The sequence below is a fragment of the Elusimicrobiota bacterium genome (assembly GCA_026388155.1).
In the GTDB taxonomy this organism is placed as follows: Bacteria; Elusimicrobiota; Elusimicrobia; order Elusimicrobiales; family UBA9959; genus UBA9634.
The window spans coordinates 403,701-461,371 of record JAPLKI010000025.1 but is presented as its reverse complement, the minus strand read 5'-3'; the positions used below and the strand labels follow the sequence as shown (position 1 = coordinate 461,371).

The 57,671-nt window shown below is 53.6% G+C and carries 47 protein-coding genes (1 of these 47 only partly in view); 33 read left to right on the top strand and 14 right to left on the bottom strand.

Features of this window, described 5'->3' with window-relative positions; genetic code table 11:
- Positions 1-231 precede the first annotated feature (231 nt).
- On the top strand, positions 232-1,158 hold the full coding sequence (locus NTX59_14225) for a hypothetical protein (GenBank protein ID MCX5786835.1): 927 nt from the start codon (positions 232-234) through the stop codon (positions 1,156-1,158).
- Positions 1,159-1,195: 37 nt separating this feature from the next.
- Here the strand turns inward: NTX59_14225 and tkt are convergent, their stop codons facing one another.
- Positions 1,196-3,160, bottom strand: coding sequence for a transketolase (gene tkt / locus NTX59_14220; protein MCX5786834.1), 1,965 nt, complete (start codon positions 3,158-3,160; stop codon positions 1,196-1,198).
- A gap of 76 nt (positions 3,161-3,236) precedes the next feature.
- Entirely contained in the window at positions 3,237-3,815 is a 579-nt protein-coding gene (locus NTX59_14215) for an NUDIX hydrolase (GenBank protein ID MCX5786833.1), read from the bottom strand.
- Between the two features lie 307 nt (positions 3,816-4,122).
- Between NTX59_14215 and dnaE the strand changes: the two genes are divergently transcribed.
- The 10 genes from dnaE to dapA all read left to right on the top strand — a co-directional run bounded on the left by dnaE (position 4,123) and on the right by dapA (position 18,038).
- Positions 4,123-7,662: a DNA polymerase III subunit alpha gene (gene dnaE, locus NTX59_14210; GenBank protein ID MCX5786832.1), complete on the top strand. Its 3,540-nt coding sequence runs from the start codon at positions 4,123-4,125 to the stop codon at positions 7,660-7,662.
- A 192-nt stretch (positions 7,663-7,854) separates the two neighbouring features.
- The gene (locus tag NTX59_14205) at positions 7,855-8,607 is read left to right on the top strand and encodes a hypothetical protein (protein MCX5786831.1); all 753 of its coding nucleotides are present in this window, start codon (positions 7,855-7,857) and stop codon (positions 8,605-8,607) included.
- 126 nt (positions 8,608-8,733) lie between these two features.
- A complete protein-coding gene (locus tag NTX59_14200) occupies positions 8,734-9,768 on the top strand; it encodes an ATP-dependent 6-phosphofructokinase (protein MCX5786830.1) in 1,035 nt (344 codons plus the stop codon).
- Positions 9,769-9,872: 104 nt separating this feature from the next.
- Positions 9,873-10,424 carry a methyl-accepting chemotaxis protein gene (locus tag NTX59_14195; GenBank protein ID MCX5786829.1) on the top strand — a complete coding sequence of 184 codons (552 nt, stop codon included), beginning with the start codon at positions 9,873-9,875 and terminating at the stop codon, positions 10,422-10,424.
- A gap of 6 nt (positions 10,425-10,430) precedes the next feature.
- Entirely contained in the window at positions 10,431-11,714 is a 1,284-nt protein-coding gene (locus NTX59_14190) for a TolC family protein (protein MCX5786828.1), read from the top strand.
- A 139-nt stretch (positions 11,715-11,853) separates the two neighbouring features.
- The gene (locus tag NTX59_14185) at positions 11,854-12,807 is read left to right on the top strand and encodes a patatin-like phospholipase family protein (GenBank protein MCX5786827.1); all 954 of its coding nucleotides are present in this window, start codon (positions 11,854-11,856) and stop codon (positions 12,805-12,807) included.
- The gene (locus NTX59_14180) at positions 12,804-13,766 is read left to right on the top strand and encodes a tetratricopeptide repeat protein (GenBank protein MCX5786826.1); all 963 of its coding nucleotides are present in this window, start codon (positions 12,804-12,806) and stop codon (positions 13,764-13,766) included. Before NTX59_14185 ends, NTX59_14180 begins: the two co-directional genes overlap by 4 nt.
- Positions 13,763-14,581, top strand: a complete 819-nt coding sequence (gene dapF, locus NTX59_14175) for a diaminopimelate epimerase (GenBank protein MCX5786825.1) — start codon at positions 13,763-13,765, stop codon at positions 14,579-14,581. The genes NTX59_14180 and dapF overlap by 4 nt, the downstream gene beginning before the upstream one ends.
- Positions 14,582-15,461: 880 nt before the next feature.
- Positions 15,462-17,105 (top strand): hypothetical protein, encoded by a 1,644-nt coding sequence (locus tag NTX59_14170; protein ID MCX5786824.1) that lies wholly within the window; start codon positions 15,462-15,464, stop codon positions 17,103-17,105.
- A gap of 51 nt (positions 17,106-17,156) precedes the next feature.
- Positions 17,157-18,038: a 4-hydroxy-tetrahydrodipicolinate synthase gene (gene dapA / locus NTX59_14165; GenBank protein ID MCX5786823.1), complete on the top strand. Its 882-nt coding sequence runs from the start codon at positions 17,157-17,159 to the stop codon at positions 18,036-18,038.
- An 89-nt stretch (positions 18,039-18,127) separates the two neighbouring features.
- On the opposite strand, the gene NTX59_14160 is transcribed toward dapA, so the two are convergent.
- A complete protein-coding gene (locus tag NTX59_14160) occupies positions 18,128-19,447 on the bottom strand; it encodes an NAD(P)-binding protein (protein MCX5786822.1) in 1,320 nt (439 codons plus the stop codon).
- Positions 19,448-19,695: 248 nt separating this feature from the next.
- On the opposite strand from NTX59_14160, the gene NTX59_14155 reads away from it, so the two are divergent.
- From NTX59_14155 to NTX59_14125, 7 genes are read left to right on the top strand one after another with little or no spacing between them, the layout of a single operon-like run.
- On the top strand, positions 19,696-20,505 hold the full coding sequence (locus NTX59_14155; protein ID MCX5786821.1) for a transketolase: 810 nt from the start codon (positions 19,696-19,698) through the stop codon (positions 20,503-20,505).
- The gene (locus tag NTX59_14150) at positions 20,502-21,446 is read left to right on the top strand and encodes a 1-deoxy-D-xylulose-5-phosphate synthase (GenBank protein ID MCX5786820.1); all 945 of its coding nucleotides are present in this window, start codon (positions 20,502-20,504) and stop codon (positions 21,444-21,446) included. Before NTX59_14155 ends, NTX59_14150 begins: the two co-directional genes overlap by 4 nt.
- 5 nt (positions 21,447-21,451) lie before the next feature.
- Positions 21,452-22,420, top strand: a complete 969-nt coding sequence (locus tag NTX59_14145; GenBank protein ID MCX5786819.1) for a glycosyltransferase family 2 protein — start codon at positions 21,452-21,454, stop codon at positions 22,418-22,420.
- Positions 22,407-23,336 carry a class I SAM-dependent methyltransferase gene (locus tag NTX59_14140; protein ID MCX5786818.1) on the top strand — a complete coding sequence of 310 codons (930 nt, stop codon included), beginning with the start codon at positions 22,407-22,409 and terminating at the stop codon, positions 23,334-23,336. The genes NTX59_14145 and NTX59_14140 overlap by 14 nt, the downstream gene beginning before the upstream one ends.
- On the top strand, positions 23,333-24,298 hold the full coding sequence (locus tag NTX59_14135) for an NAD-dependent epimerase/dehydratase family protein (protein MCX5786817.1): 966 nt from the start codon (positions 23,333-23,335) through the stop codon (positions 24,296-24,298). The genes NTX59_14140 and NTX59_14135 overlap by 4 nt, the downstream gene beginning before the upstream one ends.
- Positions 24,295-24,420: a hypothetical protein gene (locus NTX59_14130; GenBank protein ID MCX5786816.1), complete on the top strand. Its 126-nt coding sequence runs from the start codon at positions 24,295-24,297 to the stop codon at positions 24,418-24,420. The genes NTX59_14135 and NTX59_14130 overlap by 4 nt, the downstream gene beginning before the upstream one ends.
- Position 24,421: 1 nt before the next feature.
- The gene (locus NTX59_14125) at positions 24,422-26,299 is read left to right on the top strand and encodes a glycosyltransferase family 39 protein (protein MCX5786815.1); all 1,878 of its coding nucleotides are present in this window, start codon (positions 24,422-24,424) and stop codon (positions 26,297-26,299) included.
- On the opposite strand, the gene NTX59_14120 is transcribed toward NTX59_14125, so the two are convergent.
- Together NTX59_14120 and NTX59_14115 are read right to left on the bottom strand one after the other, a co-directional pair.
- Positions 26,296-27,513, bottom strand: a complete 1,218-nt coding sequence (locus NTX59_14120) for a glycosyltransferase family 39 protein (GenBank protein MCX5786814.1) — start codon at positions 27,511-27,513, stop codon at positions 26,296-26,298. The genes NTX59_14125 and NTX59_14120 overlap by 4 nt on opposite strands.
- 4 nt (positions 27,514-27,517) lie before the next feature.
- A complete protein-coding gene (locus NTX59_14115; GenBank protein ID MCX5786813.1) occupies positions 27,518-28,477 on the bottom strand; it encodes a glycosyltransferase family 2 protein in 960 nt (319 codons plus the stop codon).
- 124 nt (positions 28,478-28,601) lie between these two features.
- Between NTX59_14115 and NTX59_14110 the strand changes: the two genes are divergently transcribed.
- Genes NTX59_14110 through NTX59_14100 form a run of 3 tightly spaced genes read left to right on the top strand, consistent with a single transcriptional unit; the run spans position 28,602 to position 31,262 of the window.
- Positions 28,602-29,678, top strand: coding sequence for a Gfo/Idh/MocA family oxidoreductase (locus tag NTX59_14110; protein ID MCX5786812.1), 1,077 nt, complete (start codon positions 28,602-28,604; stop codon positions 29,676-29,678).
- A 1-nt stretch (position 29,679) separates the two neighbouring features.
- The gene (locus tag NTX59_14105) at positions 29,680-30,150 is read left to right on the top strand and encodes an acyltransferase (protein ID MCX5786811.1); all 471 of its coding nucleotides are present in this window, start codon (positions 29,680-29,682) and stop codon (positions 30,148-30,150) included.
- On the top strand, positions 30,147-31,262 hold the full coding sequence (locus NTX59_14100) for a DegT/DnrJ/EryC1/StrS family aminotransferase (GenBank protein MCX5786810.1): 1,116 nt from the start codon (positions 30,147-30,149) through the stop codon (positions 31,260-31,262). Before NTX59_14105 ends, NTX59_14100 begins: the two co-directional genes overlap by 4 nt.
- A gap of 659 nt (positions 31,263-31,921) precedes the next feature.
- On the opposite strand, the gene asnB is transcribed toward NTX59_14100, so the two are convergent.
- Both asnB and NTX59_14090 read right to left on the bottom strand, forming a co-directional pair.
- Complete coding sequence (gene asnB / locus NTX59_14095; protein ID MCX5786809.1) at positions 31,922-33,781, bottom strand: asparagine synthase (glutamine-hydrolyzing); 1,860 nt, start codon at positions 33,779-33,781, stop codon at positions 31,922-31,924.
- A 99-nt stretch (positions 33,782-33,880) separates the two neighbouring features.
- Entirely contained in the window at positions 33,881-35,011 is a 1,131-nt protein-coding gene (locus tag NTX59_14090; protein ID MCX5786808.1) for a DegT/DnrJ/EryC1/StrS family aminotransferase, read from the bottom strand.
- A gap of 77 nt (positions 35,012-35,088) precedes the next feature.
- Between NTX59_14090 and NTX59_14085 the strand changes: the two genes are divergently transcribed.
- From NTX59_14085 to NTX59_14065, 5 genes are read left to right on the top strand one after another with little or no spacing between them, the layout of a single operon-like run.
- On the top strand, positions 35,089-36,675 hold the full coding sequence (locus tag NTX59_14085) for a glycosyltransferase family 39 protein (protein ID MCX5786807.1): 1,587 nt from the start codon (positions 35,089-35,091) through the stop codon (positions 36,673-36,675).
- Positions 36,672-37,382 carry a glycosyltransferase family 2 protein gene (locus NTX59_14080; GenBank protein ID MCX5786806.1) on the top strand — a complete coding sequence of 237 codons (711 nt, stop codon included), beginning with the start codon at positions 36,672-36,674 and terminating at the stop codon, positions 37,380-37,382. The genes NTX59_14085 and NTX59_14080 overlap by 4 nt, the downstream gene beginning before the upstream one ends.
- Positions 37,379-38,248 (top strand): glucose-1-phosphate thymidylyltransferase RfbA, encoded by an 870-nt coding sequence (rfbA, locus tag NTX59_14075; GenBank protein ID MCX5786805.1) that lies wholly within the window; start codon positions 37,379-37,381, stop codon positions 38,246-38,248. The genes NTX59_14080 and rfbA overlap by 4 nt, the downstream gene beginning before the upstream one ends.
- Complete coding sequence (locus NTX59_14070) at positions 38,245-39,114, top strand: NAD(P)-dependent oxidoreductase (GenBank protein MCX5786804.1); 870 nt, start codon at positions 38,245-38,247, stop codon at positions 39,112-39,114. The genes rfbA and NTX59_14070 overlap by 4 nt, the downstream gene beginning before the upstream one ends.
- A complete protein-coding gene (locus NTX59_14065; protein ID MCX5786803.1) occupies positions 39,098-40,135 on the top strand; it encodes an MraY family glycosyltransferase in 1,038 nt (345 codons plus the stop codon). The genes NTX59_14070 and NTX59_14065 overlap by 17 nt, the downstream gene beginning before the upstream one ends.
- A gap of 70 nt (positions 40,136-40,205) precedes the next feature.
- Here the strand turns inward: NTX59_14065 and NTX59_14060 are convergent, their stop codons facing one another.
- From NTX59_14060 to NTX59_14035, 6 genes are all read right to left on the bottom strand, one after another.
- Positions 40,206-40,598 (bottom strand): OsmC family protein, encoded by a 393-nt coding sequence (locus NTX59_14060; GenBank protein ID MCX5786802.1) that lies wholly within the window; start codon positions 40,596-40,598, stop codon positions 40,206-40,208.
- A gap of 122 nt (positions 40,599-40,720) precedes the next feature.
- Complete coding sequence (locus NTX59_14055; GenBank protein MCX5786801.1) at positions 40,721-41,881, bottom strand: GAF domain-containing protein; 1,161 nt, start codon at positions 41,879-41,881, stop codon at positions 40,721-40,723.
- 241 nt (positions 41,882-42,122) lie between these two features.
- A complete protein-coding gene (locus tag NTX59_14050; GenBank protein ID MCX5786800.1) occupies positions 42,123-43,472 on the bottom strand; it encodes a (Fe-S)-binding protein in 1,350 nt (449 codons plus the stop codon).
- Between the two features lie 29 nt (positions 43,473-43,501).
- The gene (locus NTX59_14045) at positions 43,502-45,637 is read right to left on the bottom strand and encodes an FAD-binding protein (protein MCX5786799.1); all 2,136 of its coding nucleotides are present in this window, start codon (positions 45,635-45,637) and stop codon (positions 43,502-43,504) included.
- A gap of 72 nt (positions 45,638-45,709) precedes the next feature.
- Complete coding sequence (locus NTX59_14040) at positions 45,710-47,143, bottom strand: tryptophanase (protein ID MCX5786798.1); 1,434 nt, start codon at positions 47,141-47,143, stop codon at positions 45,710-45,712.
- Positions 47,144-47,192: 49 nt separating this feature from the next.
- Complete coding sequence (locus tag NTX59_14035) at positions 47,193-48,242, bottom strand: DUF1646 family protein (GenBank protein ID MCX5786797.1); 1,050 nt, start codon at positions 48,240-48,242, stop codon at positions 47,193-47,195.
- Between the two features lie 76 nt (positions 48,243-48,318).
- Between NTX59_14035 and NTX59_14030 the strand changes: the two genes are divergently transcribed.
- From NTX59_14030 to NTX59_14000, 7 genes are all read left to right on the top strand, one after another.
- Entirely contained in the window at positions 48,319-49,236 is a 918-nt protein-coding gene (locus NTX59_14030) for a patatin-like phospholipase family protein (protein ID MCX5786796.1), read from the top strand.
- 91 nt (positions 49,237-49,327) lie between these two features.
- A complete protein-coding gene (locus NTX59_14025) occupies positions 49,328-50,176 on the top strand; it encodes a sulfite exporter TauE/SafE family protein (GenBank protein ID MCX5786795.1) in 849 nt (282 codons plus the stop codon).
- A 111-nt stretch (positions 50,177-50,287) separates the two neighbouring features.
- The gene (locus tag NTX59_14020; protein MCX5786794.1) at positions 50,288-50,569 is read left to right on the top strand and encodes a DUF1634 domain-containing protein; all 282 of its coding nucleotides are present in this window, start codon (positions 50,288-50,290) and stop codon (positions 50,567-50,569) included.
- Positions 50,566-51,849 carry a hypothetical protein gene (locus NTX59_14015; GenBank protein MCX5786793.1) on the top strand — a complete coding sequence of 428 codons (1,284 nt, stop codon included), beginning with the start codon at positions 50,566-50,568 and terminating at the stop codon, positions 51,847-51,849. Before NTX59_14020 ends, NTX59_14015 begins: the two co-directional genes overlap by 4 nt.
- Before the next feature lie 147 nt (positions 51,850-51,996).
- A complete protein-coding gene (locus tag NTX59_14010) occupies positions 51,997-53,520 on the top strand; it encodes a nitronate monooxygenase (GenBank protein ID MCX5786792.1) in 1,524 nt (507 codons plus the stop codon).
- Between the two features lie 13 nt (positions 53,521-53,533).
- Positions 53,534-54,535: a sugar phosphate nucleotidyltransferase gene (locus NTX59_14005; GenBank protein ID MCX5786791.1), complete on the top strand. Its 1,002-nt coding sequence runs from the start codon at positions 53,534-53,536 to the stop codon at positions 54,533-54,535.
- A 51-nt stretch (positions 54,536-54,586) separates the two neighbouring features.
- On the top strand, positions 54,587-56,524 hold the full coding sequence (locus NTX59_14000; GenBank protein MCX5786790.1) for a response regulator: 1,938 nt from the start codon (positions 54,587-54,589) through the stop codon (positions 56,522-56,524).
- 137 nt (positions 56,525-56,661) lie between these two features.
- Here the strand turns inward: NTX59_14000 and NTX59_13995 are convergent, their stop codons facing one another.
- Positions 56,662-57,671: the 3' portion of a TRAP transporter large permease subunit gene (locus NTX59_13995; protein ID MCX5786789.1), read on the bottom strand. 250 nt of this gene lie beyond the right edge of the window; the window shows 1,010 of its 1,260 coding nt (coding positions 251-1,260); the start codon falls outside the window, past its right edge — the gene reads right to left on this strand; it ends in the stop codon at positions 56,662-56,664.

Genomic DNA, 57,671 nt, shown 5'->3' with positions numbered 1-57,671 from the left:
TCCTCAGCCCCTGTTAAGTCCGTCTCCTACAAGCCTGTCAGCATAAACATCAGCACCAGGTTCGGTGACAGTCTTTACCTGTCCGGCTTGTCCGGTAATGAGGGGGTTATAATCCGGCTGGGATTAAAAAACGGGAATCCGGACCCCGGGAATTGGGAAAGGATCACCAGTATAGGCGGAGAAAAACTTTCCCGTATCACCCTGGCGAAAGTTGAGGACGGCGGCCTGCGGATGTATACGCACACGGAAACCTATGCCTTTGACGGGAAGGTTTGGACTAAAGTCAGCGGCCCCGATTCGCGATATTTCCGCCCGGCGAAAGACCCCTGTTCGCTTTTCCCAACTGAAGCACTTATGAGAAATAATGGGTTCTTATATGAGAAGTGCGACAAAGAACGCCACGTTCAGGGAGATGCGGCAACAGTTGGCTACGAAGGCCCATGCGAAACGGATAATCCTGGGGAACACTTCTGGTTGTGGGATTCATACGCAGGCGCTCTTGAGCGCTATGCCGTTGCGGAACATGTAGTAAATAGCTCCAGAGTTCCACTGCGCAGGTTCTTTGTATGGAATTCTGAGATGCCATCTACAGCCCATGTAACCGGCATTTATGAAATCAGAGGCAAAACTTGTAAATTTTATCCAATGCCGGTGCCGACTAATGACATACTCACGCGTTTCCGTCCGAAAAAGGCCGCCGAGGGTTGCGGCCTGAATGACAAAATAGGGCCTTTTCAAAAACTGGACGACCGCATCTGGTTCTGCAAGAATTTTTATGGCGGAGAAGGGGAATGCGGCGTCGGCGCCGCCGGATATTTTGACTTAAAAGAAAAAGTTTTCGACATCATATATTCTTCACAAACGGCTAAATGGTCATGTTCCGCCATTCTGGCCGAAAAAGAAACGGTTTGGATGGGATTGGAACATATCGGTGAAGGATATACTTATTCCGGAGGTTTGGCGGCTTTGGATATTGTAAGCAACAATATCACTACTTATGAATTGCCTGTCGGTATTAGTGTTATCCAAAGAGCCGGGGATTCCTTAATTATAGGCGCTGGTGATGGAATTTATATACTAAGCGCGGCCGGAAAAATATCATTCTTAGGGCCGGAAATCGACAAAAATGGTAAATATCAGCTCAACCTGGTGGAATAAAAGCGTTGCGAAAACCCCTAATTTGTAGCGTAAAACATCAAATCTTCAACATTTTTTCCGCTTCACGCGCTATGTTCTCTGGCGTCAGGCCGAAGGCGTTGTAGATCTTTTCGGCGGGGGCGGATTTGCCGAAGGTTTCAATCCCCATCGCTCCGGCGCCGGCGGCTAGGTCTTTCCAACCCTGAGTTCTTCCCGCTTCCACGGCAAGTTTTGGCACTCCGGGCTTCAGCACGGAATTTTTGTAGGACTCGTCCTGCGCGTTAAAAATCTCCGCCGAAGGCATAGACACCACTTTTGCCGCAATGCCGCGCGTGCTCAGTATTTTTGCCGCTTCAAGTATCAGGCTGACCTCGGAACCCGTGGAAATAAGTTCCACGGCGGGGGACGGCCCTCCGTCCTCAAGCGCGTAGGCTCCGCGTTTTACGCCCGCTTTTATTCTGTCGGCGTACGCGGACAGAACGGGCAGCTTCTGCCTTGAAAGCGCCAGGCATACCGGTTTGTTCAGCCGGAGCGCCGTTTCCCAGGCGTAAAAAGTCTCGTAGGCGTCCGCGGGCCGCAGCACTGTCAGGCCGGGTATCAGGCGCAGGCTCATTAAGTGCTCCACCGGCTGGTGGGTGGGACCGTCTTCTCCCAAGCCGATACTGTCGTGGGTGAAAACAAAAATGGAAGGAATGCCCATAAGCGCGGCCAGGCGTATGGCGGGGCGCATATAATCCGAGAATACCAGGAAGGTGGAGCCGAAGGCCCTCAGCCCGCCGTGCAAAACCAGGCCGTTTACTATGGCGCCCATGGCGTGTTCCCTGATGCCGAAATGCAGAGTGCGCTCCGGTTCAGCCGTAAAATCCGTTTTTGTGGATGGGGCAAGGTCCGCCGAGCCGCCTATAAAATTAGGCAGCTTTGCCGCCAGCAGGTTTATCGCTTTATGCGAGGCCTCCCTTGTGGCCGTAGGCTTGTCAAAACCCGCGCTTTCAGGCGAAAGCAGGTCTTCGGGCAAGCCGCCGTCCAAAAAAGTTTTTAGCAGAGCGGCCTTTTGCGGGCAGGCTGACTGATGGGCCTCCGCCAGCTTAAGCCATTTATTCCGGGCCCTGTTTCCTTTGGCCGCCAGCGCTTTAAAATGCTTTTCCACTTCCGGCGGCGCGGTAAAAGGGGGTATTTGCGGCCAGCCCAGGCTTTTCTTTGTCAGCAGTACCTCATCTTTTTTAAGCGGCTCGCCGTGCACGGCGCTGGTGTCCTGTTTCGGGCTTGCGAAACCTATATGCGTTTTTGCGATGATCAGCGAAGGCTTTTGTGTTTCCCTTTTCGCTTTCCTTATGGCTTTGTCAATAAGTTCCAGATCGTTTCCGTCCGCAACTTCCAGCGTCTGCCAGCCTTGCGACTGGAATCTTTTTTTTATGTCCTCCGTGAACGCAAGCGAGGTGGAGCCCTCTATGGTTATTGAATTTGAGTCGTAAAGGCAGATAAGCTTGCCAAGCCTCAGGTGCCCTGCAAGTGAGGCGGCTTCATAGGAAATGCCTTCCATCAAATCCCCGTCGCCCACGAGCGCGTAGGTGTAATGGTCAATAATTTTATTTTCCGCTTCGTTAAGGAGCTCCGAAAGTTTTTTTTCAGCCAGCGCCATGCCCACGGCATTGGCAAATCCCTGGCCCAGCGGCCCTGTCGTGGTTTCAACGCCCGCGGTATGTCCGCGCTCCGGGTGGCCGGGCGTGAGGCTGTCAAGCTGCCGGAAATTGCGCAGATCCTCAATTGTGAGACCCGTGCCGTAAAAATACAGAAGCGAGTATAAAAGCGCCGAGCCATGCCCGGCGGAAAGCACAAAACGGTCCCTGTCGAACCAATCCGTATCTTTTGGCGCGTATTTCAGGTGGCCGGCCCAAACAGCGTAGGCAAGCGGAGCCGCGCCCAAAGGCAGGCCCGGGTGGCCGGAATTGGCCTTTTCGATCATATCAATAGAAAAAACCCGAAGAGCATTAACACAAAGCCGGTCTGTTTCAGTAAATTTCATTGTAAACACTCCTATCAGTGATATTTATAGCGCATAGGGCTAGGGTAGAGTTTATAAGGAACTCTTTCCCTAACCCCTATCCCCTAATCCCTCTCCCCTGACGTTCATACGCCTGCAGGGCTATGATGGTTTTTGAGTCTTTTATTTCGCCGCGTTCCAGCATGGCCCAGGCTTTTTTAAAGCTGAGTATTTCCACTTTCAAAAATTCGTCCTCGTCGGGGCTAGCCTGTCCGTGCCTTATGCCGAAGGCCAGATAAATTCGCAGCAATTCGTCCGAAAACGCGGGGGTCGGCCAGAAATCCAGCAGTGGTTCGATGGTTTTCGCGGTGCAGCCGGTTTCTTCTTTAAGCTCCGCTTTGACCCGCTTAAGCGGGGAATCTTTAAGGGAATGCATTTTGCCAGCGGGTATTTCAAGAGTCACGCGGCCGACCGGGTAGCGGTATTGCCGCACAAAGATCAGCCGGCCGTCGTCAAGCACCGGCAGCACGGCCACCGCGCCCGGATGCTCTAAAAACTCGCGCGTGCCCTTCCTTCCGTTCGGCAGGAGCACTTCGTCCGCCCGCAGGGCCACGGCGTTGCCGCGGTAAGCGTAAACTTTCCTGAATTTTTTTTCAATAAGACTTGTGTCGTTTTCTGACAGACATTTCGGCGGCATGATCAAATTATATAAATTAAAAGGGTAGACACGAGTTAAGGCTATAAGTCACAAGTCACAGGTCACAAGTAAGGGAAAAGAGAAAGTTGTATAAAGTCCTTATAACTTACCGCTCAATCTTCTCTCCCTGAAACTTCAACCCTTCAGTGTTCTTTCTTGCTTGTGTCATGTGACAAGCCTATGGCAGTGCCGTATCAGGGCTTATAGCCAACAAACGGCCTTGAGACCTGTGGCAGCAAAAGGAGCTTCGCTCCTTTTGCTTTTTAGTTTCCGGCCCGTCCTCCTTAATTTATATAATTGTAATCCAATGCAACCGGCTGATTTCATTCATTTGCATAACCATTCGGAATATTCCCTGCTGGACGGGATGCTGCGCATTACCGACGGCGAGGGACACCCCTCCGAATTTTTGAAAACGCTCGCCGATAAAAAAACCCCGGCGCTTGCCATTACCGACCACGGCAATATGTACGGGGCCATGGAGTTTTATTTCACCGCAAAGCCGCTTAACCTGAAACCCATCATAGGCTGCGAAATTTACACCACCCGCGGTTCCAGGCTTACTAAAGACAAAAGTACTACCCGCAGGGATAACGGCCATATGACGGTGCTGGTCAGGGATTTTAAGGGTTATCAGAACCTGATGCGGATGGTTTCAAAAAGCTTCATAGAGGGTTTTTACCACGACCCCAGGGTGGACAACGAATTGCTCTCGCAGCATCACGAGGGGCTGGTTTTTCTCTCCGGCTGCCTCAAGGGCCATGTGGCCAGGGCCTGCGCCGCGGGCAATGTGGATGAGGCCGCCAAAATCGCCTGCGAATATCGCGATATTGTGGGTGCCGGCAATTTTTACCTTGAATTAATGGACCACGGCATACCGGAGGAAACCGAGGCCCTTAAAAATCTCCTTGAGGTGGCCAAAAAAACCGGTCTGCCCGTTGTAGCCACGAACGACTGTCATTACCTTAAAAAAGACGACTGGGAGGCGCATGACGCGCACATCTGCATTTCCACCGGTTCGCAGGTAAGCGATCCAGACCGTATGCGCATGAGCACCCACGAATTATATTTCAAGAGCCAGGAGGAAATGGTAAAGCTTTTTTCCCATACCCCGCAGGCCGTTAAGAACACATTGGAAATAGCGGCGCAGTGCGACCTGAAAGTCGAAACCGGTAAATTGTATCTGCCCGCTTTTCAAATACCGCCTGAGTACGAAAAACACAACGCCGACGGTAAAAATGAAGGAGATTTCCACTATCTAAGGGATTTGTGCGAGGCGGGCCTTAAACGCAAAGTTCCAGGGGCGGGCGAAGCTTACAGGAAACGGCTGGAATATGAGCTGGATGTGATCAGGCGGATGGGGTTTTCAAGCTACTTCCTGATAGTCATGGATTTTATACTCTATGCCAGGGCGAACTCCGTGCCGGTAGGTCCCGGCCGCGGCTCGGGCGCGGGCTCGCTTGTGGCTTTCACTCTTGATATAACCCGCGTTGACCCGCTGGTGAACGGCCTGCTTTTTGAAAGATTTTTAAATCCGGACCGCAAAAGCATGCCCGATCTGGACATTGACTTTGCCGACGACGGCCGCGAAAAGGTGGTGGAATATGTAAGGCAGAAGTACGGCGTCGCCAATGTGGCCAATATCATAACTTACGGCACCATAAAGTCAAAAAGCGCCGTGCGCGATGTGGGGCGGGTGATGGGTATTTCCCTTACGGACGTGAACGCCATCTGTAAGCTTATCCCTGAGGGGGAAACTCTTTATCAGGCCGTAAATACCTCTGTTGAGATGAAAGAATGCGCCCAAAGGGACCCCAAGGTCAAGAAGATGTTTGAAATAGCAGTAAAAATTGAGGGCTTAAGGCGCCATACCGGGGTTCACGCGGCCGGCGTGCTGATAACCAAGGAAGAGCTTGCCAATTATACCCCGCTTTCAAACCGTAACACAAAAAATGTCATTACCAGCCAGTACGACGGCAATATGCTTTCGCGTCTCGGACTGCTGAAGGTGGATTTCCTCGGCCTGCGCACTCTTACAATCATAGAAACCGCCTCAAAACTGATCAAGGACAAAGATAAGGATTTTGATATTTACGCCATAGCTCTTGACGACGAAAAAACCTTTCAGTTACTATGCGACGGCCGTACCACGGGCGTATTTCAGCTGGAATCCGATGGAATGAAAAAATTGATAAAGGGCCTTAAACCCTCCCAGTTCAGCGATGTGTCGGCCCTGGTGGCCCTTTACCGCCCCGGCCCCATACAAAGCGGAATGCTGGACCAGTTTGTCGACCGCAAGCACGGCCGCAAAAAAATAGTTTATGATCATCCGCTGCTCGAGCCGATACTTAAAGACACCTACGGCACCATGGTTTACCAGGAACAGGTGATGGAGATTTCAAAGAGCCTGGGCGGATTCACGCCAGGCGAGGCCGACGGGCTGAGAAAAGCCATGGGAAAAAAGAACGCCGAAGTTATGGAGGAGGCGCGGGCTAAATTTGTTGAAGGCGCCAAAAAAAAGGATATTTCCCAGAAGCTTTCCACTAAAGTTTTTGACCAGATGGCGCAGTTCGCCGGCTATGGTTTTAATAAGTCCCATTCGGTCGCCTACGCCCTGGTGGCCTACCAGACCGCCTGGCTTAAGGCCAATTACCCTGTGGAATATATGTCCGCTATTCTGACCAGCGAAATTGGAAAAAGCCCCATAGGGACCGAAGAGGAAAACAAGCTGGTCACTTATGTGGGCGAAGCCCAGGACATGGGCATAGAGATACTGGGCCCGGACGTTAATTGTTCGGTCGGGACCTTCGCCATGGAGGAGCGTTCCGGCAAGCCGGCCCTGCGCTTCGCCCTTACGGCGGTAAAAAATGTGGGGGAGGGAGTGGTTGAGGCGCTTGTGGCTGAGAGATCAAAAAACGGGCTTTTCAAATCTTTTGAGGAATTCACAATGCGCGCCGACTCAAAACAGCTCAATAAACGGGTAATTGAGTCGCTTGCCAAAGCCGGGGCCTTTGACTGCCTGTTTCCCGCTAAAGAAGCGCCGCTTTCCCGCACCCGCGCTATAGAAGCGATAGATGCTTTTGTGGCCGGCTCCGGCAAGCCGGCCCGGGATGTAAACCAGGATATGCTGTTCGCTCCGCCGGAGCCGCTCGGGTCTACGCCCGAAAAAGGTCATACGCCGCATGTTTTAAGCGAGCACGCCATACTGAAAAATGAAAGGGAGGTGCTGGGCTTTTATTTTTCAGGCCATCCGCTCAACAGTTACCGCCGCCAGATAAGTATGATGGCTAATTCAACCGTGGAAAAGGTTTTAAACGGCGGCTTTGAAGACGGCGCTATGGTGCGCGTGGCCGGCATAGTATCGCAGTTTAAAGCCATGCAGACCAAGAAGGGCGATGCCATGGCCAAACTGGAAATTGAAGATCTTACCGGAAATATAGGGGTATGCCTGTTCCCTAAAAAATACGCCGTTTTCGGTCCGCAGATGTCGCTTAATAAAGTGGTGGTAATCTCCGGCAAGGTGCAAAAATCAAATTTCGGCGAGAACGCTTTTGAACTGATAGCTGAAGAGGCCATGGGCCTTTATGAGGCTATGAACAAGTGGGGCAAAAACCTGCTTGTAAATCTGCCGGAAGGCATGCTTTTTGACGAGAAACAGCTTTCGGAACTTAAAAGCGCCCTTGGCAAAAGCCACGGCTATTGCCCGGTTTATTTAAGGGTGCAGACCAAAGCTAAAAATGCCTACGTGATAGAGACAAATGAAAGAGTCGTTTTCAGCGAGGCCCTTTTCAAGGATATAGAAAAGGTATTGGGAGATAAAACATGGCAGGTGGAAAGCGGATTTTAGTGCGGCAGCGGATTAGGGAATAGCGAATAGCTATAAAAAGCGGTTTATATTTTCTAAAATAGTGACGGGCCCGGTTAAGAACACTCAGTCTGAACCGGGTTAAAAAAACGGCTGTGTGCGGTAAATTATTCGCTCATATTCGCATGTCCGTATTCGGTTTTTGTTGGCAACACAAAAAAGGAAGGTTTTAAAATGAAAAAAATAAAATTAGCGGCGCTCGCTCTTGCGGCGCTTTTTATGTCGGTCTCCCGCGCCGGAGCTGAAAAAAGCAAGAGCGAGGACATGGTTTTGCCGGACACGGAACTGATAGACGCGCCCACCGCGGGCATACTTGACCAGTATGGCTTTATGCTAAAGACAAGGTTCTACTCCGACGGAGGAGTACTGGGCCAGCTTAATTTCGGCGTTCAGGAAAGGCTTAACCTCGGGGTTTCCATGACGGTGGATCGCCTGATAGGATCCGATTCCTCGGTTAAAATGCGTAAGCCGGAAATACGGGTTAAATTCCGCTTTTATGACGGCGGATATTATATACCGGCGTTCGCCGTAGGCTACGAAGGCCAGGGCTATTACTACGACCAGGTGAGCAAGAAATACCTGGAGAAGGGAAAAGGCCTTTACCTGGCGGGTTCAAAGGAAATCGGGGTTCCCAACCTGATGGCGCACGGGGGGTTCAATATTTCCGATTTTGACAAGAACTATGTTTTAGGATTTATCGGGGCGAGTTACACCCTGGAGGACAAGATCGCCTTCCTGCTTGAATACGACAACCTCTTTCATTCGCCCGATCCGTCCAGGCTTAATGTCGGGACCAGGATTTATATTACGCCTTATTTTCAGCTTGACCTGGCGGTGCGCGAACTTGGCAAAAACGGGTCTTTTAGCAACGGAGGCCCGCGAAAGCCGGAGCGCATAGTACAGATGAGATATAGCGCTAATTTCTAAAGATGCCATACGCATAAAGGCTGCCATAAGCTTTAAGCCATATGCCATATGCTTTTTAGGAGTTTCCCTATAGCTTATGGCCTATGGCATATGGCAAACGAAAACAGTTTTAAGGAGAAAAAATATATGTCTAAAAAAATCGGGATTTTAACGGGCGGGGGGGATTGCCCCGGGCTTAACCCGGCCATCCGCGGCTGCGTGTACGCGGCCGAGAAATACGGCTACACGTGCATAGGCATCACCGACGGCTGGAAAGGGCTGGTGGAAGGCCTTACCATGCCTTTAAACAAGGAATTGGTCGAATATATTATCGGCAAGGGCGGGACCATCCTTGGCACTTCACGCACCAATCCCTTTAAAAAAGAGGAAAACGTTAAAAGCTGCCTTGAGAATTTCAAGAAACTTGACCTTCATGCTTTGGTCGCTATGGGCGGCGAAGATACTCTTGGCGTGGCCACTCGTTTTTACAAGGAGCATAAGCTGAACGTGGTGGGTGTGCCGAAGACCATGGACAACGATCTTAACGCCACCGATTACACTTTCGGTTTTGACACTTCAGCCACCAAGTCCATGGAGGCCGCCGAGGCCCTTATTGACACGGGCCGCAGCCACCGCCGGGTGATGGTTCTTGAGGTTATGGGCCGCCACGCCGGCTGGGTGGCGCTGTTTACCGCCATGGCCGCTTCGGCCGATTATGTATGTATACCCGAGAAGAAAACAAACCCGGCTGACATCGTGGCCAGGATCAAGGAAGTTTACGCGCGCAAACACTTCGCCCTGGTGGTAACAAGCGAGGCCTCCGAGCTTGAAGAAGCGGGTGAAAACGCGGCCATGCGCGAGCTTGACCAGTTCGGCCACCTGATCTTACGGGACCGCGGCATGGGCGAGCGCATAGCGGGCTTTATAGAAAAACAGACCGGCATAGAAACCCGCTCCGCCGTTATCGGCCACATGCAGCGCGGCGGTTCACCCACTCTGTTTGACAGGATGCTGGCCACCCGGGTGGGAGTTAAAGCGGCACAATTGGTGCGCGACGGTAAATTCGGCATGATGAGCGCGCTTGTGGGCAACACGATAGTGGGTGTTTCGCTTGAAAAAGCCACAGGCGAGCTGAAGACCGTTTCAAAAGAGTGGCTTGAACTGATGGAAGTGCTTTTCTAACTGCCATAAGCCATAAGCCGTATGCCATAGGCTATTTAAGAAAATTCCTTAAAGCTTATGGCGTATGGCTTAAAGCATATGGCGCACAATTATAAGGAGCTTTTATGACTGAAAATACCCAGGCAAAACCGGCGCAGCAGTTCCAGCGCAAGACCATAATGATAAAAAAGGGCCTGCAGTACCGCTATATGGCCCTTATATTTTTCAGCGTGTTCATAGCTTTTATTATAGCGGGGCTTGACATACTGTGGACCGTGTCAAAGGTGGTGGGAGAACATCCCATGATGATACCGCTGCTTGATGAGCTGTCCTCAACAGTGCCGCTTTTCGCCATAAAGTTAGTGATGTTCATGGTGATAGTGCTTATAGTGTCGGCGGTCATTTCTCACCGCATGGCGGGGCCTATCTTTAAGTTCGAAAAAAGCTGCGCCACAGTGGCCGGCGGGGACCTTACGCACAGGGTGTATTTAAGGAAAGGTGATCAGCTTACGGACCTGCAGGACCAGTTTAACAACATGGTAAAAGCCGTGCACGAAACAACCCGCGCCCTGGACGAATTCAGCAAGGAAGCCTCGCTCGCTCATCCGGACCTGGGGCCTAAGGCCGAGGCGCTCTCAAAAAAAATCCTGGAGATAATGCCGAATTATAAGATTTAAGGGTTCATGCCAAAAAAGATGCGGGTTGTTCTTATAGCGTTGTTCTTTCCGGCTGTGGTTTTTGCCCAGCGCGCTCAGGATACTTTGACCCTGGACGAAGTCATAAGGCTTACCGTAAAAAACAATCCGGCCGTTTTGGCGGCCGAACAGGGCATTATCATCGCCAGACAGCGCGTGCACGAAGCGCGCTTTCTTAACCTGCCTCAATTTTCCCTTTCCGGCACTTTCAGCCGGGTTAACCTTGAATATCCCACGGTGCTGGGTCCGGAGCTGGGAGACCGCTATCTTGCCGCCGATGTGAACGACAATTTTTACACCCTCAGGGCTTATGCCCTTCAGCCGCTCTATACCGGCGGGCGCAATACCAGTACCGTGCGCTTGGCCCAAACCGCTCATAATCAGGCCAAGGTCGATTATGAAACAGTCAAAAATGACGCTATTTTTAACGCCAAAATGACTTTTTACTCGGTGCTTTACAACAAGGCGCTTAACGCCTGCGCGGTGCGCTGTTTTGCCAGGGCAGAAACGCTTGCGGCGGGCCTGAAAAAAGACTCCTTTGAAAATATTGAAGTGGAACTGGCCCTTGTCAGACTGCGTTCCGAACTTGAATTGTCCCAAAAAAACCTTGAATCCGCCGGCGCCGCGTTGGTAAAGCTGTTGAACCGTGAACCCGGTTATCAGGTGGAGATCACCGGGGAATTTGTTCTTCAGCCGGTAAATGAGAGCGTCACTAAAAGTCTGGTAACGGCTATGGAATCCCGTTCCGAGATGAAGAGTGAAATTTATAAGGCGCAGATGGACGATATAGCCGTAAACATGGCGCTGTTCCGGCGCAACCCTAATATTTATCTGGGGGCAAGCTACGATGTTATAGGCTACAAGACCGCCATCCCGGGCGGCGCCATAAAGTCCAACAATTGGATGGCTTCCGTAGGTATAAATTTTCCGCTTTCCTACGATATCTGGACCCAGGTCCTGCAAAAAAAAGCCCAGCAGCGTCAGGGGGATCTAAAAAGGGTGGAACTGCAGGATAATATACGCTTTGAGATAACAAGCGCCTATAAAGACCTTGAGTTCTGGCAGAAAGAGGCGCAGGACCGCAAGGCGGTTTTTGAGCGCCTTGATGCGGAGTATGAAACGGCTATGCGGAACAATAAAGCGTCGATGGGCGCCCTGCGGTCACTTTGCCCGTTATGCGATTTTGAAAAAAAATATTTCGAGAGTGTTTACAACCAGCTGCTTGCGAGAATAAAACTTGAGTGGGCCCAGGGGCATGATCTGGAGAAATAGCAAAAGGAGCAAAGCTCCTTTTGCAGTCACAAGTCAAGGGAAAGTCTCAAGTCACAAGCAACAGATAAAAAGAAAAATCTTAAGTTTCAGCGTTTTTTCGCTTGAGACCTGCGACTTTTGACTTGCAACTAACCTGCCTATGCGTTTTTCACTATTAATATCATTTTTCTGTGCCGCGCTGACCCTCGCACCGGTATGCGCGCGCGCACAGGAAAGCGACGACGACATACTGCGCGGAGCGCTTTGGACCAAACTTATTGTTTCAAAACCGCCTAGCCGCCCCAGAGTGGGGCTCGCGCTGTCGGGCGGCGGAGCCAGGGGCTTTGCCCACGCGGGCCTGCTTGAGGTCCTGGGATACGCGGGGTTCCCCATTGACATGGTTTCAGGTACCTCCATGGGGGCTGTTATCGGCTCTCTTTACGCGAACGGCATGAGCGTTGAGGAAATATGGAAGTTCGGGCTTGAGGCCTCCCAATCCAAGGTTTCGCGCGACTTTAAGGGGATCAAGCTGCTTCGGCTGCTGCTTACCGACAAGCTGATCACCCCCACCTATATTGAACGTTTCATAGACACGCGTCTTGGAGACTTGAGTTTTGAAAAATTAAAACTCCCCTTTGCCTGCGTGGCCATGGATTTAAGGACCGGCGAAAAAATAATTTTTACCGAAGGGGAACTGGCGCCCGCGGTGCGCGCAAGCGTCAACCTGCCCGGCATTTTCGCGCCGGTGCAATACCGCCAGCGCTACCTGGTGGACGGCGGCGTGGTGGATTTTATCCCGATAGACGCGGCGCGCGGGCTTGGAGCCGACTGGGTGCTGGCGAGCGTGACGGAAAGTCTGCCGGGCGAAATGCCCGGGAACGTGCTTTTGTCGCTTTTGCAGGTTATAGATATACGCGGCTCGATGCTGGCCAGAAATTCAGAGAAGGACGCCGATTTTCTTATAAAGCCCGAGGTGGAAGGGATACAGGTGGCTGATTTTGAGAAATGCGCCCAGGCAGGCGACGCGGGAGTTATTGAGGCTTCAAGGCGGCTTGAGAAAGCCGAGGAATCGCTGCTTGCCAGTTCCGTCCCGCTGTTACTGGCCAAACCATGAGAAAGATCATTCTGCTGCTTTTGTTGACATTTTTGCCGGCTGAGGTTTTTTGCTTTTTTTTCAGCAGGGGACCGGACAAAACCCCCGAAATGTTCGAGGCTATACGAGGTGATTTTGAAAACGGCAACTGCGCATCTGTCCTTGATAAGGCCGACGCTTTCCTGAAAGAGGGGCCTTCCGCGGAACTTAAGGAGACCGCCTACCAATACATGGGCCGCTGTTACGAACGCGAGGGGCTTGCCGACAAGGCCATAAGCTTATATAACCTGGCCTCCGGGCTTTATCCTGAAAATTTCTTTTTTGCCGCGCGTCTTGCCGGCATATACCTGGATACGGGTTTTTATGAAAATGCCGTAACGCTTTTTACAAAAATCCTCGCAGTCCGTTCCGACGATCTGGAAGCGAATCTGGGCCTGGCCAGAGCTTACTCAAGGCTCGGGTTTCTCGCCAGGGCAAAGACTCATTATTCCATAGCCGTTGCGCTCACTGATTTCGGCGATCCGGCTGTGCTCGCGGAATACGCTTCGGTGATGATTCAAAAGCGGGATTGGCCGGAAGTCATAATGCTGACCGAAAAGGGGCGGGCATCCGAACCCGCAAACGCTTTCTGGCCGCGGACGCTTGCACGGGTTCAGGCGGGCAAAGGCGACTATAAGAAAGCCTGGGCTTACATGAATTCCGCGCTCAAGCTTTCTCCTGAAAACCGCCCCCTGGCGCTTGAAAGGGCGTTGTATTTGCTTTTATCCGGCAATACCGAAGCGGCAGGTACCGAGGCTGACATAGCGCTTGCCAAGGTTTCAAAAGATCCGTTGGCTTCGCTTATAAAAGCCATGGCGTTTTTTAAAGAAGGAAAAAACGACCAGGCACGCGGCTTCTTTGAGCTGGCCGCCCGGAACGGAGAGCCCTTTACGGCGCAGATAGCGGAGGCTTTTCTTAAAGCCGCAGGTGCGAAGAAATGAAACTTGATTTTTTTAAAATGTCCGGCGCGGGAAATGATTTTGTGCTGCTGACAGGCCCCGCACTTTTTCCCAAAAAGGGCCAAAGTGAGGGGTTTAAAAAGCTGGCCGTTAAACTTTGCGCCGTAAAAACCGCCGTCGGGGCCGACGGGCTTTTGTATGTAAATAAGTCGGGGCCCGGCGTCATAAACATGCGCTACTTTAACTCGGACGGTTCCGAGACCTTCTGCGGTAACGGCTCGCGCTGTGCGGCCTGGTGGGCTTACGCATCGGGTCTGATAAAAAATAAAAAATTTCTGCTTAAAAGCGTAAGCGGCTGCCTGCCGGTTGAAATAGTTTCTCTTGAAACCGTAAAAATGCGCATGCCCGATGTGGAGGCGGTATCGCTTTTCCATAAAGGCGTATGGCCGCATCCGCTCAAAGCGGTCCATTTTTTAAACACCGGAGTTCCGCACGCGGTGGCCGTGGTGAAAAACCTGAAAACGCTGGATGTGGCGGCGCTGGGACGCTTAATGCGCCATCACAAAGCCTTCGGCAAAGCCGGGACTAATGTGGATTTCGTCCGTGTGGAAAATGGGGTTGTAAAAATACGCACCTATGAACGCGGAGTTGAAGCGGAAACGCTCGCCTGCGGCACCGGAATTACAGCCTCAGCCATAGCGTTCGGGCTTTGCGAAGGTCTGCGCTCCCCGGTGAAAATCACCTCAAAAAGCGGTGAAAGATTTAAAGTGTGGTACAAACCATCCGGAGGGCGGGTTACGGACATATACATACAAGGCCCGGCAAAAATAATTTTTAAGGGAACAATAGAAATTTGATGAAGTAACGCCGGCTGGTTGGCTTTAGGTAATAGCGCCGCAGGATAGCCCGGTCGGGTCGCCGGGGAAACCACATAAAAATTTGATAAAAACACTCTGCTTTTTGCGGTATAGATAAGATGGTGGAAGGGGGAACGCTTTTTGTGTTTTTTTAGGAGGTTGAAGGTGTCAGGTAACAGGGGAAAACTAACGATAGCCGGGCTTATGTTTACTACAGATCCGAAAAAAGCTGATCGTTGCTTTTTTTGAGAGATCGGTTTAGGCGGACAATCCGGCCACATTACGGAAATGTATTCTAAACGGATGCTTATCGTAAAGCTTTAGCGGAACTTCCGGTTTAGAAGGAAAAATATTGATTATGAAGAAGGCTCTTTTTCAAATTAGTCATCTGTTCTACGCTCAGATTCTTATGTCGCTTTTAGGCCTATCTGTGCTTATTTGGAAGATGGGCGACCTCTTGAAAAAATACCTTTTTGCGGACTCTGCTTACGCTATTAAAAAGTGGGCGGTTCTTTTTTATCATCCGTATGAGGCGAATTTGCTCAACTATATGCTCTTTTCAGTCGTTTTTGGAATTTTTGCCCTGGTAATATATTGCCTCCCATCGGATTATTTTAAGAAAATCGGCGCCAGAGTGGAGGGCGTGTCAAAACGCACCGTCTATTATCTGCTTGGCGTTTCCGTTATCATTGTCGCCGGTTATGTTCTGCCCTTTAAGAGCCATAAACTTTGGATCTCGGCTTCTTTCCTCGTTTTTGCTCCGGCGGGCTATTTTGTTCCGGTATCCTATTGTAAAAAACTCTTATTTCCTGCTGTGGTGCTTTTATTTTTGTTCGTTTCCTTGGAACCCATCCTTTTTTTTATCGGTCCCGCGCGATTAATGAATGAATATCCTGAGTTATTCAGCGAAACACTGGTTGATGGTGAGTATGTGAGGAATGATGCCTTTCTCTCCAAAATCTCGGCAACTCAGAGAGATGTCTTTATAAAGAAATTTGTCACGGACAACTCATTTGAGCGATCCCACCAGGTTATGGGTAGGGGGCAACTTAACCATGTCGGGCATATATTGAATACCGCCAATGAGTATGCCATGGGGAAACCGCTGTCAACAATCTTTATGCAATATGGAGTCGGTAATACTCTGCTTTTCAAGTGGACAATGGATATCTTCGGCGGCGTCTCGTTCCAGAATTATTATAAGTGCTATATTTATTATCCAATTTACTATTTTGCCTTCCTGATAATGCTGTATTTTGTGTTTAAAGACGCTTTATACGTATTCCTGGGATTTTCCGCAGTTGCTTTTATGCATTTCTTTTACAACTATATTCCGCTATATTTTGCCCCGGGGCTGATTCCGACAATACATTTCTTTGACGTTTTTCTGATTTTGAGTATGTTTGCCTTTTTCATCGGAAGGGCACGTGGATGTTCCTTGCTTTGTTCTTTATTATTCGTTTCCCTTGGCATATTAATGAACCGGCAATTCGGGGCAATGCTGGCCCTGGCCTGGATTGTGACGCTTGCCGTATATGCGTTTGAAAACCGCAGCGCTACGAAGAAATATCTTATGGTAATCCTGCCGGCCGCGCTTTTGGCCCCGGTTTTCTTGCTGGCGACTAAGTTTGCCGGGACAACATCAGAAAACATGCTTAGAACATATTTTTCCGGTCTTTATTCCTGGGCGCCGTCCCCGGTTCTGGTCATGTTTACGATTATATATTTCATACTTTCTTACGGCTTTTTAATTCTAATCAGAACGACCAGAAGTCATCTGAAATATCTCTATCTATTATCGTTCGTATACTCACAGGGATTATTCGTCTATTTTTATTGGGCGGGGTTGGTTAATCATTTCCCGATAGTTATCCCATATATCGTTTTTCAACTCATACTCGCTATAAAAATAATGGAAAACCATGAGTCTCCTCTTTATTTGCGGAAAATTATTCATAACCTAAAGCCGATGCTGCTGATTATTGCTTTGGTTTCCGTCGCCGTTGCGGCTTCTGCTTTTTATTCCAGCACGTTCGGCAAGAAAACAGTTTCAAGGAACTTCGTCTCTCACCGATGCTTCGAATGGAAATTTAAGAACGCCAGACTGATCTCGACTATCAACCCCGCAATATTTAATGACGCCGCCGGATTAATAAATAAATACGCCGATAGCCGCGGGATCTATATAATTTCCAAATTTGACGCCATCCTGCCTTTTGTAAGCGGTCGCTATAGCATGATGCCGCATTTCGAGCTGAATTGGTTCGTGATCGATGACGACAAGTGTGCGCAAGTAGTTAAGAAGTTCAAAGAAGGGCGGCCCCGATATATTTTTGTGGATTCCGATATGAATTCTCTGGGGAAAGATCCTATGGCTGGACTTGATCCTGAAGGGACGGCAATAGAGAGAGTGTCCAGATTGGGAAGACTAAACGAACTTAAAAAGATATTTCATGAGGTTTCACGCGGCTATCGATTGGTGGAGAAGGGAGAATTGGTTTCCGTATATGAAAAAGTAATTTAGCCTGTCGTGTGTAACTGGGTTTATGTTTACTACAGATAAAGGAGAAACATCATGCTTCAGCTGAAAGGTTGTTTTACGGCTATAGTAACTCCGTTTAAAAACGGCGGGATTGACCGGGAGGCTCTGAAAAAAATCGTGAAGTTCCAGCTTAAAGGCGGCGTCTCTGGCCTGGTGCCCTGCGGTTCCACCGGCGAGGCGGCCACTCTTACTCCCGAGGAATACCTTGAAGTTATAAAACTGGCGGTGGAAGAGGCGGGGGGAAAAGTGCCGGTGGTGCCCGGCGTTGGCACCAATTCCACGGCAAAATCCGTTGAAATGGTGAAAAAAGTTTCCACTCTCGGGGTGAACGGACTTCTTGCCGTTGTGCCCTATTACAATAAGCCCACGCAGGACGGCATGATAGCGCATTTTTCTGAATTGGCCCGCGCCACCCGCCTGTCCATGATCCTTTACAATATCCCCGGGCGTACAGGTGTGAACATGCTGCCGGCGACCGTGCTGGCATTAAGAAAGAAATTCTCAAACATCATCGGAATTAAAGAGGCGTCCGGCAATCTTGACCAGGTGAGCGAAATAGTAAATATTCTTGATAGGGATTTCGCGGTTATGAGCGGGGACGATTCCCTTACGCTTCCTATGATGTCCGTGGGGGCGCGCGGAGTTATTTCGGTGGTTTCAAATATCGCCCCCGCCGAAACCGCAAAAATGTGCGACCTGTTCCTTAAAGGCGGGACCGACACGGCGGCAAAGATGCATCACGCGCTGTTTCCGCTGATCAAAACGCTGTTTATTGAAACCAACCCCATCCCGGTAAAATACGCGGCTTCTCTTTTAGGGCTTTGCGGTTATGAGCCGCGCCTGCCGCTCACTCCGCTTACAGAAAAGAGCCGCTATGCCCTGAAGAAAGCCATGGTGGAAGCCGGTTTGCTCTAACAGCGGTAATCAGTAGGCGGTAATCGGTAACCGGTATAAACAGCCTGGGTAAACAAAAAAACTCTGTGCCCTTACCTTTTTCCGCTTTGTTACCGGTTACCTAGTATTTTCTCCGCCGCTTCCAGGCCTTCTTTTACGCTTTCTTCCATGAATGAATATTTCCAGGCGCCGTAGCGGCCTATGGAGGAGGCTTTATTGGCCTTAAGCCAGTCAAAAATCACGGGCAGCGCTTCGGTTCTTTCCCTGTTATAAATCACATAGGCGCAGGGTATTTTAAGCCAGAGTTTTTCAACGATCTGGCCGGAATTTTCTATAAGGCCGCAGGCCTTAAGTCCGTTTATTACTTCCGTTTCGGCGGAGGCCAGGTTCAGCGCCCGGCCGTCGGTGGCTATTTCAATATAGAAAGAGGCGCAGCCGGCCGGCGCAAGTTTTTTTGAAAAATTGCTGGCTATGCCGGCCCGGTAAAAGGGGAAGCGGGCTTCGGGGAAATATCCCCAGTGCATGTCTGACCTTACGCCTTTGACCCCAAGGTTCAGCACGTAAACAGTATTGTGGCGCAAGGCGGCCGCCGCCCGCTTTACCGCGGCTGGAGCGTCCTCAGTTCTGCCGATAAATTCATTCAGCGGAGTTGTGTTTATCAGGTGTTTAAAATTAACCGGGCCGAAATGGCGGATATTTGCCACGCGTTTTTTAAGGTTAAGACTATCAATCTCAAGCCCCAGGCGCAGGCCGCCGGCTATCAGGGCCATAGCGTTGGCCAGCGCCCCTATGCCGCCGCGTTTCGGATAATGAAAAACGGTGTTGTAGCCCAGGCCGTCGCGCCGTTTTCCGTAGGCGCCCTCAAGCACTTCTTCAGGTTTGGGCACCGGCACGAAAGGCGCGCACCATTCGGTGGTAAGGCGCTCCAGCGGGTATTGCCAGAGCTTGGCGTTGTAAGGCAGCATGAAATGTTTTGAAATCCCGTCTCCGAAAACCCTTCTGCTCCAGCGGCTGAATACTTCCGGGCTTTTCTGCGTATGGCCTATGGCGTATGGCCTATGGCTGTTGTTGTACGCCGCAAGGAATCCTCCCACGCATTCGCTTTTTACTTTATACGGCATGCCGGACAGGTTCACCTGGAAGGGATACGGCGTCCAGTTTTTGTGGGCGTAAATACGGGCGTCGCGTTTTATACGGGAGCAATTGCCCTTAAGCGCGTCCAGTATCAGGGCCGCGGTTTTTGGCCAGCGCAGGTGCAGCAGGTGGCCGGAATAATCAAAATGGAACCCGCCTTTTTTTACCGTGGCGGCAAGGCCGCCCGGGCGATTCTCGCGTTCGGCTGCTATGTAACTTTTTTTGCCTTCCAGCGCCCCGGCCGCGGAGAGGCCGGCAAGCCCGCCGCCGATTATTAGAACGTCAGTTTCCAGCATGTGAAAATATTATAGCAATAGAGCGGCGCCTTTTTCCTTTTGCCCCGACTATAGGGAAAGGTTGATATGGTGGGCTTGAATTTAGTCTAATGAAGTGAGTTAAGGCGCTGGAGGATGGCGATCCCGCGCGCTTTTGCTTTAGCCCGAAAGTTGCAGTTAACTGCAACTTTCGCCCTTCGGGCGAATCCTTCAACTGAAGGATTCGGGTCAGCGTATTTGCGCCGGCAAAAATTCCCCCGGCAGGGTTTATGGCTGACAACTCACTTCCTATAACTTCTTACTCCGTAAGAAAAATAATTCTTGAACGATCATGGCGCGCGAAAGTGGGGCATATCGGCTCGGCCCTTTCCGTGGCCGATATAATAGCGGCGCTTTATTCCGGGGTGATCAAAGCTGAAAAGACCAAGAGCCCGGAGCGCGACCGCTTTGTGCTTTCAAAAGGCCACGCCGCCCTTGCGCTTTACGCCGCGCTTCACCTTAAGGGTTTTATCTCGCGCGATGAACTGGAGACGTTCTGCGGCGACGGGTCCGCGCTCGGAGTACACCCGGAAAGTTCCCTCGGGTGCGTAGATTTTTCCACCGGCGCGCTGGGGCAGGGTCTGTCTATGGCGGCGGGCGCAGCCCTGGCCGCGCGCCTTCAGAATTCCCGGCGAAGGGTTTTCGCGCTGCTGAGCGACGGGGAATGCAACGAGGGCGCGGTCTGGGAAGCCGCCATGTTCGCGGCCCATCACAAGCTTTCAAACCTGACAGCCATTATTGACCTCAACGGCCAGCAGGCTTTCGGCTACACTGAGGAAGTCCTCTCCATGTCGCCGATGGCCGGGCGTTGGCGGGCTTTCAACTGGGACGTGCGCGAAGTGGATGGTCATGACATAAAAGCCCTGCAGGCCGTCCTGTCCTCTCCCGCATCCGAAAACGGCAAGCCGCGCATGGTAGTGGCGCGCACCGTTTTCGGCAAGGGCGTGCCTTTCATGGAAAGCAAGATCAAGTGGCATTACTGGCCCATGTCGGAAGAAGAATACCGGCTGGCGCTGGCCGCTATTGAAAAACTGAAATGAGAAAAGTTTTTATTGACACACTGGTGGAACTGGCGGAAAAGGACCCGCGCGTGCTGCTGCTGACCGGGGATATCGGATACCTTGCACTTGAGCCGTTCGCGGACAAATTCCCGGGCCGGTATTTTAACGGCGGCGTGGCGGAGCAGAATCTGGTGGGCGTGGCCACGGGGCTGGCGGAGGCGGGCTTTGTGCCTTTTGTCTATTCCATAGCCACTTTTTCCGCGCTCAGACCCTACGATTTTATACGCAACGGCCCTGCGCTGCACCGCCTGCCGGTGCGCATCGTCGGAGTCGGCGGCGGCTTTGAATACGGGCATAACGGCATAACGCATTACGCCGTGGAGGATGTCGCGGTTATGAGAACGCAGCCGGGGATTACGGTCATTTCCCCGGCCGACAACGGGCAGGCGCGTTCCGCCCTGCTCGCAACGTGGGACATCCCCGGGCCTGTGTATTACCGGCTCGGTAAAGACGCCAAAACGATAGTGCCGGGGCTCGACGGGCGTTTTGAGCGCGGGCGCGCGCAGATAGTGGCCGAAGGCGGCGACCTGCTTATCCTGGCTATGGGCAGCATAGCGAAAGAGGCCGCCGGCGCAGCCGAAATACTGCGCGCGAAAGGCCTCGCCTGCACGGTGGCCGTGGTGGCCGAGGCGAACCCGGCCCCGGTTGACGACTTGGCCGGGCTGCTGGGGAAATTTAAAGCCGCGATGACCGTGGAAGCGCATTACATAAACGGAGCCCTGGGCTCTATCGCGGCGGAGGTTATAGCGGAGCACGGGCTGTCCTGCAGGCTTGCCAGATGCGGCATCAGGACGATGCCGGCTGGTTTCTCCGGCAGCGAAGAATACATGAACCGCGCCTGCGGATTGGACCGCGTGTCGCTGGCGGAGACCGCGCTTAAGCTCGCCCGGGAAAGCGCCTTTGGCGGAGCGGAAAAATGACCATTATGACCGACACCGAAAAAAAAGCCAAAATAAGCGCCATCATCGCCTGCTACCGCGACGCGCAGGCCGTGCCCGTGATGTACGGCAGGCTGCGAACGGTTTTTGAAAAGCTGGGAGTGGATTACGAGATAATTTTTGTCAACGATGGCAGCCCCGATAATTCCAGGGAGGTGCTGGCGGGACTCGCCGCGGCCGACAAAAAGCTGCTGGTGGTAAATCACGCCCGCAATTTCGGGTCGCAGAACGCATTCACCAGCGGCATGCGCATAGCCTCAGGGGACGCGGTAGTACTGCTCGACGGAGACCTGCAGGACCCTCCCGAAGTTATCGAAGGCTTTTACCGCAAGTGGCGCGAGGGTTACGACGTGGTGTACGGCGTCAGAGAAAAACGCGAGGCTCCGCTGGTCATGCAGGCGGCTTACAAAATCTTTTACAGGGTTTTTCACTCGCTGTCCTACCTGCCTATCCCGCTGGACGCCGGGGATTTTTCGCTTATTGACCGCAGGGTGGTTGACGTGCTCAACAGCCTCCCGGAAAACAACCGCCTTATGCGGGGCCTGAGGGCGTGGGCCGGGTTCAGGCAGGCGGGAGTGCCGTACGTCAGGCCGGAGCGCATGTTCGGCCGCACCACGAATTCCTTCCTTCGCAACCTGGACTGGGCCCGCAAGGCCATTTTCTCTTTTTCCTATGCCCCGCTTGACTTTATCATCTGGCTGGCTTTCCTTGCGGTAGCCGGCTCCTTTGCCGCCATCATCGTACAGGTCGCGCTGCGCCTGCTCTACCCGGACCTGGCCCCGCACGGTTTCCCCACGATCATAATACTGATACTTTTCATGGGCGGCGTGCAGCTGCTCTGCCTGGGGATCATAGGGTCGTACCTTGCCCATATTTACGACGAGGTTAAGCGCCGCCCGCCCTACGTGGTTGAGAGCTACCTTAACTATACGCCCGGAACAGATGCCAAACGTTGAACTGCGCCGGACGCGCTGCCCCGTCTGCGATACCGCCGGAAACGCGGCAGAACTGTATCCCGCCAATTTTGACATGGAGGCGTTCAACCCGGCGGTATTCTCCGCCAGACGCCTGCCGGACCGGGTCCACTACCGCACCGTGAAATGCAATACCTGCGGCCTGGTCCGTTCGGACCCTGTGGCCGACACCGAAACCCTCTCCAGGCTTTACGCCGCCAGCACGCTGGACTATTATTCCGAGATACAGAACATACGCCGCACTTACGGCCGCTACCTGGCGAAAGCCGGGAAATACCTGTCGCCGGCGAGGTCCCTGCTGGAGATCGGCTGCGGCAGCGGTTTTTTCCTGGAAGAGGCGTTCGGGCGCGGCTATACAAAAGTCCGGGGAGTGGAGCCCAGCGCCCCGGCCGCCGAAAAGGCCGCTCCCTCGGTGCGCTCCAATATCCGCGTGAGTGTCATGAAGCCGGGCCTGTTCGCAGAAGGGGAGTTCGATATTGTATGCATGTTCCAGGTGCTTGACCATATCCCCGACCCGGGCGCGCTGCTTGACGGCTGTCTGCGCGCGCTGCGCCCCGGCGGAGCTATCCTGGTGCTGAATCATAATATAGACGCGGTTTCCGCGCGGCTGATGGGTGAGCGCAGCCCCATAGTGGACATTGAGCACACTTTCCTGTACGGCGGCCGCACACTGCCGCGCCTTGTTGAAAGCCGCGGTTTTGAAGTTAAAGAAGCCGGTCCCGTTTTCAACACTTATTCGCTGAATTACCTGACCCGGCTGCTGCCGCTGCCGCCCGCTCTGAAACGGGCCGCGCTTTGGGCTTTGGAGCGGAGCGGCGCCGGGAGGCTGGCGCTGCGGGCGCCGCTCGGCAATATTTACCTTATAGCCGTGAAGCCGGAGGGGGGGAGGCCGCGATGAAAAAGGTGATGCTGACCGGAGGCACCGGTTTCGTAGGGGCAAACCTGGCGCGGCGCCTGCTGGAGGCGGGGCACGAAACGCACCTGCTGGTGCGCCCGGAGCACACGGCCTGGCGGTTGGGCGATATAAAGTCAAAACTGTTTTTTCACGAGTCTGCTCTGGACGACAAGGCGCGGCTTTCCGAAATAGCCGGGACCGTCAGACCGGACTGGATCTTCCACCTCGCGGCGCACGGCGCCTATTCCTGGCAGACGGACTCCGACGCCATAGTGCGCACAAACATCTCCGGCACAATGAACCTGCTCGGCGCCTGCCTTGAGCGCGGGTTCGAGGCTTTTGTGAATACCGGTTCTTCCTCCGAGTACGGTTTCAAGGACCACGCGCCCGGAGAGGGGGAGTGTCCTGAACCCAACAGCTGCTACGCCGTAACCAAGTCGGCCGCCACGAATTTCTGCAGGTATATCTCCCGCGCCAGGGACGTACACGCGGTCACGCTCCGCCTTTATTCCGTTTACGGGCCCTTCGAGGATCCCGGCCGTTTTATTCCGGCGCTGATAATCAACGGTCTGCGCGGCGGCTTTCCGCCGCTGGCCGCCCCGGAAACTGCGCGCGATTATGTTTACGCGGACGATGTCTGCGACGCTTATCTGCTGGCCGCCGCCCGCGCGGATGTCCCGCGCGGCTCCATCTACAATGTGGGCACGGGTACGCAGACAACGCTGCGCGAGGCCGTTGAAACTGCGCGCGGCGTAATGCGCCTGGCCGCCGAACCGAAGTGGGGAAGCATGCCGGCCCGTTCCTGGGACACCGGGGTCTGGATCTCTGACAGCCGCCTGATACGGCGGGAACTCGGCTGGGAACCGCGTTTTAATTTTGCGGGCGGTTTTAAAAAGACCGCGGAATGGCTTTCGGGGCGGCCGGATCTGCTTGAATTTTACCGCGCCAAAGGCGGCCGGCGGTGAAAAACAGGATGCTCGCCTTCGCGTTCATAGTCTGGTCCGCCGCTAACTATCTGGCGTTTTTTTTAAACTTCTTAAAGAGCGGTAACGTGGCCAAAGGCCTGCACAAACTGGCCGGTTTCTGAAATGATACTGACCCTGCCCCTGGATATCTGCGTTATAGCGTTATTCGTTCTTGCCTGCGCCGGGCTTGGCCGTATGGCGCTTGGTTTTTTTACGCGTCCGGATTCGGAGCCCGCGGCAGGGGACTTTCTCCTTTCCACCGGTCTTGGTTTATTCGCATTTTCCTACCTCTCCTACGCGCTAGGGCTGGCCGGCCTGGTTTACAGGCCGGTTTTTTTATCACTTTTTGCGGTGGCCGTCTGGCTTGGCAGAAAAGAAATCTCCGTCTTTTTCAGGAGGTTCGGGGAGATCAGGCCGGGGCCTTTATCGCGCGTCGAAAAACTGCTGCTTGCTGTTATTTTTACGGCCGCGGTTTTTAATTTTTTCTACAATTACTGCCCGCCCTGCGCCGAGGACGAAATTTCGACCTACCTGGGAATACCGGCTAAATGGGCGCGCGCGCACGCTATCTACGCCCTGCCCGGAGCTTCGGCGCAGTATTTCCCTTACGGAGTACTGGCTGACTATCTGGCGCTTGTCAGCGCGGGTTCAGTGCAGGCGGCGCGTCTTTTTCACTATGTTTCCGGGCTTTTCTGCCTGCTTTGCGTCTGGCTGCTTGCGCGGAGATTCCTTGACCGCAGTCAGGCACTGCTGGCCTGCGTTCTGTTCTATACCATGCCGATGGTAACTTCTCTTTCCGGCGTGGGCAATACGGACCTGGGCACGCTTTTTTACGCCTTGCTTGCGGTTTATGCTTTTGCCGGCTGGCTGTCCTCAAAAGAGCCGCGCGCTCTGATGCTTGCGGCGGTCCTGGCCGGGGCTCACGCCGCCTGCAAGTACACCGCTTTCCCGCTGCTCATAATATTTCCGCTGGCTGTTGTTTATGAAGAAAGAAAGCGCCTGGCCGGCGCTGTTAAGTCCGCCGCGGCGTTCGCGGCCGTTTCATTTGCGGCCCTGATCCCATATCTTGCGCGCACCGCCGCGCTTACCGGCAACCCCCTTTATCCCGCGCGGCTGCTGCCGGGTTTGAAATATGACGGACTGCTGTACCTGGGGCATTTGAAAAAGCAGTCGTTCTTTGACCTGCCGGGCATGATGGCGAATTTCAGTTCCGCGGGGGATATCATATGGGGCATAGGGCCGGTGTTTGCCGCTTTTCTGCCGGCGGTATTCCTCTTCAGGCTCAGGGACAAGGATGGCCGGGATATTTCCATGCTTCTGCTGGGCATAGCGGCTCTTAACGTTCTGCTGCTGTTTATGGCCCACATTTCTTTCCAGCTGACCCGCCATAGTCTGCTCAGCTTCGCTCTGCTGTCGATCCCGGTGGCCTACGCCGCGGAACGGCTCTGTGCCGTCAGGACCTTACGCGGCTACATCGCCGCGCTTATTTCCCTGTCCCTTATTACAAACCTGGCTCTTTCTCTGTATTTTGGCGGAAAGCGTCTGCCGGTGTTTTTTGGGCTGCAGTCCCGGAAAAATTATTTTGACCGCGGTTATGATTTCTGGGAAAAGTCTTTTTTTGTGAGCTACATAAACCGCAATATCCGGGAGGGGGCCGGTATATTTTTTATGTGTAATCTGGGAGCCCCCCAGCTGAACTATCCCCGGCACAGGGTTTTCGGGATGGACGCCTTCGGTATTGATTTTTACGGTTTATCCCCTCTTGGCGTGTCGGCGGAATTTGAGAAAGCGGGAATAGAGTATGTCGTGGTGGTTTGGGACAATTTTAAGTCAGACGGGGCCAGAAGCGCGCTCTGGAAAGATGGCGGGGCTGAACTCCCCGTAGAATGGCTTAGGGAAAACTTTCTCAAACCGGTGATCTCTCATGACAATGTGACGCTGTATTCGGTGGCAAAACCCGGTGAAGTGTCCCGTTCCGCAGCCGATCTCAAGGGTGTTTAGCTCTTTCTGATATGAAGGGCTGTATAAGCCCTTTCAATTGTGCAGGCCGCGAACATGATCACAAAAGGGTCGATAGGGACCCTGTATCTTATCATCGTCGCGAAAAAAATATTTACCAGAGTGTAACTTAAAAACAAAGCCAGCAAGAGTGAAGTTCTCTTGAAAGCCGGCAGTGAAAGGAAGAACCCTATCACCGCCAGCGGGATGTAGAGCCCTGAAGTGGCCATGGCCGCGGCTTTCTCACGGCCGTACGCTATCACGGGGTAAAGCCTCCAGAAATGCAGGGAACGCCTGTAAAGCAGCCAGGTAAACTTGCGGGGGTTGTTCTTTATCCAGCCCAGCGCTTTTTCCTTGCAGTACTTGTCGCGTTCCGGCAGCGGGAGCGCCGCCGCGTACTCCCAGTCCGGCGGCAGGAACTGGTCAATTCGTTCGACACCCGGCCCTTTTAATATATCCCCGGTGGTTTCGTTTAATAGCGCCTCATCGCAGGAGGAACCGTACAGGCTGAACCAGGGGGTGCTTACCGGCATGACATAGCTTTTATCGTAATGAAAATAGTTCCGCAGAGTCCAGGGGGCGATGGTCAGGAGCGTAAAAACCCCGGCCAGAAAAGCCGTTCTGAATTTTCCGGTCTGCCACCAGAGCCAGGCGCATGCCAGCGCGAAGAACGGCAGTACCACGGACTTTGTCAGTCCGGTCAGGCCTATAAGAATTCCGGTAAGGGCGAGGTTTTTCCAGTACGGCGCTTCGGCCGTTTTAACGATCTGATAAATGGCCGCGGCCAGCATGAAAGTAAGGAATGTTTCGCTGAGCAGATCTCCGGTATAGGCTATGAAATAGGGATAAAAGCCCGCCAAGGCGCCCGCGATCCTTCCGGTATTTTCCGTGAATATCTTCTTTCCGGTTCTGTAAGTCAGCAGACAGGTCAGCGCGCCGAGCAGAGCCTGCATTACGCGCGCCGCAACTACGGATTTCCCGAAAATAAAGAATATCGCGGCCAGGAAAAACGCATACCCGGGCGGCCGCCAGGAACCGCCGAAGCCGGTCCCGTGCGCTATGGACCAGCCGCCGTTGATCCAATCATAGGCGTCAGGGGAAAGCTTGCCGGCTGGCAGAGGCAGAACATAAGCCAGCCGTATCAGGAGGGAAAATCCGAACAGCGCGTAAAGAAAGTTTTTTTCAGAATTCAGCCAATTCCTGGCTTTTTCGATCATAAACTCACTTCTGGCCCTGTTCCATGTCGAAGAGCATCGCGAAAAGCAGAAATTGAATTCCTGAAATTATCAGGAGCGCCACAAAAATGGACCTTGGCGCGGTCACGGCGTAGCCGCCGCGCAGAATTTTGTCGTAAACCAGGTAAAGCCCGGACAAAAAACCGGCCGGCAGCAGGGTCAGGCCGAGGTAATAGAAGAACACCAGCGGGTGAAAGTCGCGGTACATATATTTGAAGTTAAGCCGCCAGAAAAAATCCTTCACAAGCATCGGGGAAACTTTGAGGGCGTAGTTAAAGCCCTTTATCTGCGACTGGCGTTCCCCCGGCAGATAGACGGCAGTGCGTGGTATATCTATTAACCTGAATCCGTAGGCGTTAAGACGCACTAAGAAATCCATCGGGTAGCCGTAGCCCTTCCAGGCGCGGGACCAGTTTATGGTTTCAATGGCTCTGCGGGTAATGGCGGTGTAGCCGTCCACAACATCCATCGTTTTGTAGTAGCCGGAGGATATTTTTGTAAGGGCCGTTATCAGCCAGTTGCCGAACAGTCTTATTGTTGGCATTTTTGAGAGGGTGTCTTCCAGGTTGGCGTCAAGAAAACGGTTGCCTTTTGCGTAATCCGCTCTGCCGTCCACCAGCGGGTCCAGAAAATGAGAGGCTTCGCTTAACAGCATCTGATTGTCGCCGCCCACCACCAAAGTTATGTCGCAGCCGTCGGCGGCTGCCTGCCTGTATCCGGTTATAATACCGGCGCCGGGGCCGAGGTTCGTTTTGTGGCGGAGCAGGTTAACGCGCGGGTCGGTTTTCGCTATTCCAAGCACCACCTCAGCCAGCCGGTCGGGGCTTGCGTCGTCCACCACGTAAATCCTGTCCACCAGCGGCGGCGCGCTGCGCAGCGTGTCAACTATCAGTTTTTCTTCTTTATACGCGGGTATTACAAGAGCGATCTTTTTATCACGATACATTTTCAATCCCGATTTTGCGGCGGACATTCGTTCCTGTTCGCGATATCCGCCATTTAAGATAATGATATAATACAATTTTCACGCTGTTATTTGAATTTCTATGCAGCCGAGAGGTAAAAAATACATGAACTCCGTGAACCGGGAGCTCAAATTCGCTCTTGTCGGATGCGGACGCATCGCCAAACGGCATTCCGAGTTGCTCGGCAATAAGCGGATATCCGGCGCCGTTTTAGCGGCTGTATGCGATATTGTTCCCGAAAAGGCCCGCCGCTTGGGAGAACAATTCGGGGTTCCCTGGTATACCGACATGCACGGGATGATGGCCAAAACCCCGGTGAACGTGGTTTCCGTGCTCACCGAAAGCGGTCATCATGCGGCGCACGTGACGGCGCTGGCTAAATACGGAAAACATATAGTGGTTGAAAAGCCTATGGCGCTCACCTTAGACGATGCGGACGCCATGATAAAGGCATGTGACAGTGCGGGCGTGAGACTTTTTGTCGTAAAGCAGAACCGGTTCAATGTGCCGGTAATTAAACTGCGGCAGGCGCTTGAAGCCGGGCGCTTCGGCAAGCTGGTGCTGGGCACGGTACGCGTGCGCTGGTGTCGGGAGCAAAACTATTACGACCAGGATAAATGGCGCGGCACCTGGGCGCTGGACGGCGGAGTGCTGGCCAACCAGGCCAGTCACCATATCGATCTGCTGGAATGGATGATGGGCGAGGTGGAGGGCGTTTACGCCATGTCCGCCACGGCCCTGGTTAAGATAGAGACCGAGGACACCGCCGTGGTTACGGTGCGCTTCCGCAACGGGGCCCTGGGCGTGATAGAGGCCACCACTGCGGCGCGGCCAAAGGATCTGGAAGGCTCTATTTCTATTTTAGGCGAGACCGGCTCGGTGGAGATCGCGGGTTTCGCGGTGAACCGGATGAGGACGTGGAACTTCACCAAACCCGAGCCCGGCGACGAGGAAGTGATGAAGAAGTATTCGGTCAACCCGCCCGACGTTTACGGCTTCGGCCACAAGGCCTATTACGAACATGTGGTGGACTGCATAAATAACGACAGCCGCCAACTGGTGGACGGCATAGAAGGCCGCAAGAGTCTGGAGCTGATAGCCGGGATCTACGAATCCATCGAGACAAAGCGGGAGGTCAGCCTGCGCTCCCGCCCCCGGAAGACCCGCCTTGGAGGCCCATAAAATGGGAAAACCTGTAATTAAATTAGCCGGGATAGCCGATGTGAAGTTCGGGGAAGGGGTGAAAGTGGTGGGCCCCTCCAACCTTTATGGCTGCGCCATAGGCGACGGAACCTTTGTGGGACCTTTTGTTGAGATACAGAAGTCCGCCGTAGTGGGAAAACGCTGCAAGGTGCAGTCCCACGCGTTCATCTGCGAACTGGTTACCATAGGGGACGATTGTTTTATAGGACACGGGGTGATGTTCATAAACGACACCTTCGCTTCAGGCGGGCCGGCGGGCGGACGCAGGGAGTTGTGGCGCGCTACAAAAATAGGCAATAAGGTGTCTATCGGCTCGAACGCCACCATTCTGCCGGTGAGCATTGCCGACGGAACCGTTATAGGGGCCGGCGCGGTGGTAACGAAAGATATTGCCAAGCCCGGAATTTATGCCGGCAATCCCGCCCGGCTGATTAAGGAACTGCCGGTATGAGCGTTCCGGAAAATGTTCCCTTCGCCGACCTCTACGCGCAATACCTTTCCATAAAGCCTGAAGTTGACGCCGCGATAGCTGACGTCATCCGCGCCTCGGCTTTTATCCGCGGTCCGTTCGTTGACGCTTTTGAACGCGAATTTTCGGGGGTCCTTGGCATGCCTCATTGCGTGTCATGCGCCAATGGGACCGACGGCCTCTATATTGCCATGCACGCCCTGAAGTTAAAGCCCGGTGCTGAAGTTATCACCAGCGCTCACTCCTGGATCGCCACCAGCGAAACCATAACCCAGGCCGGGGGAAAAGTCGTTTTCTGCGATACGGACCGCGACACTTTTACTCTTGACCCGGCCCGTATCGAGGAGAAGATCACTCCGCGCACGGCAGGAATTATCCCGGTGCACCTTTATGGCCAGCCGGCTGATATGCCCGCCATAATGGCTATCGCAGCCAGGCGCGGCCTGTGGGTGCTGGAGGATTGTGCCCAGTCGCACTTGGCCCGCTGCGGCGGGCGGCTGACTGGCACTTTCGGAGTTGCCGCCGTCTTTTCATTCTATCCCGGCAAGAACCTGGGCGCGATGGGGGATGCCGGCTGCGTGGTAACCGCCGACCCCAGACTCGCCGAGCGCATGGCGATGTTCGCCCGGCACGGCGGCCTTAAAAAAGGCGACCACAGCATTGAGGGCATAAACAGCCGTCTTGACGGCCTTCAGGCCGCCGTTCTTTCGGTCAAACTGCCTCACTTGCCGGATTGGACCGCCGAGCGCCGGCGTCTGGCCGCCGTTTACGACAAGGCGCTGGCCGGCCTGCCCGGTCTGGAACTGCCGGCGGTCGCCGCGGGCCGCGAGCATGTGTATCACCTTTATGTAGTGCGCCATTCCCGCCGGGACGAGCTTAAAAAATATCTGGCGGACCGGGGCATTGAAACAATTATCAATTATCCAGTGGCGCTCCCGTTCCTGCCAGCCTACGCCCGCCTCGGAGCCGCCGCTAAGGATTTTCCGAACGCCTACCGCCACCAGTCAAGGGTGCTGTCACTGCCGCTGTTCCCCGAGATGACCGCCGCGCAGCAGGGCCGGGTTATTGAAGCGATACGCTCGTTCTGTAAGTGATGGCTTTAGCTTTTTTGAAATCCTCAAATAAATAAGGAGTTCTCTATCAGGAGCCGGTGGGTTTCCCGCGCGCTCCGAGACCGGATTTTCCGGGGAAGGCGCACGGGGTCTTCCGCCGGCTCCGGAACGCGCCGGCCCGGCACAGCGGTCCGGCTTGAACGGTCCTCGCCGTCCCAAATAATAGGGATACGCTCCAGACCCCGTGCCAAAAACCCTAAAAGGAGCGGTGCGGTAAACCCGCCGGCTCCTGCATAAACGGCTAACTTAAACAATATATATGTTCCCACCCTTGTTCAAGATACATCGGTAATATCCTGGTGGAATGAAGATATTTAAGTGTGGTTGGCTTCTGGTGATGACCGCAAAGAAACCGGCGGTTTTGTTTTTATCAGACTGGCGGCGACCTACGGGCGGGGTAATTTTGAAGTATCATAAGTAAGGGCGGGGACACATATATATTTTAAAAAATGTGCTTTGGAGCGGGTGACTCCGGGTATATTTGCAGGGGTTTTCCGGAAGGCGACCTGTGCTTGCAGTCGGTGGAGCCTGAGGATAAGGGCGGCCGTACTGGCCGACCCGACCCCTGCAAATATACCCGGAGGCAGGCCCCGCGAACTTTCCGGTCTGGTGTGTTAATTTTTTTAGGTTATTCGCTTGTTTTACGTGTATTTTGTCTGCCACAGGAAGAGGGAGATCAGACAGGTCAGTTTTCGGGTATTGTCCTGACGCCCTGCCAAGTGGTCGGCCAGCAGCTTATCGGCGAAATCGTAATTGAACATGTCCGGGTTATGGGCCCTGGCCCCGCTTATGGCGTCCCTGGTAAACTCAAGCAGGCTGTCTTTCAGCCAGTAGGGCGTGGGCATATTGAAGCCTTTCTTGGGCATCTTAATTATTTCTTCCGGCAGGTAGGAACTCAGGGCCTTGCGGATTATGTGTTTTGTCGTAAAGCCTTTTATTTTCATACCAAGCGGGATAATGGCCGCCAGGTCCAGCATCTCATTGTCCAGCAGCGGAACGCGGGCCTCTTGGGAATTCAGCATGGTGACCATATCGGTGGAATGCAGCGAGCAGTAGGGCAGAAAAACATTCAGGTCCAGATACATCAGGCGGTTAAGCAGTTCGTCTTCCTGCACCATGGGCAGGTGCTGGGCGAAAACCTCAAATGGATCCGCGGCCCCCGCTCCGGGCATAAAGGTTTTTATTTCCCCGGGGGTGAGTATTTCCTTGTATTTTAAATGCGCCGCTTCCGGTTTGAAAGCCGCGCCGCGCGTGAAGGATTTTATTTTAAAGTCCAGGCTCAGGCGCTTGTGGGACACAGGCAGCGAGTCCGCCGCTCTTTTGATGGCCGCTTTTACGGGCCCCGGCAGATAGCGGTAAATACGGCCGAACTTGGCGGCGGTCAGCGTCGGGTAGCCCGCGAAGAGCTCGTCGCCGCCCGCGCCGGTGAGCGCCACGGTTATGTCTTTGCGCGACTGCTTTGAAACATGGTGCATGGCCAGATAAGTCCAGTCGCCGTGGGGTTCCGCAAGGTGTTCTATTACCGAGGGCAGATATTCCTTAACGTGTCCGGGGGTAAGCAGGCAATCGTGATGGTCCGTGCCGTATTTCTTCGCCACCAGGCGCGCGTCGTCCAGTTCATTGTAGGTACCGCCGCCTTCGTAGCCCACCGTATAAGTTTTCGGCTTAACGCCCAGTTTTGCCATCATAGCCACTATTGCGGTGGAATCAAGTCCGCTGGAAAGGAAAACGCCCAATGGCACCTCGCTCATCAGCTGGCGTCTGACCGAATTTAAAAGCGCTTCTTCAATGCGCGCTGAGGCTTCCGCCTCGGTCATTTTTTTCGGGGTGAAGCGATAATGCCAGTACTGCCGTATCTCGGTCTTTCCGTTACGAACCTTTATAAAACAGCCCTGGGGCAGGCGGCGCACATGTTCGAAAATGGTGCGGGGCGAAGAAATATAGTAGAAGGAAAGATAATTTGTCAGCGCCTGGCGGTCAATATCGCGCGGCACTCCGGTAAACGAGAGCAGGGACTTTATTTCGGAAGACAGCAGCAGCGTGCCGTTAAGGTCGCAGTAGAACAGAGGTTTTACGCCCACGCGGTCGCGGGCCGCAAGCAAAGTTTCGGTTTTCGCGTCCCAGAGGACGAAAGCGAACATTCCGTTCAGCCGCTCAATGAACTTTTCTCCGTATTCCTCGTACAGGTGCACCAGCACTTCGGTGTCGGAGTTGGTTTTGAAATGATGTTTCGGCTCAAGTTCGCGCCTGAGTTCGCGGTAATTGTATATTTCCCCGTTCAGTATAACTGCCACGGCGCCGGTTTCGTTGAAAATGGGCTGGCGGCCGCCGGTCACGTCGATTATGGAAAGGCGGCGCATAGCAAGGCCGCAGTAACGGTCGGTGAAAACGCCTTCGTCGTCCGGGCCGCGGTGGAACATCTCAAAAAGCGGTCTCTTGAGTTCCGCTTCCATTACCGGCTTTTTAGACGCGTAATTTATTTTTGCTGTTATTCCGCACATAATAAAAGCAAAAAGGTGCCTGGCACCTTTTTGCTGCGAAGGCGAGCCAAAAGGGCGGGGCCTGGCACCTTTTTGCCGTCACAAGTTGTCAGTTACAGGTCAGACGCTTACTTGAACCGCTTCTTTAACCGCATTGGTCACGGCATTTATCTGGGCATCGGTCAGCTCCGGGTACATCGGCAGCGAGAAGACCATGTCCTGTACCTTTTCGCAGACCGGCATGTCACCCCGTTTGCCGCCCAGCCGGGAGTAAGCCTGCTGCAGGTGCAGAGAGATCGGATAATAGATCTGGTTGCCTATCCCCTGCTCTGTCAGGTGCTTCTGCGCGTTATCGCGTTTGGCTTTGGAGTCAAAGCGGATGGTGTAGTAGTTGAAGGAGTGGCGGCAGTTGGACGGCACGGAGGGGGTAACGCAGACGCCTTTGAGCGCGGCGGCATACTTGCCGGCCACGAGGTTCCGCATTTCCGTCCATTCTTCCACGTGCCTTAGACGCACGGAAAGTATGGCGGCCTGCACGGTATCGAGCCGGGAATTAAAGCCTTCCATTTCGTGGAGATATCGCGCCTTCTGCCCGTGGTTGCGCAGGGCTTTCAGCTCTTCGTGTATTTTGTCGTCGTTCGTTGTAACCATGCCGCCGTCGCCGAAGGCGCCCAGGTTTTTGGCTGGGAAAAAGCTGAAAGTGCCGCAGTCGCCTATGTTGCCCAGGTATTGCCAGTCTTTGCCTTCGATTTTGTACTTGCCGGTGAAAGACTGCGCGGCGTCTTCGATGATCTTCAGGTTATGCTTTTTCGCCAGCGCCATGAAGGCATCCATGTCGGCTGGCATGCCGTAGAGGTGCACCGGTATTATGGCCCTGGTTTTTTTTGTGATCTTTTTCTCCGCGCTTTTCGGGTCCAGGGTGTAGGTAATCGGGTCAATGTCGGCGAACACCGGCACGGCGCCGGCCTGGCTGATGGTTTCAGCGGTGGCTATGAAAGTGAAGGGGGAGGTTATTACCTCGTCGCCGGGCTTTATGCCGCAGGCAAGTATCGACAGGCGCAGGGCGTCCGTGCCGTTGGCAACGCCTACCGCGTATCTGGCGCCCACGTGCGCCGCGAATTCTTTTTCAAATTTGGCCACTTCTTCGCCCAAAATGAAATTAGCCTTGTTGAAAACGGTTTTTACCGCGGTTTCGATCTCGTCTTTGATAGGCGGGTAGCCCGCCAGCATGTCAACCATGGGGATTTTCATTGTTTTTCCCTTGTATATTCAAGCGCGTTCGCAAGTGTGAAGATTTACTATAATCTTATTATATAAAAAAGTGAATTATGAAACTTAACAGAAGTTTGCCTTTGATTTTTTTATTTGCCGCAGCTTTGACGCTGCGCATAGCCGGTTTGAAGCTTGGCCTGCCTTCCGAAACCGGCGGGCTTACAACGCTCCACCCGGACGAATCAGTGACTTTTTACTCTCTTGAAAGGATGGATCCGTCAAAACTGGATTTTTATCCGGGCGACTCGCTTAGCTGGGGTACCTTTTATGTTTACTCAGTGGGGGCTTTGGTTAAAACGCTTGATATCGCCGGATTTATAAAACTGGGGGATCGTGAAAATCTTAAAAAGAACCTTGGCGAGGTAGACAAAATGTATCTGTCCGCCCGCGCGCTTTCAGCGATATTCGGCGCGTTATCGGTTATCGCGCTATATTTTATCGGCTGCCTGTTCTTGAGTGAGAGAGCCGCATTCGCCTCTGCCATGTTTATGGCTGTTTCGCAGGCGCCGGTTATGGCTTCGGCTCTTGTTAAAACTGACAGTGTAATGCTTTTTTGGGGGCTGATGTCGGTTTATTTTTCTTTTAAACTTCTGCGCAAGCCCTCAAATGCCAATTACTCGCTGGCCGGCGTCTTTCTGGGGCTCGCTTTCATAACTAAATACAGCGCGGCGCTGCTTGTCTTTTTCCCTTTAGCGGCGCATTTTCACTATGCGTACGTGTCGCGCAACCCTGTTTTCGGGCTTAAGAAACTTTTTATTTTCATGCTTTCGGGCCTTGCGGTTTTCCTCGTTCTGAACCCGTACTTTATATTGAAGTTCTCGGACGAACTTAAATACATGTCGATAGTAGCCGCCTGCGGCAGGATAGGCGGCAGTCTTCGGGAGTTATATGCCGCTTATTTTTTGACGGTCCTTCCCGCGGCTTTCGGCTGGAGTATGGTCCCCTTCGCTCTGGCGGCTATGGCGCGCTGGTTTTCCGGCCCCTCTTATGAGAAGAAAATAGCGGTCGTTTATTGTGCGTTGTTCGCCGCTTGGGCGGGCGCCGCCCCATACACCTATGTGCTCTATACGCTGCCCCTTGCCCCTTTTATCTTTCTTGCCGCCGGGGACCTGGCCCATTCCATATTTGACAGCCGTTGGGGAAAGGTTATTGTCATTGCGGTATTCGCGCAGGTTCTGTTTTACACCCTTTTTATCAGGCGCAATTACGTCTCGGACTACACCATAAAGGAAGCCGACTCATGGATACGGCAAAATTTGCCGGAAGGTTCAAACGTCGCGATAGCCAAGAATGATACCTGGACGCCGTTCGTTATAAGGCGGCACTCGGGCTCCTTTAAAGTTATTGAAGGAGCATCTTCCCAGTCGGTTGTCCCGTACGCCGTTGCTGAACTCGGCAAAATCTACTCAAAAGCGGATTACGTGGTAATTTCAGAGCCCGAATATGTCCCCATAGAGGCAACTCCGGAACAATACCCGGCTGCCTATGCCGCGCTTGAGAAGGTTTTTTCCGGGACCAAAGAGGTTAAGAGATTTGAGAAGAGGCTGCCTTTTTATATTCTGCCGTTCAATTACAGAAACATGGCTCAGCAGGTAAATTTCATGAATCCGGATATAAGAGTGCTCAAGGTAGTTAAAAAATGAAAGTTTCAATTGTGGTCCCCTGTTATAACGAGATAAAAACCCTGCCGGAGGTCTTTAAACGGCTGGCCGCCCTGCCCATTGAAAAGGAAGTGATAGCGGTGGATGACGGCTCAAAGGACGGCTCGCGCGAGTGGCTGAACTTGGCCCTTGAGAAAAAACTGTTTCCGTTCGAGCTGAAGGTGATAGAGCACGAGCGCAATAAAGGCAAGGGAGGCGCGCTTATAACCGGTTTTGCCGCCGCCTCGGGAGGCGTAGTAATAGTGCAGGACGCCGACCTTGAATACGACTGCAAATATATCCCTGAAATAGTGCGTCCCGTCGCCGAGGGCCGTGCCGATGCGGTTTACGGCTCGCGCCTGACAACAGGAGAGTCGAAGCCGTACAATGTCTTTTACCTTTGGGGCAACCAGTTCTTAACATGCCTGATAAACCTGCTTTTTGGCGCGCGCATGACCGATTCGTACACCTGTTATAAAGCTTTCAGCGCGCCTTTTTTAAAAACCTTGGATCTATCTTCGAACGGGTTTGAAATAGAAGCGGAACTTTCCTGCAAGCTCGCTTTCAGAAAAGCGCGTTTTGAAGAGGTGCCGATAATTTACGCCTCCCGGTCAAGGCTGGAAGGTAAAAAAATAAATTATAAGGACGCGGTTAAAGGCGTTTTGAAGATCTTCTGGCTGCGCCTTACGCTAAGGAGTCAATCATCATGAAAGGTATAATACTCGCCGGGGGCTCAGGCACCAGGCTTGCCCCGCTGACCACGGTCGTTTCAAAGCAGCTGCTGCCTGTTTACAATAAGCCCATGGTGCATTTTCCGCTGGCCACTTTGATGCTCGCCGGAACGCGCGAGATACTTATAATTTCCACTCCCCGCGACCTCGGAGGGTTTAAAAAACTGCTGGGCGACGGGCGGCGCCTGGGCCTTAAAATAAGCTACGCCGCGCAATCAAGCCCCCGCGGCATAGCCGAGGCGCTGATCATAGGCGAAAATTTCATCGGGGGGGAAAATTGCTGGCTGATACTCGGCGATAATATCTTTTTCGGCCACGGCCTGCCGCAGGAGCTGGAAGCCGCCGGTCTTGAAAACGACGGCGCCACCGTTTTCGGGTACAGCGTGAGCGACCCGCAGCGCTACGGGGTGCTCTCTTTTGACGCTCACGGCGTCCCCCAAAGCATAGAAGAAAAGCCCTCGCGGCCCCTTTCAAACTACGCTGTGACCGGCCTTTACCTTTACGACAAGCGCGCTTCGGCGTTCGCTAAAAAACTTAAACCCTCCGCCCGGGGCGAGCTTGAAATAACCGGCCTTAACAATATTTACCTTTCCAGGGGGGAGCTTAAAGCCAGGAAACTGGGCCGCGGATACGCGTGGCTTGACACCGGCACTTACGACAGTCTGCTTGAGGCCTCAAATTTCATACAGGCTATAGAAAAACGCCAGGGCCTTCAGGTGGCCTGCGTTGAGGAAATAGCCTACCGCCTGGGTTTTATAAGCAGGCGGCAGTTTGCCCGTCTGGCGCTTGAAATGGCGGCTACCCCCCAGGGGCCGTACCTGAAAAGCGTGCTTGAAGAGCCATGAGAAATCTTGTCATAGGTTCCTCCGGCCAGGTAGGATCAAACCTTGAACGCGCCTGCGCCGTCAACGGTGAAGTTCGCGGCGCCGACATAAAGCCCTCGTCAGGGAGGCTTTTTATCGACATTACCGAACCCGCCTCCGTGCGCGCGGCGTTTGAAACCGTCCGGCCCGAGGTCGTTTATTTGTGCGCCGCAATGACATATGTGGACGGCTGCGAAAAAGATCCGTCGCTCGCTGAAAAAATAAATGTAAGGGGAACGGAAATTACGGCCGCCTGCTGCCGCGAGGCCGGCTCAAAGCTTGTGTATCTTTCAACCGAATATGTTTTTGACGGAAAAAACGGCCCTTACTCCGAGACCGACGCCACGAACCCCATAAGCGTTTACGGGAAAACAAAGCTTCGCGGCGAGCGGGCGGCGCTGGCGCTTGAGAACGCGCTTTCAATAAGGACCACGGTGGTTTACAGCTACGCTCCGGGGGAGAAAAATTTTCTGATGCAGCTCATAGGCGCCGCGAAATCAGGCGTTAAAATGCGGGTGCCTAAAGATCAGTATTCCAATCCCACTTACGCTCCGGAGCTTGCGGAATTTATTCTGGAACTTGTCCTTAAGAGTAAGAGCGGAATTTACAATGTGGTCGGCGCCGAACGCCTGGACCGCTGCTCTTTTGCGCTGAAGGCTTGTGAAATTCTGGGCCTTAAGCCTTCATTGATAGAACCCGCGCTTACCGCCGAGCTTGGCCAGACGGCGGCAAGGCCTCTATGCGCCGGCCTTAAAACGGAGAAACTTAAGAAGGAACTCGGGCGGGTCCCTCTTGGCGCTTCGGACAGTCTTAAATTTATAAAATTATTAAATGAATACTCTGCTTGAAAATTTCAGGCTTTATCTCATAGCCTTTCTGCTGCCGCTGGGCCTTTCACTTGCGTTCACGCCGCTTTTGCGGCGCGCGGCGCTGGCTCTCGGGCACGTGGACAAGCCTACCGACATCAAGACTCACAAGGTCCCGACGCCGCTTTTCGGCGGGGTGGCCGTGGCTCTGGCGTTTTCGGTTTCGCTTATTGTCATGCGTTTTTACACCTCTTTCCCCACCGGCACGCTCAGGGATTTGCGCGTGATACTTGCGGGGGGGGCGGTGATGTTCGCGCTGGGCTTCATTGACGACCTTAAAAAACCCAACGGGCTCGGCGTCAGGACAAAATTTACCATACAGTTCCTGGTGGCTTTTTTTACCGCCCTTTACGGCATAAGGATACGCTTCGTGGAACCGCAGTATCTTTCCTTCGCCCTCAGCCTGTTGTGGATAGTGGGCGTGTCCAACGCTTTTAACATCATTGACATTATGGACGGTCTTTCCGCCGGGCAGGCCGCGGTAGCCTCTTTCGGTTTCTTGCTGATAGCTTTTCCTTCGGAATCGATATATGTCAACTTCGCTTCCGCGGCTCTCGCGGGCGCCGTTCTGGGTTTTCTGCCGTATAACTTCTCAAAGAAATTTAAAATTTTCATGGGCGATTCCGGCAGCCTTTTCTGCGGATTCGTGCTGGCGCTGGTCGCTATGGGCACCCAGTACACTAAAATTAATCCGCTTGGGGTTTACGCGCCGCTTTTTATACTGGCCATCCCGATATACGATACCCTTTTCGTTTCCGTAATGCGCCTGCGGCGCGGGCATTCGCCGTTTCTGGGCAGTAAAGACCATTTCGCCCTGCGGCTGGAAAAGCTGGGTTTCTCAAGGCAGGGAATAGCGTTTGGCGCGGCGCTGGCCGCGGTGGCGCTGTCAGTTTTTGCCTGGCTTATAACCCTGGTGCCGCTTGTCTGGGGGGCGCTTATCGGTTTTGTCGTCGGAATTGTATTCCTGCTTATAAGCGCGGCCATAGCCAGAATAAAAATATAGGCCGTTTTGGTAGTCTGAGAGTCTAAGGGTCTGGGAGTCTGTGACTCTACGACTCTTAGACTCTAAGACGCTAATGTGCGGTAATTTCAAACTCCGGCGGGTTCTGCATGTGGCGCTTTACCAGGCACTGCTCCGCCGCTTTTATTACCGCGCCCTTGTACTTGGCGGGAAAATCCTTCGGCAGCGTAATTTTAAAATACATCTTTGTCGCCAGGTGCGCGGCCTGGTCCCAATCCATAGATAAGGTTATTTTCAGCCCCTCCTCGCTAAGCCCGCGGGATTGCATGAAGCTCAGCACGAATATGCCGGCGCAGGTACCGAGCGAAGCCAGAAAAAGGTCAAAAGGCGTAGGCGCCGAGCCGCCGCCTCCCGCCTGGGCCGGCTGGTCGGTGGCTATTTCAAAACCGTGAATAGCGGCGTTTACTTTTTTATTTCCCGGAAAAGTTATTTCCATGTCAGACATAAGTTGTTATCCTCAACATTGATATCGTTAGCGAATAGTGGGGGATACGAAGATTTGGTGATAGCGGATGTATAAGGAACTCATTCCCTATTCGCTCATCCCTGTTTGCTATTCGCTTGTTGTTAATACGTATACCGGTTTAGTTCTTTGGTAATGCCTGGAATAATTGTGGTTTTTCCGTCCGTTACAGCGTAAACTTTTAAAATGCCAGGATAAACTTTTTCAAAGGCTTCCACCACAACCGGGTCAAAGGCAGTTCCGCTTCCCTCGCGGATATAGGCGTGGGCCTTTTCAGGGTCCCATTTCGGCTTATAGACCCTGGGCATGCAGAGAGCGTCAAACACATCGGCCACCGATACTATGCGCGCGTAAATCGGTATCTGGCCGCCTTTTAATTTTGAGGGATAGCCCGTGCCGTCAAATTTCTCGTGGTGGGACGCGGCCACCTTGCAGGCTATCTGCAAAAGCGAACTTTCGGCGTTCGCGAGTATTTTAGCGCCGTAAAGAGTGTGTTTTTTCATCTCGTCGTATTCCGGCGGGGTGAGTTTGCCCGGCTTTAAAAGTATTATGTCGGCTATGCCGACCTTGCCTATGTCGTGCAGCGGGCTCGCGTAGCGGATATTTTCCACTTCTTTTTCCGGCAGACCCATGCCCTGGGCTATCAGGGCGGAATATTCGCTTATGTGCTTTAAATGTATCGCGGTGTCCTGTTGGTCGCGGTATTCGGCGGTTATCGCCAGGCGGTAAATGGTTTCAAGCTGCGATTTAGAAAGGCTTTCGTAGAGCTGCGCGTTCTCGATTGCCGAAGCCGCAAGCGATCCCAGAAGCTGCAGTATGCCCTCATCTTCCGTGTCAAAATATCCCGTGGTTTTATTTATAACTTCAAAAACCCCTATAATGCGGCCGCTGACATTCTTAAGCGGCACGGCAAGTATGGTTTTTGTGGCGTACCCGGTAAGGCGGTCTATGTCCGGGTTGAAGTGGGTTTCGTTGTATGCGTTCCTGATATTTATCGTCCGGTCGGTGGAAGCGACCTCGCCGGCTATGCCTTTGTTGAAAGGCATGCGGATTTCGGTGTTCTGCATGTCCTGGGCGATTTTTGACCAAAGCTCGTTGGTGTGTCTGTCCAGAATAAAAACGGTGCAGCGGTCGCAGTTGAGTATTTTTTTTACCTGTGCGGCGATAATTTCAAGCAGCTTGTCCAGGTGAGTTTCCTTGGAGACCACTCCGCCGAATTGCACCAGCAGGTTTAAGCGGTTTTGCAGTTCTTCTTCTTTGGTCATAGTATGAATAGGGACAGCGTATAGGGGCGAGCGTATAGGGGATAGGAAGCTGAAATAAGGAACTCCTTCCCTAATCCCTAAGCCCTATTCGCTATACGCTCGCCCCTGCTGTATTTTAGCATTTGTGAAAGGGTCGGGAAAGGCTGAAGGCTTAAGGCTGAAGGATAAGGAAATGAGGGGGGTAGAAGTCAGATTCGTTTTTTTATTTTACACTATACCTTCAGCCCTCAGCCTTAAGCCCTTACTCTCCGAACTTGTCCACAAATACGCTGTAATGTACGGCCTTAGCCGTCGGGTAGGCGGCTTTCAGGCCGCCGTTTATCTGTATAAGGCAGGAAGTGGCGCCCACTACAACGGTATCGGCCTGCGTGGAAGCGATATTTTTCAGCTTGCGCTCCAGAATGGCGCTTGACATGGCGCTTTGCGTAAAAGCGTAGGCGCCGGCCCCGCCGCAGCACCAGTCGCTTTCCGGCAGTTCACGCCATTGGGGCCCCGCAAGCTTTTTTAAAACGGCGCGCGGTTCCCTCCTTATACCCTGGCCGTGGCAGGCCCGGCAGGAATCGTGATAGACCGTAATTCCCGCCGATTTCGCTTTTTTGGAATGGTTTACTTTTTCCGCCGGGATTATTTCAAGGATATCTCTGACCGCGGCCGCGAAAGCCGCGGCTCTGGGCCGCCACTCGTCCGAGCCGGTAAAAAGCTGTTCGTAGGTTTTCATGAAAGCCACGCATGAAGAACAGTCGCCGATCACGGCAAAATCCCCCAGGGAGGCCTTCAATTCCTCGTAGCGCAGGATGTTCTTTTTCGCGAATTCTTTGGCGTCCTCAAGGCGGCCGTAATTATTCGCAAGCAGTCCGCAGCAGGAATTTTCTATGAAAATTCCTTCCCCGAGATGTTTTTGAAGCAAACGCACCGTGGCGAGCGCCACTTCGGGAAAAATATAGTTGGGCCCGCACGGCGCGAAATAGGCCCAGGCCGCGCCGGTTTTGCCCCGCGCCGAGAGAGCCGGATCTTTTTTTAATACTTCGGAGGCAAATCTAAGCGGCGTTTTGCCCACGGCTTTTTGCGCGTCCGCCAGCGCCGGCATGCCAAGAAAATCGTAGAGGCCGAACCAATCCGCCAGACGCGCTAATCCCAGGCGTTTTAAAATATAGACGGCTTTCAGCCATAACGCGAAGATGTGAGGAGCGTTTAAAAGCGTTTCCACCGCCAGTTTTGAAAAAAAGTTGTTGCCGTAACCGGTTATGCTGCGTCTTCCCTCAAGCGCGATGTCGGCGGTGGGCACTTTGGCGTAGCAAGCCGAAGTGCAGGCCCCGCAAAGCAGGCAGGTGCTAAGCGCCTCGGCGGCGTCGCCTATGTTTTTAGCCTTGCCTTCCACCAGCAGGCGCACGAACTGGTTGCGGCCTCTGGCGGAAATGGTCTCGCGCCCGGTAAGCATGTAAGTCGGGCAGACGGTTTCACAATAGCCGCATTTGTTGCACTGGGCGGCAGCGTCATACAGCGTGCGTTCTCCCAGGTCGGTAAGCAGGGTTTTTAAGTGGCGGTTTTCCGAGTTGCCGCCGTAAAGTTCGTTTATTTCATATTTGCTCATAGAATAGTGCAGGGGATAGCGTAGAGGGGCTAGAGTTTAGTAATAAGGATTTCCTTCCCTGGACCCTCGTCCCTATACGCTCGCCCCTGTCCTTCGTATATCCACGGATTCAGCAAGTTTGCCGGGTCAAGGGCCTTTTTAAGACGGCGGTGATGATCCAGCGGTTCAAAAGTTTGCGTAAGTTCTTTCCAGGCCGGTTCAAGCCCGCCATTAATTGACGTCGGGAAGGGGCTTGCCGCACTGTGGTCCCCCCTGCCTCTGGCGTCGTCCGCGACTGAAATTTTAAGAGTTGCGGAAAGTATTATTCCATAAGCGCCAAGCGAGCCGCAGAAAAGTTTCACGGCGTCGTAGCCGGCCACATTTTTCAGGGTCTTTCCGCCCAGAAAAAGCGCGGTGCCGTCGGCCATCGCAAGGTCCAGCCCCAAAAGAAGGCTGCGCATCTCCGGAAATGTTTTGGCGGCGATACTTCCGCCAAGACTGCCTTTCAGGTCGGGGATGGCAAGCGTGAAACCCTGCTCCCCAAGCTGTCTTTTCAGTTCGCTGATCTTTATTCCCGCTTCAGCTTTCACTGTCAGGTTTTCCCTGTCCAGATCCAATATCTTGTCCAGGTTTTTAAGTTCAAGCGTCCGTGCCCCCGGCACGGAAGCGTTTATCTTAGTGCCCAGGCCCAAAATCAGGGTTTTTGTTCCGGCCTTGGCGCGTAAGCGGAGTTCGTCCAAAATAGTTTTAGCGCCTGCGCCAAGTTCAGCGGGCGTAACGGGAACTTTCTGGCGGTTGTCAACTGAAACCGGCAATATTTTGTCCGGGTTGGAGAGCCCCGCCGGGTCAAAAGCGGTTTTCAGGCTCTTGAAAAAATCCAGGGTTTTTGTGTCGTAAAGCCAGGCCATGGCTACCCTCTTTTCCACGCCTATGCCGTGCTCGCCCGAAATGGTGCCGCCAAGGCGTATGCAGGACTTAAGTATTTCATAACCGGCTTTTTTTACCCGTTTTACTTCCTGCATATCCCGCCCGTCAAAAATAATATTGGGGTGTAAATTGCCGTCGCCCGCGTGAAAAAGCAGGCCGGCGGTAAGTTTGTAGCTTAAAAGTATTTCCCTGGTTTCTTTAAGCGCCTGGGGGAGTATCGGGCGGGGAACCACTCCGTCCTCCACCGACACATTAGGCGCGAGCCTTGCCATGGCGGGGTAGGCGCCTTTGCGTATCGCCCAAAGGGTTTCTCTTTCCTCTTCCGTTCCGGAGGTCCTGAAATAGGTCGACGAATTTTGCGCGCAGATGGCCTCAATGCGCTTAGCCGTCCTTTTTATCAGTGTCCGGTCGTCGCCGTCCAGTTCAATGATCAGCAGGGCCTCGGTTCCGGGAGGGAGCGAAAGTTTTGAGTTTCCGCCCGCCGCCTCAAGGGAAACGCTGTCCATGGCCTCAAGCGCCCGCGGCACGATCCCGGAACTTATAATCTTCGTGACCGCGAGCATGGCGTTATCAAGCGAACTGAAGGCCGCGGCCGAGGTTTGCAGATATGCCGGTTTTTCAATTATTTTCAGCCAGGCCCTGGTAACTATGCCGAGCGTGCCTTCGGAGCCGATTATAAAGCTCATCAGGTCCGGCCCCGGGTCGCGGTAAGACCAGGTTTTCACTTCCCCTTCGGGAGTGACCACTTCCAGTTTCTCCACATTGTCGGAGGTTACGCCGTATTTAAGGCACTGCGGCCCGCCCGCGTTTTCGCCGATGTTCCCGCCTATTGTGGACACTTTCTGGCTGGCCGGGTCGGGGGCGTAAAAAAAACCAAAGGGTTCCAGCGCGTTTTGCAGTGCAAGGTTTACCACGCCCGGCTCCACCACGGCCACGCGGTTTTCCGTGTCAATGCGGTGTATCTTTTTCAGGGACGACAGGTTTAATATAGCCCCGCCCTTCAGGGCTATGGTGCCGCCGGAAAGATTTGTGCCGGCAAGCCTTGGCACGAACGGTATCGCAGCTTTATGGAGTATTTTTACCGCGGGGGCCACCTGAGCGGCGGCGGTAAAGCGTATTACTACTTCCGGGCGGGCTCTTGCCATGCCGGCATCGTACGAATACATCAATATCTCGGCCTCGTCCGTACGCACATTTTCCGGGCCTACTATGGCCTCAAGTTTTTGTCGCACAGGTCCGAGTTTATCTTGTTTGAACATGTTCTTTTGCTTTCAGTTAAAGTTACTGCCGTAAGCCATAAGCCGTATGCCATATGCTTTTTAGGAGTTCCCTTATAGCTTATGGCCTATGGCCGGCGCGGCGCCCTTATGGCATATGGCATTGTTTTTACTTACCGGTTTAAGCTTGGCCGTGAAATGCGCCAGCGCTTTCGGCGCCTCCATTATTTCAAGGCCTTTTATCGCTTTTTTGTTTTTTGCGAGGTGCCCGAAAACCTCTATCACATAGTCTATATGGCTCTGGGTGTAAACCCGGCGCGGGATCGCCAGCCTTAAAAGCTCCATGTCCGCCGGCAGGAAATCGCCTTTCGCGTCGCGCCGTCCGAACATCAGCGTGCCGATTCCGACACCCCTTATGCCTCCCTCCAGATACAGCGCGGCTGCCAGCGCCGTGGCGGGGAAGTTTTGCGGTTTTATGTGCGGCAGGAATTTTTTTACGTTTATATAAACGCCGTGCCCGCCCGGCGGCATGACTATCGGCACTCCGTGGCGCATCAGCCCCTCGCCCAGATACGCCGTGGAGCGGATGCGGTACTGCAGGTAATTTTCATCCAGAACTTCCCGGAGGCCTATGGCTATGGCTTCAAGGTCGCGGCCGGCGAGTCCTCCGTAAGTATTGAAACCTTCGGTGAGGATCAGCAGCTGGCGCGCCTTGCCTGCCCATTCGGTATTGTTCATCGCCAGAAAACCGCCCATATTGGCGAAAGCGTCTTTTTTTGAGCTCATCATGGCGCCGTCGGCCAGCTCAAACATCTCCTGGGCTATTTCGCGTACGGGCGTTTTGTTATAGCCTTTCTCCCGCACTTTTATGAAATAAGCGTTCTCGGCGAAGCGCGCGCAGTCCAGAAACATCGGAATGCCGTATTTGCGGCAGATGTTTTGCGTACTCTTCAGGTTTTCCATGGAAACCGGCTGGCCGCCAAGCGAATTATTAGTAACGGTCATCACGCACAGGGGGATATTTTTGGCGCCCTTTTCCTTTATGAATTTTTCAAGCGCTTCCGTGTCCATATTGCCTTTGAACGGGCCCGGCCTGTCAAAATCGAGCGCCCCTTTGGCCGGGAAATCCATGGCTTCGGCGCCTGAAGCTTCCACATTGGCCCTTGTAGTGTCAAAATGCGAATTTGACACCATATATTTGCCATGGCCGCCTATCATGGAGAAAAGTATGTGCTCAGCGGCGCGTCCCTGATGCACCGGGATCACTTCCTCGTAGCCCGTCAGGTCCTTGATTTCGTTTTCAAAATTGTAATAGCTGCGGGCACCGGCGTAGGACTCGTCGCCTACCATTATGCCGCCCCACTGCGCCGCGCTCATGGCGCCGGTGCCGCTGTCGGTAAGCAGGTCTATAAGCACCTTTTCCGCCCGGATATTAAAAAGATTGTAATGAGCCTGCTCAAGCAGTTTAAGTCTTTCCTCCGAGGTGGTAAAACCCAGAGGCTCCACGCTTTTTATTTTAAACGGCTCAATAATCGTTTTCCATTCCATATCGATCTCCTTGTTCAAAATGCTGACAGTTTTAAATCACCTCTGACTATCATTTTACAAATATAGTCAGCAGCACGAAATAAGACACCATCAAAGCCGCGCCGTAGGGTATGGCGGCTTTTGCCCATTCCCGCGATTTTATCCCGAGTTTGGCTGCGCTGACAATATTCGGGATATTGCCGGGTATCAGCATGCCGCCTGAAATTAAAAGCCCCATAAGCGCGAAAATAACCTTTCTGTCGGTCATGGCGGGCGTCAGCTCGGCCGCGGCCAGCGTGGCGTTGTCTAAAATGGCTGAAACAGAATTGGCCCAGAAAAGCGCCCAGGTGGGCATGACGGCTATAAACCTTTCGGCCAGTGTGGAGAGGCCGGCCCCAAGCAGTATGAGCGCCATTACAAAAATATAAACTTTGCCCGAGCGCAGCAGTATGTTCTTGTCGGTTTCAACATGGTCTTCGCTTAAGCCCGCGGCGCCCGTACGGGCGCTTCCGGCGCCGAGGCTTGCCATAAAAGCGCTTAAAAGCACGCCGGGCACCGCCCAGCCGCCCAGTATCCTTATCAGATAGAAGAAATCCGCGTTATGCGGCGGAGCTTTCAGTTTTGCCACCACTATGGTGGAAAGGGGCTCGCCTATGGGGGTAAGGGCGGCGCCCAGGCCTATGGCGTAACAGGCGTAAACGACCAGTTTTATTTCGTATGACCGCTCAAATTTAAACAAGGTTACAATTTCGGCCAGCACCAAAGCCGCGATGATGGCGGTAAACACGCTTGAGCCTAGCCCGAGCAGCGTGACTACGATAAATACGCTTGAAGGGGCGCCGAACTTAGCCGTCAGCCAGTCAAGACAGAATTTTATTTTGGGCCGCACAGCCCTGAAAATAAAACCCACCGCTGTTACGGCGGCGGTTATGGCGAGCGGCTCTTTAAGAGCCGCCTTCACAAGGCCGAAGCTCCAGACGCCGGAAATGCTTACCGCAAGCGCGCCCATCACGCAAAGAAAGAACTCAAGTTCCTCCTCCACCTTTTTTACCGAAAAAGGAAGGGCTAAAGTAAGAGCCATTATCGCCGAGAGCCCGGCTATTATGAAGTAATCATTCATGAATAAAAGCTGACAACGCCGATTTGCTACAATAACATTATTCTATTACTTTTAACACGGTGATAAAACAAGGGCGATGAAACTTAACAAACCGGTCGGTCTTTTTTTATGCGGCGGCGGGGCGCTGGGCAGCTGGCAGTCCGGGGTGCTGGCAAAACTGGTGAATTCGGGCCTGAATTTTGATGTGGTGGCCGGTTTCAGCGTAGGCGCGCTTAACGGCGCCGCCTATTGCTACAACAAGACCGGCGACCTTGGCGGCCTCTGGCAAGCCATGAAGCCGGGCGGGGTTTTTGATCTCAGCCCCCGCTATACCAATATGCCGCTTGAGCTTTACCAGCATTACAATAATAACCCATTTTCCAAAGCCGGGTTTTTTCTGCAGAACCGGCTGGCTAAATTTTCATTATTTTCGAACAAGCCTGTTTATTCGCTTCTCAACAGCTGGCTAAACCGCTCAGGCGCGGTATTCAAAAGACATGTGAAGTTTTACGCCATAAGCCACGCCGTTGAAATGAAGCTGCCGTACATCGCCTGTTTTAACGGCTCAACCGGCGGCGGGCCTATATCTTTTGTGGACGCGCTTGTGGCCAGCTGCGCCATACCGTCTATCTTTCCTCCTGTCAAACTTACCGAACATGGCCGCGATTACCACCTGGTGGACGGCGGGGTTATAGGGATCGCCACCATAAACCTTAATATCTTCGAGGGCTGCGGAACGGTGATAATGATAAGCAATACCAGGCCGGAGGACCTTGCCTTTACCGGCAAAGGTTTTCTTGGTTATTTTGAAACCAAAGCCCGCAGAATGCTGGCGCTTCACACCGATAAGGTGTACGAGTCCAGAATTTTCATAAGATCAAATCCTGAGGTGCACCTCATACAGCCGCCTGAAAACCTGGGGCTCGGAGTATTTGATTTTGAAGGCGAAAAATGCGCCCGAGCTTTCAACATAGGAGAAAGAACGGGGGAGAAGTTTGTGAAACATTTACACTGAATAGCGGCTAGGGGCTTAGGGAAAAGAGGTTTAGGGAAGGAGTTCCTTACCCTGAACCCTATCCCCTCGCCTCTAGCCCCTGCTTCTGATTATGCCTGAACTGACTCTTTTAAATTTTTCCGCGCTGGTGGCTTTTGGTTTTGTCATAGGCCTTTTGGGCTCGGTGCTTGGCATCGGAGGGGGGGTGTTCATGGTGCCCTTTCTGGTGCTGGCTCTGAAAATCCCCATACACCAGGCGGTGGCTGTTTCACTGGTCGCCATTGCCGCCACCTCAAGCGCCGTAGCTTCGGTAAATGTGGAGCGCGGGCTTACCAATATGCGCCTTGGCATAGTTTTTGAAACCACCATGGCGCTGGGTTCGGTGCTTTCGGCGCTTGTGGCAAGCCGCCTGCCGGCTAGCGCGGTGCAGCTGATGTTCGCATTGGCGCTTTTTCCTATTTCGGCCGTGATGTTCATGAAAGGCTGGCGCGCTTTCGGCGCGACAAAGCATGAAATACACGCCGCAAGCTCCGCCGACGGCGGCAAATTCGACGCCGCGTTTTTTGACCCCGCCCTTAAAGGCGAGCATGCCTACAGAGTTAAAAATGTTCTGCCGGGTTCGCTGTTTTCTTTTTTTGGGGGAGTCTTAAGCGGACTTTTGGGGCTTGGCGGCGGCATAGTGCAGGTGCCGGTGATGACGCTGATCTGCGGCGTGCCTATGAAGGCGGCCGCGGCCACCAGCAATTTTATGATAGGGGTTTCCGCCGCCGCCAGCGCTTTCGTTTACTTTAAAAAGGGCTATATACTGCCGGAACTCGCCTCCGTAATAGTTATAGGAGTTTTACTCGGTTCTTTTCTGGGTATCCACGCGCTTTACAAGGCCCGTTCTGAAAAGATACAAATGGCTTTTTCCGTGCTTACGCTTTTAGTGGCCGTAAAGATGCTTATGAAAGCGATGTGAGGGCGTAGCGCCCGCCATACGCCTTACGCTATACGCCATAGGTTTGTGAGGAAATCCTTAAAAGCTTATGGCCTAAAGCATATGGCTTAGGGCTTATGATGGTACATATAAATGAACAAATTTAACGACAAAGACTTCGGCAGACTTGTTCAGCGCGCATTGCTGGCCGGCGTATTCTTATGCCTCCTGCTTTTTTTCTTCGGTTTGGTTTTCAGGATTTTGGGAAGTCCCCGGGCCGGTGGATTTTTCACCGCGGGGGTGCTGGCCCTGCTGCTTACGCCGGCGGCCAGGGTGATAATGCTCGTTTACGGGTTTTACAGGATGAGGGAATCATTAATGGCGCTGGCGGCGGTTGCGGTGCTGGCCCTGCTTTTGATAGCTTTTATTTTATGAAACGTAATTTTGAAATTTTTAAAAAACCGGTTTTGCTCGCCGCGTTTTTAATTTCCTGCGCCCCGGACGCTTTCGCCCAGGAGCCGTTGGCCGCCGACAATACCGCGGAAGATAAAATACAGGTTGAAGAACTACTCCCGCTTACTGACCTGAAACTTTCTTCGGCGCCCCTGACCCTTGGCCCCAAAATCGACGCCAAATACGACAAAGGCATAGCGTTCATGTACCGCCTGGAATTCGACAAGGCGGAGACTGAGTTCCGCGATATCGTGCGCATGAGCTCTTCAAGCCCCGCCGGTTACTTCGCGCTGTCGGCGCTTTCCTGGTGGCGCTGCGCGCAAAACTTCGATGTCAACGTCGCCTCTTCCGCCTACGAAGAGGAATTTATGCGGCATGTCGACGAAACGGCCAAAGTCGCGGAGGCGATGCTTAAAAAAAAGATTTCTCCGGACCAGGCCTATTTCTTCATGGGCAGCGCCTACGGGCTTAAAGGGCGGTGGTACGCCGTGGAGCGAAAATGGTTCAGGGCCTATATCTATGGGAACCGCGGCCGTAAGATGCTTAAAAAATGCGTGAAACTGAACCCCGATATTTACGACGCCTATCTGGGGCTTGGCATTTTTGATTATTTCGCCGATACTTTACCCGGCGTCTTAAGCGTGCCGGCGCTTTTATTCGTGCACGGCGACAGAGCGCGCGGCCTTGAAGAAGTCCGCCTGGCCAGGGACAAGGGCCGCTTTTTTTCAGTTGAAGCGCGCGTCTTTCTTATAGAGATACTCACCCGCCACGAGAAGGATTTCAACCAGGCGATAGCTGAGGCCAAAGCCCTGCGGGAAACCGATCCCGATAATCCCTTTCTCTGGCTTGGGGAGATAATGGCCTATATACACTCCCAGGACTGGCCGCGGGCGTTTGACGAAAGCCTGAAGTTCCTCACCGTTAATTCCGGCGCGGCGAATCCCTGGCTGGCGCAACAATTGTCCTTGGTCTATTTATCGGCCGGGGATTCCAAACTGGCGCTGAACCAGCCGCAGGAGGCCGTGGCCTGGTTCACTCAAGGGGTAGAGAACACGGCCTACCCGGATAAAGGCTGGATAAGCTATTGCTACCTGCGCCGCGCCCAGGCTTTTGATCTGCTGGGCAACAGGGAAGACGCCGTTAAGGATTATAAGACCGCGCTTAAACGCGGCAATTTCTGGGACTCGCATCTCTACGCCAAAAAAGGCCTTAAAAAAGCGCCCGGTTTCAAAGAAATCTACCGCCAGTTGATAGAAGAATAAGCGGTTCCTGCTCGGGAAGCAGCGGGAACAAAAGATTTGCCTTCGGCAAATAAGCGGGCTAAAAAATCCCGATGATGTGGAATTGAAATTGCTATAATTTGTATATGTGCGTATCAGGTATTTTTTGGGGACTTGAACAGGAATTAGATGCTGCGCTTTAAATTTGACAGAACAGAACCCGATAACCGTCCAGATCCGGTGATAATCTCCGGCGGCATGGGCGTTCATATTTCCTGCTGGCAAATGGCCAGGATCGCTTCCATGATGGGCGTTCTGGGGGTGGTGTCCGGCACCGCGCTTGAAATAGTTTACCCGCGCCTCCTGCAGAACGGCGACCCCGGCGGCCATATCCGGAAAGCGTTCGACGAGCTTGCGCGGCGCCAGCCGGCGCTTGCCGAACCGCTTGGCCGGGTTATTGAAAAGTACTACATAAAAGGCGGAAAACCCGCGGACAAACCGTTCAAGGCGGTGCCTTTCGCGAAACTGGCCCGTATTGAAGGCCCCGCCGGGCTTGACTCTTTCTGGGAGTCGTCGCGCGAGCTGCAGGTGCTCACCATCGCCGCTAACTTTACCGAGGTCTGGCTCGCCAAAGAGGGGCACAACGGCCCGGTCGGAATTAATTTCCTTCGCAAAGTGGAGCGGCCGCTGCCCTACGCGCTGTACGGCGCGATACTTGCCGGAGCGGATTATGTGCTGGTAGGCGCGGGTAGCCCGCCCGAGCTTCCCGGGATGATAGAATCGTTGTGCCGTCATCAGCCGGCGTCCCTGCCGCTTAAAGTTCAGGGAACACGCTCGGACCGCGGCGAGTTTTTTGTAACTCTCAGGCCCGAAACTATCGGCTGCGGCGGCGCGGAACTGAAACGGCCAAAATTTCTCGCTATTGTGGCATCTTTCGGGCTGGCTCAGTCTTTAGCCTCCAATGCGAAAACCCGCCCGTATGGTTTTGTGGTTGAAGGGCCGCAGGCGGGCGGACATAACGCGCCTCCGGCCCGCATGCAGTTCGACGACCGGGGGCAGCAGATACTTGAGTATACGGAGCACGACCGCGCCGACATCGGCGCCATAGCCGGGCTCGGCCTGCCTTTTTGGCTGGCCGGCTCATACGCCACCCCCGAACGGCTGCGTGAGGCTCTGGGAAAGGGCGCCGCGGGCGTCCAGATAGGCACGGCCGCCGCGCTTTCGGGGCAATCCGGAATGGAGCCCGAACTGAGGAAGCGGGCATTGCAGATGGCGGTTCGTAATGAGCTTGTGGTAAAGGATACAATGGTATCGCCGACCGGCTTTCCGTTCAAGGTGGCCCAGATACCGGGAACGATTTCCGACAAAGCGGTTTATTCCAGCCGAAAGCGTGTCTGCGACATCTGTCTGCTGCAGACCAATTATGTCACCCCCGAGGGCGGTTTAGGCTACCGGTGTCCGGCCGAGCTTGTGAGCGATTTTACGGCAAAAGGCGGCAGGGCGCAAAATACCGTGGGCCGCGCGTGCCTGTGCAACGGCCTGCTTGCCGCCGCCGGTCTTGCCCAGATCCGCGCGGACGGATATGTGGAACCGCCGATCGTAACGCTGGGAGACGATTTCCAGACAGCCAGGGAACTTTTCTCCCAGCTGCCCCAGGGACAGGAAACATACAGCATCGGAAAGCTGATCCTCTTTCTGCGCAAGGAAGCGTAATGGCGGCCCTTCAATGAAAACAGAATTTACGGCCGTGGTGCCTGTGGCCGGCGCCGGCACGCGCCTGCGCCCTCATACTTACACCTATCCCAAAGTCCTTTTAACCGTTGGTAATAAACCTATAATCGGCCATATCATGGACGATCTCTCCGCCGCCGGCATAAAGAATATCTGTCTGGTAACCGGCTATCTGGGCGGGAAGATAAAAGAATACATCGGCCGCAATTATAAGGGCCTGAAAATTTCATATGTCGAGCAGCCGGAGCCGAAGGGCCTTGGCCACGCTATATGGCTGACGCGCCGCTGCGTCACCGGGCCGGTATTGGTAATGCTGGGCGACACTATAATTTCGGCCGACCTGGGCAAGTTCCTTAATTCAAAGGACGATTGCATAGCCGTGAAGGAAGTGGCCGATCCGCGCCGTTTCGGCGTGGTGGAAGTCGGCAACGGCTACATAAAGAGCATGGTGGAAAAACCGGAACATCCTCCCTCAAACCTGGCCATAGTGGGTATTTACTCTTTTAAAAAATCCGCCAAGCTTTACGGCAGTCTGGAGCGGCTGGTAAAATCAGGCCGCACCACCAGGGGCGAGATACAGTTTACCGACGCGCTGTCGCTTATGCTCAAGGGGGGCCATAAGCTTAAGCCGGTCGTGATAGACGGCTGGTACGACTGCGGCAAACCCGAAACGCTGCTTGAAACCAACCGCTATATACTGGACAGAAAAAAGTTTCCCGTGAAGGCCAAAAACTCGCTTATTATCCCGCCGGTTTATATAGCGCCCACGGCCAGGGTGTCCAATTCCATAATCGGGCCCTACGTTTCAATAGGCGAAGGCGCGGTAATAGATTCCTCCATTGTGTCCAACTCCATAATAAACGAGAACGCCTCAATAAAGGCCATGAACCTTCAGGATTCCCTTGTGGGGCCCAGCGCCGCGATAACCGGCAGAAAAGACCGGCTGAACGTCGGAGAGAATTCCGAGATAAAATTTGACAGATCCGTCTTAGGGTGACCGGGTTTCAGACTAAGGTGCTCAATAAGTTCACGCCATATGGGGGGGAATATGCATATTATAATCGCTGACGATGAGCCGCTTTACATTGACGTTCTCAAGCACGCCTTTAGTGACTTTGATTTCGCGGGAGAAATATCCGTGGCGTATACACTGAAGGAATACAAGGAACTGGTCGCAAAAAAGCGGCCGGACATGGCCCTTTTGGACCTTCACCTGCCGGACGGCAAATCCACGCAGGTTCTTACCTATCCTCCCGAGAGCAATCCCTTCCCCGTGGTGATCATATCCGGCAGCGGCGATGAAAAAGCCGCCGTGGAGGCCCTAAAGGCCGGCGCCAGTGATTATATCGTAAAATCCGAAGAGACTTTCCGCGAGATGCCGCACGTTGTGCAGCGGGTCATGCGCGAATGGGGCCTGCTCCAGGCGCACAAGCGGATGGAGCAGGAGCTGCATGAGAGCGAGGTCTATTCAAAGACCATATTAGAGAGCATAAGCACCGGCTTCGTGATAATCGATGCCGAATCGCATAAGATCGTTGACGCGAACTCCGTGGCGCTTGCGCTGTTCGACGCGCCCAAAGAAAAAGTTGTCGGTTCGATATGCCATAACTTCATCTGCCCCATGGAACTCGGCAAATGCCCCGTTTCCGACCTGGGCCAGCGCGTGGATAATTCGGAGCGCGTCCTGCTTAATGTGCGTGGAGAAAAGATCCCGGTCCTTAAAACCATTTCATCGGTTATGCTTGGCGGCCGCAAATATCTGCTTGAAAATTTCGTGGACATCACCGCGCGCAAGCGGGGGGAGACGAAAATGGCGCTTCTTATGAAGCTTGAGCAGGAGGCCCGGGGCGAGGCTGAGATGGCCAACAGAGCTAAAGGCGATTTCCTGGCTATCGTATCGCACGAACTGCGCACCCCGCTGACCATTATCATGGGCTGGGTCTGGATGCTGCGTTCCAGCGAGCTTAAAACCGAGGAGCGCGAGTACGCTCTGGAAGCCATCCAGCGCAGCATGGAGTCCCAGCACCGGATCATAGACGACCTCATAGACTTGTCAGCATTCTCCCGGGGGAATCTGCACCTGGAACGCAAGCCCCTCGATCTGGCCGCCCTTCTGAATTCCATTTTTGAATCCTTGCGCCGCCTGTCCGATGCGCACTCCATTCGGCTGGTGAGCGATATCAAGGGTCCGGTCGGCGTTTTTGGCGACGCCAACCGGCTGCACCAGGTTTTCACAAATCTCCTGAACAACGCCCTCCAGTTCACGCCGGACGGGGGAGAGATATGCCTCCGGCTGCGTAAGCATGACGGCCATGCCCTGGTCGAGATGCAGGACAACGGGAAAGGCATCGCGCCCGATTTTCTCCCGCATGTCTTTGACCCGTTCCGGCAAGGCGAGAATCCCCTGACCCGTAAGCACCAGGGCCTGGGCCTGGGCCTGGCTATTGTCAAGAACATCGTGGAACTTCACGACGGTACTGTGACCGTCCGCAGCCCCGGCGCGGGCCGCGGCTCGGTTTTCAGCGTGGACCTGCCGGTCATTCCCTGGGCTGCGGAGGAAAGCAAGAATGCCGCCCTCGCCAAGACCGATGTAGCCGCCTCCCAGGACCTCTCCGGCCTGCGCATACTGGTGGTTGAGGACGACCCCGACACGCGCGATCTGCTTCAAAAGCTGTTGGCGCGCTGCGGGGCGCAGGTAGAGACCGCGGCCTCGGCCGCGGATGCCATGGCGGCCTTTGATAAGCAGACTCCTGAAATATTGATCTGCGACATCGCCATGCCCGACGAGGACGGCTATTCCCTTATCCGAAGGGTGCGCGGCCTGGGCGGAGGGCGCGGCGCTGTGCCGGCCATGGCGCTGACCGCGCTCACCCGCCAGGAGGATCGCACCCAGGCGCTGCTGGCCGGGTTTCAGATGTACCTGTCCAAGCCCGTGAAGCCCGCCGAACTCTTCGCCGCGGTGCGGTCTCTGGCCGGCTGGCGCTGAATCGGACGGGGACGCCACGGGTCCCGCACTTTGGCCCGTTTGAGGAAAAAGTGCGGGGCGGGCATCGCCCTCGCAATGGCAATCCTTGTGAACGAAGCGAACCGATCTCGCGGTTAATCGGGGTCTGCTGGACTTTTCTACTTTATTCCTATAAGGCTTATCTGCGGCAGGTAAGTCACCAAAGCAAGCATCCCTAACAGCAGCAGCCAGAACGGCCCGGTGGCCCGGTAAAGTTCCGGCAGTTTGCGGTCAAACCTTGAACTGGCAAGGAAAAGATTCAGGCCCAGCGGCGGCGTCATGTAGCCTATTTCAAGGTTCAAAAGGAAAATGATGCCCAGGTGCACCGGGTCTATGCCGTACTGCGCCGCCACCGGCACTATTATGGGCACCACAATGATGATGGCCGAGAATATCTCTATCATGTTTATCACAAGCAGGAAGGCGTTTAATATCAGCAGGAACACGATCTTGCTGGCAACGAAAGCGTGCAGCCAGGCGAAAATCCGGTCCGGTATCTGCGCGTCTATAAGGTAATTGGTAAAGCCGAGCGCCGTGCCCAGCACCATGAAGATAGCCCCCACCAGCAGCATGCTCTTGACCGCCACCCGCGGAATATCCCGGAACAGGTCCAGGTCCCTGTAAATAAAAACTTCCGTAACAAGCACATAGAAAGCCATTACCGAGGCGGCCTCGCTTGCCGTGAACAAGCCGCGGTAAATGCCGCCTATTATAAGGAAAGGCAGCGGTATTTCCCAGGCCGCGGCCCGGGCCGCGGTTTTTAGCGCCGCAAGCGAGAAAGCGGTTTTCCTGATTCCCGCGCGGCGCGCTGTTATTACGGCGTAAACCGAGAGCGCTATAAGCAGCAGCACGCCCGGCAGCAGCCCGGCCTTGAAAAGCTTGTCTATATCTATTTTTGCCACCAGGCCGTAGAGTATTATCGGGAGACTTGGCGGGAAAAGCAGGCCCAGGCTGCCGGTGGTGGTGAGCAGGCCCAAAGTGAATTTTTCAGGGTAGCCCTGCTTCTTAAGCATGGGGTAAAGCAGGCCGCCCAGCGCTATTATGGTAACGCCCGAGGCGCCGGTAAAAGCCGTGAAAAGAGCCGTGGTGAAAAGCGCCACCACGGCCAGTCCTCCGGGCATGAAGCCGA

What these genes read in the sequence shown, in the direction of transcription:
- asnB (MCX5786809.1), bottom strand. Translation starts at nt 33,781, where the DNA reads ATGTGCGGAATAACAGCAAAAATAAATTACGCGTCTAAAAAGCCGGTA.
- dapA (MCX5786823.1), top strand. Translation starts at nt 17,157, where the DNA reads ATGCTTCAGCTGAAAGGTTGTTTTACGGCTATAGTAACTCCGTTTAAA.
- NTX59_14160 (MCX5786822.1), bottom strand. Translation starts at nt 19,447, where the DNA reads ATGCTGGAAACTGACGTTCTAATAATCGGCGGCGGGCTTGCCGGCCTC.
- tkt (MCX5786834.1), bottom strand. Translation starts at nt 3,160, where the DNA reads ATGAAATTTACTGAAACAGACCGGCTTTGTGTTAATGCTCTTCGGGTT.
- NTX59_14090 (MCX5786808.1), bottom strand. Translation starts at nt 35,011, where the DNA reads ATGAAAATCCCCATGGTTGACATGCTGGCGGGCTACCCGCCTATCAAA.
- NTX59_14115 (MCX5786813.1), bottom strand. Translation starts at nt 28,477, where the DNA reads ATGTATCGTGATAAAAAGATCGCTCTTGTAATACCCGCGTATAAAGAA.
- NTX59_14200 (MCX5786830.1), top strand. Translation starts at nt 8,734, where the DNA reads ATGTCTAAAAAAATCGGGATTTTAACGGGCGGGGGGGATTGCCCCGGG.
- NTX59_14080 (MCX5786806.1), top strand. Translation starts at nt 36,672, where the DNA reads ATGAAAGTTTCAATTGTGGTCCCCTGTTATAACGAGATAAAAACCCTG.
- NTX59_14140 (MCX5786818.1), top strand. Translation starts at nt 22,407, where the DNA reads ATGCCAAACGTTGAACTGCGCCGGACGCGCTGCCCCGTCTGCGATACC.
- NTX59_14055 (MCX5786801.1), bottom strand. Translation starts at nt 41,881, where the DNA reads ATGACCAAAGAAGAAGAACTGCAAAACCGCTTAAACCTGCTGGTGCAA.
- NTX59_14110 (MCX5786812.1), top strand. Translation starts at nt 28,602, where the DNA reads ATGAACTCCGTGAACCGGGAGCTCAAATTCGCTCTTGTCGGATGCGGA.
- NTX59_14150 (MCX5786820.1), top strand. Translation starts at nt 20,502, where the DNA reads ATGAGAAAAGTTTTTATTGACACACTGGTGGAACTGGCGGAAAAGGAC.
- dapF (MCX5786825.1), top strand. Translation starts at nt 13,763, where the DNA reads ATGAAACTTGATTTTTTTAAAATGTCCGGCGCGGGAAATGATTTTGTG.
- NTX59_14170 (MCX5786824.1), top strand. Translation starts at nt 15,462, where the DNA reads ATGAATGAATATCCTGAGTTATTCAGCGAAACACTGGTTGATGGTGAG.
- dnaE (MCX5786832.1), top strand. Translation starts at nt 4,123, where the DNA reads ATGCAACCGGCTGATTTCATTCATTTGCATAACCATTCGGAATATTCC.
- NTX59_14020 (MCX5786794.1), top strand. Translation starts at nt 50,288, where the DNA reads ATGAACAAATTTAACGACAAAGACTTCGGCAGACTTGTTCAGCGCGCA.
- NTX59_14190 (MCX5786828.1), top strand. Translation starts at nt 10,431, where the DNA reads ATGCCAAAAAAGATGCGGGTTGTTCTTATAGCGTTGTTCTTTCCGGCT.
- NTX59_14225 (MCX5786835.1), top strand. Translation starts at nt 232, where the DNA reads ATGTATACGCACACGGAAACCTATGCCTTTGACGGGAAGGTTTGGACT.
- rfbA (MCX5786805.1), top strand. Translation starts at nt 37,379, where the DNA reads ATGAAAGGTATAATACTCGCCGGGGGCTCAGGCACCAGGCTTGCCCCG.
- NTX59_14155 (MCX5786821.1), top strand. Translation starts at nt 19,696, where the DNA reads ATGGCTGACAACTCACTTCCTATAACTTCTTACTCCGTAAGAAAAATA.
- NTX59_14050 (MCX5786800.1), bottom strand. Translation starts at nt 43,472, where the DNA reads ATGAGCAAATATGAAATAAACGAACTTTACGGCGGCAACTCGGAAAAC.
- NTX59_14195 (MCX5786829.1), top strand. Translation starts at nt 9,873, where the DNA reads ATGACTGAAAATACCCAGGCAAAACCGGCGCAGCAGTTCCAGCGCAAG.
- NTX59_14040 (MCX5786798.1), bottom strand. Translation starts at nt 47,143, where the DNA reads ATGGAATGGAAAACGATTATTGAGCCGTTTAAAATAAAAAGCGTGGAG.
- NTX59_14015 (MCX5786793.1), top strand. Translation starts at nt 50,566, where the DNA reads ATGAAACGTAATTTTGAAATTTTTAAAAAACCGGTTTTGCTCGCCGCG.
- NTX59_14120 (MCX5786814.1), bottom strand. Translation starts at nt 27,513, where the DNA reads ATGATCGAAAAAGCCAGGAATTGGCTGAATTCTGAAAAAAACTTTCTT.
- NTX59_14105 (MCX5786811.1), top strand. Translation starts at nt 29,680, where the DNA reads ATGGGAAAACCTGTAATTAAATTAGCCGGGATAGCCGATGTGAAGTTC.
- NTX59_14035 (MCX5786797.1), bottom strand. Translation starts at nt 48,242, where the DNA reads ATGAATGATTACTTCATAATAGCCGGGCTCTCGGCGATAATGGCTCTT.
- NTX59_14145 (MCX5786819.1), top strand. Translation starts at nt 21,452, where the DNA reads ATGACCGACACCGAAAAAAAAGCCAAAATAAGCGCCATCATCGCCTGC.
- NTX59_14065 (MCX5786803.1), top strand. Translation starts at nt 39,098, where the DNA reads ATGAATACTCTGCTTGAAAATTTCAGGCTTTATCTCATAGCCTTTCTG.
- NTX59_14010 (MCX5786792.1), top strand. Translation starts at nt 51,997, where the DNA reads ATGCTGCGCTTTAAATTTGACAGAACAGAACCCGATAACCGTCCAGAT.
- NTX59_14005 (MCX5786791.1), top strand. Translation starts at nt 53,534, where the DNA reads ATGAAAACAGAATTTACGGCCGTGGTGCCTGTGGCCGGCGCCGGCACG.
- NTX59_14185 (MCX5786827.1), top strand. Translation starts at nt 11,854, where the DNA reads ATGCGTTTTTCACTATTAATATCATTTTTCTGTGCCGCGCTGACCCTC.
- NTX59_14180 (MCX5786826.1), top strand. Translation starts at nt 12,804, where the DNA reads ATGAGAAAGATCATTCTGCTGCTTTTGTTGACATTTTTGCCGGCTGAG.
- NTX59_14125 (MCX5786815.1), top strand. Translation starts at nt 24,422, where the DNA reads ATGATACTGACCCTGCCCCTGGATATCTGCGTTATAGCGTTATTCGTT.
- NTX59_14060 (MCX5786802.1), bottom strand. Translation starts at nt 40,598, where the DNA reads ATGTCTGACATGGAAATAACTTTTCCGGGAAATAAAAAAGTAAACGCC.
- NTX59_14215 (MCX5786833.1), bottom strand. Translation starts at nt 3,815, where the DNA reads ATGCCGCCGAAATGTCTGTCAGAAAACGACACAAGTCTTATTGAAAAA.
- NTX59_14205 (MCX5786831.1), top strand. Translation starts at nt 7,855, where the DNA reads ATGAAAAAAATAAAATTAGCGGCGCTCGCTCTTGCGGCGCTTTTTATG.
- NTX59_14025 (MCX5786795.1), top strand. Translation starts at nt 49,328, where the DNA reads ATGCCTGAACTGACTCTTTTAAATTTTTCCGCGCTGGTGGCTTTTGGT.
- NTX59_14085 (MCX5786807.1), top strand. Translation starts at nt 35,089, where the DNA reads ATGAAACTTAACAGAAGTTTGCCTTTGATTTTTTTATTTGCCGCAGCT.
- NTX59_14070 (MCX5786804.1), top strand. Translation starts at nt 38,245, where the DNA reads ATGAGAAATCTTGTCATAGGTTCCTCCGGCCAGGTAGGATCAAACCTT.
- NTX59_14100 (MCX5786810.1), top strand. Translation starts at nt 30,147, where the DNA reads ATGAGCGTTCCGGAAAATGTTCCCTTCGCCGACCTCTACGCGCAATAC.
- NTX59_14030 (MCX5786796.1), top strand. Translation starts at nt 48,319, where the DNA reads ATGAAACTTAACAAACCGGTCGGTCTTTTTTTATGCGGCGGCGGGGCG.
- NTX59_14000 (MCX5786790.1), top strand. Translation starts at nt 54,587, where the DNA reads ATGCATATTATAATCGCTGACGATGAGCCGCTTTACATTGACGTTCTC.
- NTX59_14135 (MCX5786817.1), top strand. Translation starts at nt 23,333, where the DNA reads ATGAAAAAGGTGATGCTGACCGGAGGCACCGGTTTCGTAGGGGCAAAC.
- NTX59_14045 (MCX5786799.1), bottom strand. Translation starts at nt 45,637, where the DNA reads ATGTTCAAACAAGATAAACTCGGACCTGTGCGACAAAAACTTGAGGCC.